General features: G+C 38.3%; 52 protein-coding genes and 3 pseudogenes. 21 read left to right on the forward strand and 34 right to left on the reverse strand.

Going from position 1 to position 51624, the window contains the following annotated elements; genetic code table 11:
• Nucleotides 1-288: 288 nt before the first annotated feature.
• The 7 genes from CUN59_RS10385 to CUN59_RS10415 all read right to left on the reverse strand — a co-directional run bounded on the left by CUN59_RS10385 (nt 289) and on the right by CUN59_RS10415 (nt 5839).
• The gene (locus CUN59_RS10385; RefSeq protein WP_104387780.1) at nt 289-1119 is read right to left on the reverse strand and encodes a DUF2887 domain-containing protein; all 831 of its coding nucleotides are present in this window, start codon (nt 1117-1119) and stop codon (nt 289-291) included.
• A 70-nt stretch (nt 1120-1189) separates the two neighbouring features.
• Entirely contained in the window at nt 1190-2155 is a 966-nt protein-coding gene (locus tag CUN59_RS10390; RefSeq protein WP_104387781.1) for a GDP-mannose 4,6-dehydratase, read from the reverse strand.
• A 542-nt stretch (nt 2156-2697) separates the two neighbouring features.
• Nucleotides 2698-3285, reverse strand: coding sequence for an anthranilate synthase component II (locus CUN59_RS10395; RefSeq protein ID WP_104387782.1), 588 nt, complete (start codon nt 3283-3285; stop codon nt 2698-2700).
• Between the two features lie 212 nt (nt 3286-3497).
• Complete coding sequence (locus tag CUN59_RS10400) at nt 3498-3953, reverse strand: diacylglycerol kinase family protein (RefSeq protein WP_104387783.1); 456 nt, start codon at nt 3951-3953, stop codon at nt 3498-3500.
• Between the two features lie 138 nt (nt 3954-4091).
• Entirely contained in the window at nt 4092-4622 is a 531-nt protein-coding gene (gene ybeY / locus CUN59_RS10405) for an rRNA maturation RNase YbeY (RefSeq protein WP_104387784.1), read from the reverse strand.
• A 13-nt stretch (nt 4623-4635) separates the two neighbouring features.
• The gene (locus CUN59_RS10410; protein WP_104387785.1) at nt 4636-4791 is read right to left on the reverse strand and encodes a DUF3285 domain-containing protein; all 156 of its coding nucleotides are present in this window, start codon (nt 4789-4791) and stop codon (nt 4636-4638) included.
• Between the two features lie 271 nt (nt 4792-5062).
• Nucleotides 5063-5839, reverse strand: coding sequence for an ABC transporter permease (locus CUN59_RS10415; RefSeq protein ID WP_104387786.1), 777 nt, complete (start codon nt 5837-5839; stop codon nt 5063-5065).
• Between the two features lie 162 nt (nt 5840-6001).
• On the opposite strand from CUN59_RS10415, the gene CUN59_RS10420 reads away from it, so the two are divergent.
• Nucleotides 6002-7150 carry a DegT/DnrJ/EryC1/StrS family aminotransferase gene (locus tag CUN59_RS10420; protein ID WP_104387787.1) on the forward strand — a complete coding sequence of 383 codons (1149 nt, stop codon included), beginning with the start codon at nt 6002-6004 and terminating at the stop codon, nt 7148-7150.
• A gap of 325 nt (nt 7151-7475) precedes the next feature.
• On the opposite strand, the pseudogene CUN59_RS10425 reads toward CUN59_RS10420, so the two are convergent.
• The 4 genes and pseudogenes from CUN59_RS10425 to CUN59_RS10440 form a co-directional block, all read right to left on the reverse strand.
• A pseudogene (locus CUN59_RS10425) lies at nt 7476-7676 on the reverse strand (NAD(P)/FAD-dependent oxidoreductase); the annotation flags it as partial.
• Between the two features lie 7 nt (nt 7677-7683).
• On the reverse strand, nt 7684-8040 hold the full coding sequence (locus CUN59_RS10430) for a hypothetical protein (protein WP_104387788.1): 357 nt from the start codon (nt 8038-8040) through the stop codon (nt 7684-7686).
• The gene (hpnJ, locus tag CUN59_RS10435) at nt 8037-9431 is read right to left on the reverse strand and encodes a hopanoid biosynthesis associated radical SAM protein HpnJ (protein WP_104387789.1); all 1395 of its coding nucleotides are present in this window, start codon (nt 9429-9431) and stop codon (nt 8037-8039) included. Before hpnJ ends, CUN59_RS10430 begins: the two co-directional genes overlap by 4 nt.
• Nucleotides 9432-9552: 121 nt before the next feature.
• Entirely contained in the window at nt 9553-10383 is an 831-nt protein-coding gene (locus tag CUN59_RS10440) for a squalene/phytoene synthase family protein (protein ID WP_104387790.1), read from the reverse strand.
• Between the two features lie 503 nt (nt 10384-10886).
• On the opposite strand from CUN59_RS10440, the gene CUN59_RS10445 reads away from it, so the two are divergent.
• Both CUN59_RS10445 and CUN59_RS10450 read left to right on the forward strand, forming a co-directional pair.
• Entirely contained in the window at nt 10887-11564 is a 678-nt protein-coding gene (locus tag CUN59_RS10445; protein ID WP_104387791.1) for a LabA-like NYN domain-containing protein, read from the forward strand.
• 405 nt (nt 11565-11969) lie between these two features.
• Nucleotides 11970-12293 (forward strand): hypothetical protein, encoded by a 324-nt coding sequence (locus tag CUN59_RS10450; RefSeq protein WP_104387792.1) that lies wholly within the window; start codon nt 11970-11972, stop codon nt 12291-12293.
• A 107-nt stretch (nt 12294-12400) separates the two neighbouring features.
• Here the strand turns inward: CUN59_RS10450 and CUN59_RS10455 are convergent, their stop codons facing one another.
• Nucleotides 12401-12790, reverse strand: a complete 390-nt coding sequence (locus CUN59_RS10455) for a 6-pyruvoyl trahydropterin synthase family protein (protein ID WP_104387793.1) — start codon at nt 12788-12790, stop codon at nt 12401-12403.
• Between the two features lie 46 nt (nt 12791-12836).
• On the opposite strand from CUN59_RS10455, the pseudogene CUN59_RS10460 reads away from it, so the two are divergent.
• The 3 genes and pseudogenes from CUN59_RS10460 to CUN59_RS10470 all read left to right on the forward strand — a co-directional run bounded on the left by CUN59_RS10460 (nt 12837) and on the right by CUN59_RS10470 (nt 16286).
• Nucleotides 12837-13287, forward strand: a pseudogene (locus CUN59_RS10460) (fatty acid hydroxylase).
• Nucleotides 13288-13387: 100 nt separating this feature from the next.
• Nucleotides 13388-15475 (forward strand): S-layer homology domain-containing protein, encoded by a 2088-nt coding sequence (locus CUN59_RS10465; RefSeq protein WP_104387794.1) that lies wholly within the window; start codon nt 13388-13390, stop codon nt 15473-15475.
• A 127-nt stretch (nt 15476-15602) separates the two neighbouring features.
• Nucleotides 15603-16286, forward strand: a complete 684-nt coding sequence (locus tag CUN59_RS10470) for a hypothetical protein (protein WP_104387795.1) — start codon at nt 15603-15605, stop codon at nt 16284-16286.
• Here CUN59_RS10470 and CUN59_RS10475 read toward each other — a convergent pair.
• The 3 genes from CUN59_RS10475 to argB all read right to left on the reverse strand — a co-directional run bounded on the left by CUN59_RS10475 (nt 16255) and on the right by argB (nt 18723).
• On the reverse strand, nt 16255-17052 hold the full coding sequence (locus CUN59_RS10475; protein ID WP_104387796.1) for a DUF3153 domain-containing protein: 798 nt from the start codon (nt 17050-17052) through the stop codon (nt 16255-16257). The genes CUN59_RS10470 and CUN59_RS10475 overlap by 32 nt on opposite strands.
• A 134-nt stretch (nt 17053-17186) precedes the next feature.
• Nucleotides 17187-17711, reverse strand: a complete 525-nt coding sequence (locus CUN59_RS10480) for a tetratricopeptide repeat protein (RefSeq protein ID WP_104387797.1) — start codon at nt 17709-17711, stop codon at nt 17187-17189.
• A gap of 118 nt (nt 17712-17829) precedes the next feature.
• Nucleotides 17830-18723, reverse strand: coding sequence for an acetylglutamate kinase (gene argB / locus CUN59_RS10485; protein WP_207765405.1), 894 nt, complete (start codon nt 18721-18723; stop codon nt 17830-17832).
• A 744-nt stretch (nt 18724-19467) separates the two neighbouring features.
• On the opposite strand from argB, the gene CUN59_RS10495 reads away from it, so the two are divergent.
• The 8 genes from CUN59_RS10495 (at nt 19468) to CUN59_RS10530 (ending at nt 26749) form a co-directional block, all read left to right on the forward strand.
• Nucleotides 19468-20448, forward strand: coding sequence for a hypothetical protein (locus CUN59_RS10495; protein WP_243406914.1), 981 nt, complete (start codon nt 19468-19470; stop codon nt 20446-20448).
• A 25-nt stretch (nt 20449-20473) separates the two neighbouring features.
• Nucleotides 20474-21376: a hypothetical protein gene (locus CUN59_RS10500; protein ID WP_104387799.1), complete on the forward strand. Its 903-nt coding sequence runs from the start codon at nt 20474-20476 to the stop codon at nt 21374-21376.
• 136 nt (nt 21377-21512) lie between these two features.
• Nucleotides 21513-22943, forward strand: coding sequence for a dihydrolipoyl dehydrogenase (gene lpdA, locus CUN59_RS10505; protein WP_104387800.1), 1431 nt, complete (start codon nt 21513-21515; stop codon nt 22941-22943).
• A 26-nt stretch (nt 22944-22969) separates the two neighbouring features.
• Entirely contained in the window at nt 22970-23359 is a 390-nt protein-coding gene (locus CUN59_RS10510; protein WP_104387801.1) for a four helix bundle protein, read from the forward strand.
• 34 nt (nt 23360-23393) lie between these two features.
• Nucleotides 23394-24275: an indole-3-glycerol phosphate synthase TrpC gene (gene trpC / locus CUN59_RS10515; protein WP_104387802.1), complete on the forward strand. Its 882-nt coding sequence runs from the start codon at nt 23394-23396 to the stop codon at nt 24273-24275.
• 134 nt (nt 24276-24409) lie between these two features.
• Nucleotides 24410-24655, forward strand: a complete 246-nt coding sequence (locus CUN59_RS10520; RefSeq protein WP_104387803.1) for a DUF5340 domain-containing protein — start codon at nt 24410-24412, stop codon at nt 24653-24655.
• A gap of 335 nt (nt 24656-24990) precedes the next feature.
• A complete protein-coding gene (locus CUN59_RS10525) occupies nt 24991-25533 on the forward strand; it encodes a zinc ribbon domain-containing protein (protein ID WP_243406915.1) in 543 nt (180 codons plus the stop codon).
• A gap of 64 nt (nt 25534-25597) precedes the next feature.
• On the forward strand, nt 25598-26749 hold the full coding sequence (locus CUN59_RS10530) for a pyridoxal-phosphate-dependent aminotransferase family protein (protein WP_104387804.1): 1152 nt from the start codon (nt 25598-25600) through the stop codon (nt 26747-26749).
• A gap of 58 nt (nt 26750-26807) precedes the next feature.
• Here the strand turns inward: CUN59_RS10530 and CUN59_RS10535 are convergent, their stop codons facing one another.
• From CUN59_RS10535 to petM, 6 genes are all read right to left on the reverse strand, one after another.
• The gene (locus CUN59_RS10535; protein ID WP_104387805.1) at nt 26808-27035 is read right to left on the reverse strand and encodes a DUF2949 domain-containing protein; all 228 of its coding nucleotides are present in this window, start codon (nt 27033-27035) and stop codon (nt 26808-26810) included.
• A gap of 731 nt (nt 27036-27766) precedes the next feature.
• A complete protein-coding gene (locus CUN59_RS10540) occupies nt 27767-28294 on the reverse strand; it encodes a DUF192 domain-containing protein (protein WP_104387806.1) in 528 nt (175 codons plus the stop codon).
• Between the two features lie 188 nt (nt 28295-28482).
• Nucleotides 28483-29175, reverse strand: a complete 693-nt coding sequence (gene nblR, locus CUN59_RS10545; RefSeq protein WP_104387807.1) for a response regulator transcription factor NblR — start codon at nt 29173-29175, stop codon at nt 28483-28485.
• A 192-nt stretch (nt 29176-29367) separates the two neighbouring features.
• The gene (locus CUN59_RS10550) at nt 29368-30285 is read right to left on the reverse strand and encodes an NAD(+) kinase (RefSeq protein ID WP_104387808.1); all 918 of its coding nucleotides are present in this window, start codon (nt 30283-30285) and stop codon (nt 29368-29370) included.
• A gap of 296 nt (nt 30286-30581) precedes the next feature.
• Complete coding sequence (locus CUN59_RS10555) at nt 30582-31583, reverse strand: SDR family oxidoreductase (RefSeq protein ID WP_104387809.1); 1002 nt, start codon at nt 31581-31583, stop codon at nt 30582-30584.
• A 159-nt stretch (nt 31584-31742) separates the two neighbouring features.
• Entirely contained in the window at nt 31743-31847 is a 105-nt protein-coding gene (petM, locus tag CUN59_RS10560) for a cytochrome b6-f complex subunit PetM (protein ID WP_104387810.1), read from the reverse strand.
• A 153-nt stretch (nt 31848-32000) separates the two neighbouring features.
• Between petM and pdxA the strand changes: the two genes are divergently transcribed.
• From pdxA to CUN59_RS10575, 3 genes are all read left to right on the forward strand, one after another.
• Complete coding sequence (gene pdxA / locus CUN59_RS10565; RefSeq protein ID WP_104387811.1) at nt 32001-33044, forward strand: 4-hydroxythreonine-4-phosphate dehydrogenase PdxA; 1044 nt, start codon at nt 32001-32003, stop codon at nt 33042-33044.
• A gap of 44 nt (nt 33045-33088) precedes the next feature.
• Complete coding sequence (locus CUN59_RS10570) at nt 33089-33274, forward strand: phospholipase D-like domain-containing protein (RefSeq protein ID WP_207765406.1); 186 nt, start codon at nt 33089-33091, stop codon at nt 33272-33274.
• A 445-nt stretch (nt 33275-33719) separates the two neighbouring features.
• Nucleotides 33720-37508, forward strand: a complete 3789-nt coding sequence (locus CUN59_RS10575; RefSeq protein ID WP_104387812.1) for an Eco57I restriction-modification methylase domain-containing protein — start codon at nt 33720-33722, stop codon at nt 37506-37508.
• A 118-nt stretch (nt 37509-37626) separates the two neighbouring features.
• On the opposite strand, the gene CUN59_RS10580 is transcribed toward CUN59_RS10575, so the two are convergent.
• The 11 genes from CUN59_RS10580 to CUN59_RS10630 all read right to left on the reverse strand — a co-directional run bounded on the left by CUN59_RS10580 (nt 37627) and on the right by CUN59_RS10630 (nt 46440).
• A complete protein-coding gene (locus CUN59_RS10580) occupies nt 37627-38343 on the reverse strand; it encodes a response regulator transcription factor (protein WP_104387825.1) in 717 nt (238 codons plus the stop codon).
• Nucleotides 38344-38859: 516 nt separating this feature from the next.
• Nucleotides 38860-40032, reverse strand: coding sequence for a molybdopterin-synthase adenylyltransferase MoeB (gene moeB / locus CUN59_RS10585; protein WP_104387813.1), 1173 nt, complete (start codon nt 40030-40032; stop codon nt 38860-38862).
• 33 nt (nt 40033-40065) lie between these two features.
• On the reverse strand, nt 40066-40539 hold the full coding sequence (locus tag CUN59_RS10590) for a M67 family metallopeptidase (RefSeq protein ID WP_104387814.1): 474 nt from the start codon (nt 40537-40539) through the stop codon (nt 40066-40068).
• Between the two features lie 52 nt (nt 40540-40591).
• Nucleotides 40592-40750: a carbonic anhydrase gene (locus CUN59_RS10595; RefSeq protein WP_207765407.1), complete on the reverse strand. Its 159-nt coding sequence runs from the start codon at nt 40748-40750 to the stop codon at nt 40592-40594.
• 29 nt (nt 40751-40779) lie between these two features.
• A complete protein-coding gene (locus CUN59_RS10600) occupies nt 40780-40947 on the reverse strand; it encodes an AAA family ATPase (protein WP_243406916.1) in 168 nt (55 codons plus the stop codon).
• A complete protein-coding gene (locus CUN59_RS10605; RefSeq protein ID WP_104387815.1) occupies nt 40907-41161 on the reverse strand; it encodes an AAA family ATPase in 255 nt (84 codons plus the stop codon). Before CUN59_RS10605 ends, CUN59_RS10600 begins: the two co-directional genes overlap by 41 nt.
• A gap of 125 nt (nt 41162-41286) precedes the next feature.
• On the reverse strand, nt 41287-41838 hold the full coding sequence (locus CUN59_RS10610; RefSeq protein ID WP_104387816.1) for a 5-formyltetrahydrofolate cyclo-ligase: 552 nt from the start codon (nt 41836-41838) through the stop codon (nt 41287-41289).
• Between the two features lie 219 nt (nt 41839-42057).
• Nucleotides 42058-43002 carry a GDP-L-fucose synthase family protein gene (locus tag CUN59_RS10615; RefSeq protein WP_104387817.1) on the reverse strand — a complete coding sequence of 315 codons (945 nt, stop codon included), beginning with the start codon at nt 43000-43002 and terminating at the stop codon, nt 42058-42060.
• 21 nt (nt 43003-43023) lie between these two features.
• Nucleotides 43024-44103 (reverse strand): GDP-mannose 4,6-dehydratase, encoded by a 1080-nt coding sequence (gene gmd, locus CUN59_RS10620; RefSeq protein ID WP_104387818.1) that lies wholly within the window; start codon nt 44101-44103, stop codon nt 43024-43026.
• A gap of 323 nt (nt 44104-44426) precedes the next feature.
• Nucleotides 44427-45185, reverse strand: a complete 759-nt coding sequence (locus CUN59_RS10625; protein ID WP_104387819.1) for an undecaprenyl-phosphate galactose phosphotransferase family protein — start codon at nt 45183-45185, stop codon at nt 44427-44429.
• Nucleotides 45186-45297: 112 nt separating this feature from the next.
• On the reverse strand, nt 45298-46440 hold the full coding sequence (locus CUN59_RS10630) for a glycosyltransferase (protein ID WP_104387820.1): 1143 nt from the start codon (nt 46438-46440) through the stop codon (nt 45298-45300).
• A gap of 242 nt (nt 46441-46682) precedes the next feature.
• Here CUN59_RS10630 and CUN59_RS22320 point away from each other — a divergent pair, with 242 nt between their 5' ends.
• Both CUN59_RS22320 and CUN59_RS10635 read left to right on the forward strand, forming a co-directional pair.
• Nucleotides 46683-46805 carry a hypothetical protein gene (locus CUN59_RS22320; protein ID WP_279327299.1) on the forward strand — a complete coding sequence of 41 codons (123 nt, stop codon included), beginning with the start codon at nt 46683-46685 and terminating at the stop codon, nt 46803-46805.
• Nucleotides 46757-47686 carry an NAD-dependent epimerase/dehydratase family protein gene (locus tag CUN59_RS10635; protein WP_104387821.1) on the forward strand — a complete coding sequence of 310 codons (930 nt, stop codon included), beginning with the start codon at nt 46757-46759 and terminating at the stop codon, nt 47684-47686. Before CUN59_RS22320 ends, CUN59_RS10635 begins: the two co-directional genes overlap by 49 nt.
• Nucleotides 47687-48489: 803 nt before the next feature.
• Here CUN59_RS10635 and CUN59_RS10640 read toward each other — a convergent pair.
• Nucleotides 48490-48870 (reverse strand): hypothetical protein, encoded by a 381-nt coding sequence (locus tag CUN59_RS10640; protein ID WP_104387826.1) that lies wholly within the window; start codon nt 48868-48870, stop codon nt 48490-48492.
• Nucleotides 48871-48982: 112 nt separating this feature from the next.
• Nucleotides 48983-49608 (reverse strand): annotated as a pseudogene (locus tag CUN59_RS10645) (aromatic ring-hydroxylating dioxygenase subunit alpha); the annotation flags it as partial.
• Between the two features lie 485 nt (nt 49609-50093).
• Between CUN59_RS10645 and CUN59_RS10650 the strand changes: the two are divergent.
• A complete protein-coding gene (locus CUN59_RS10650; protein ID WP_104387822.1) occupies nt 50094-50573 on the forward strand; it encodes a YbjN domain-containing protein in 480 nt (159 codons plus the stop codon).
• A gap of 570 nt (nt 50574-51143) precedes the next feature.
• Nucleotides 51144-51413 carry a hypothetical protein gene (locus CUN59_RS10665; RefSeq protein ID WP_207765408.1) on the forward strand — a complete coding sequence of 90 codons (270 nt, stop codon included), beginning with the start codon at nt 51144-51146 and terminating at the stop codon, nt 51411-51413.
• Nucleotides 51414-51624 lie beyond the last annotated feature (211 nt).

Here is a 51624-nt window from a genome sequence, read left to right on the forward strand (position 1 = left end):
TCAAGCACCCATGACAAACCAAAGGAATTGAGAACAGATTTTTTCCGAATAACACTTGGCAAAGAGGGAATATTTCCAAGCTGAGAAATGCGGTCACGGATATATTCAAAAAAACTAATTCCCAACTGACGAGTAGTAGCAACAAGAAACATAAAAGTATCCCAAGCCTGAGTACCTTCAATATTTCATAAATTAGCGATCGCCTGTACTGGTTGATTTAGACTCCATAATCACATTATATACTAAGTTGCGATGCCTACGCCGGACTTGTTGGTATAGTTGTTAGACCTACAACTGTCCTGAAAGCCATATATCTAAATCAGATTTGTTTGTAAAATCTAACAAAGCTTCCCCCAGACTCTCCAACTGCTCTACAGCCAAACTTCTTATTTGCTTTTCTTGGGAGGGAGACAACATACCATACCGCTTAGTCAAAAGACAAAGCAATAGATTTGCTTCCCCTTCTTGTCGTCCTTCTTGAAACACTTCCTGATAAAACCGTGTTTGGGTTACATCTACTGTTTTCAGGTTTAGCATTTGCAAAATCTCCTTTGTACCAAGTTGTGGGAATTTATTCACAAGTATAGCTTCTACTAAATCCAAGAGTCGCCGAAATTCTTCCTCTGTTTCCGCACTATTAATAATTGCCTGTGCCAAGGTTGCTGTATCTTGTTCATCTACGACAAGTAACTTCAGTAATGCCAAATTCGGACTCAAATCCTTTAACGGTAACAAATCTTCTAGATAGAGTCGTTTGACTTGACTCTTTAACAAAGATTGGTAGGGAATATCTGAGCCTAGATCTTCATTCCGATTGGGTAAAATTAATAACCCGTACCAAGGTTGCTTAACGTTGTATTGATATAAATACAGAAAAATTTCTGCTAAATACCGCCCATAAAATCTTGGATCTCCCTGCATCTGGGCTTCTAAAAATACCAGAGGTAAACTGATATCCTTCGCAACAGGTGTTAATAGTCCATCTAGTTCAAATCCTTTCTCTTTGACTCCGGGCGCACTATAGGTAAATCTGCAATCTTTGGGTATTTCTGGGATTAACTCGGCAATTAAACCTGGTTGAGATAAAAATAGTCGGTAAAAGAGTTTATCGGTTTTCATAAACACATTATATATTCAGTAGCTTTGTTTTAATGGATATAGGTTTGTCAAAAACATTTTTAAGTTTCTTTCATAATTCTGATTTTGACAACCTCGCTTTTACCATCATTTGCACTACATCGCCCATCTTATATTTAGCTTCCCATCCTAACTGGTTCTTAGCCTTACTAGGATTACCTTTACCCACAGCCAAATCTGTAGGTCTAAATAGGCTACTATCAACAACTATATGATCACACGGCTCTAAATTTACAGATGTAAATGCGGCTGCTACAAAGTCTTCTAAGGAAGTGCTTTCTCCGGTGGCAATGACATAATCATCAGGCTGTTCCTGTTGCAACATTAAATACATGGCTTCCACATATTCTGCTGCCCAACCCCAGTCCCTCTGAATTGACAGATTACCTAAATATAATTTTTCCTGACTACCCTGGGCAATGCGACAGGCAGTAGCCACAATTTTTTGGGTAACAAATCTTTCTGGACGCAGGGGAGATTCATGATTGAATAAAATACCGGAACAGGCAAATAAACCGTAAGCTTCTCGATAATTAGCTACTTCCCAAAAAGCCGTGGCTTTAGCAACTGCATAAGGGCTTCTAGGACGGAATGGAGTGGTTTCTACTGCTGCTACATTGCCAGTATCACCAAAGCACTCGCTTGAACCTGCATTATAAAGTTTAACGTCCGCGCCTAGAAAACGAATGGCTTCTAATAGGTTGAGTGTCCCTGTAGCGATACTTTCTAATGTTTCTACGGGTTGTTCAAAAGATAAGCCTACGGATGTTTGTCCTGCTAAATTATAGATTTCGTCTGGTTGGATTTTTGTGAGTATCTGGAGGACGCTGCGAAAGTCAGTTAAGGACATTGACTCTAGCTTTACTTGGTCTTTAATACCTAAATAGGCTAAGTTGCGAAAAGAAGATACTTGAGCATCTCTAGAGGTTCCAGTAACTGTATAGCCTTGATTCAATAGTAATTGGGCTAGATAAGCTCCATCTTGTCCTGATATGCCACAAATAAGGGCTTTTTTCATCTAAACCTCCAGGAGACCCCCACCAAAACTGTACTCGGTTTGGTGATGGGAGGAATGGAGGGTTAACTGCGAAACGTCCCTGGAGTAATTTTGTGCGCCAGCACAAACAACGAAAGGGACAGTTGAGCAATTAACAAATCTTTGATTTTCCATATTCGTAACCGTCCTTTTTGTGAATTGATTTACAGTATTTGTAAGAGACACCTTGAATCAGTGCAGATATTGTTGAGATATTGAAACTTTTTCAGTGTCTAAAACAAATACTTTGGACAGAATATTTTGCTCCGAAGAGCCTCCCATTTCTGGGGTAATGTTAGCTTTGACAATGTTAGAGGTCTGTAACTATCTTAAAAGCACTGGTTTGACCCTTAAGCCTGTTTAACTTTTAAGTTCTAGAGCAGGGAACTAGCTACGCATCCCCTGGTAGGTCTTTAACTCTTACCTCTAACGTAGTTCGGTTAAGAACTGAGTCTGGGCAACTAGGCTTCTACAAGCCCTCACTTACCTGAAGGGAAGTGATGGGTGGTTGACATATTCTCGCTTTATAAAGTTCGCAGAAAATTTCGCAGTAATTCCTTGCCCAAAGAAGTTAAAACACTTTCTGGATGAAACTGGACTCCTTGAATGTGAGGATAGTTCCGGTGTCTCACGCCCATAATTGTTCCATCTTCTACCCAAGCAGTGATTTCCAATACTTCTGGGCAAGTTTCCCGCTCAATGACTAGACTATGATATCTGGTAGCGGTCAAAGGATTTTCTAAACCTTGGAAAACTCCTATACCTGTGTGCGATACCTGGGAGGTTTTACCGTGCATTAATTCCGGAGCGGAGACGATGTTACCACCGAAGACTTGACCAATACTTTGATGTCCTAAACACACGCCTAAAATCGGTACTTGATCTCCTAGTTGGGCGATCGCCTCTAAAGAAACCCCCGCATCATCTGGACGACCCGGACCAGGGGAAATTACCACAGCATCCGGTTTTAATTGTCTAATTTCCTCTACAGTAATCTTATCATTTCGCACTACTTGTAGATCCTCAGCTATGGGAAACTCCGCCGCCAATTCCCCTAGATACTGTACTAGATTATACGTAAAGCTATCGTAATTATCAATGACTAGTATCACAATTTTTACCTAATTTTCTTTAAAGATATCAAAAAAGTTCTAGAGAAAAGATTTAGGATCAAGTTTGGGTAGTTACTGATGATATGACTTGTTTATTAGTAATTGCTGATTTTTAATCACCTATTACTAATTACCAATGACTAAGCCCAAACAGATATGATCAGTTTTCCACCTTAATAATGATATAACACCCTGTTTACGATTTCCTGGATCTATAAGTTAGAGAGAATTAAACCCGCTAAAGGAGGTAACAATAGCGTCGCTGCAACTAACAATGCCACCAAAGCTGAAACCATTACAGCACCAGCAGCGCAGTCTTTAGCGATTTTTGCCAACTCATGATAAGACTGTTTTACAGTCAAGTCCACAATGGACTCAATGGCAGTATTGACTAACTCTAAAGTCAAGACTAAACCGCTAGTTATAGCAATTATAGATATTTCTACTGTTTCTAAACGTAAAAATATACTTAATGCAATAGCTAAGGCACAGACAGCTACATGAATACGAAAATTGCGTTGAGTCTGAAAAGCATAGACAATTCCAGCCCAAGCATATTTAAAACTAATCAATAAGTTAGAGGCAATTTGCCAGGAAAGTTCCCTATCTTTAGACACAAGCATTGGTAAGCTGTTATTGGTGGGTGAGGGCGAAACTTTTGGGGACATAGATCAAAGAATAGAATCAATAAAAGAGTAGGGATTAACGGATTTTGATAGCCAAATTAACTTTTGTGGTAATTGTAGGCTATTTTAAATATCTCCACTACAAATTAATTACTCAGATTCGTAGTTGTCAAGATACATTTACAAATCTAAGTCAATATTAATACCTATCTCTTTAAGTAATGCAACTTGCTGAGTTAACATTTCCATCAAACTTTCTTCGTCTGGATGATCCCAACCTAACAAGTGCAATAACCCATGGGCGGTTAACCAAGCTAATTCTGTAGATAAGCTATGTTCCTGCTGTTGTGCTTGACGCTGGGCTGTATCTATAGACACGACAACATCCCCTAAGTACAAGGGCATAGAGGCCAGCATTTTTTCACTTTGTGGTAAATCTGCTTCTAGAGATGCAAAAGCAAGAACATCTGTAGGTTTATCCTGCTGACGATATTGGGAATTGAGAGTTTGCATTTCTGTATCGTTTGTCAAACGCAAGCTGATTTCATAACTAGGTGCAGTTGGTAGATATTCTTGGAGAATCTCTAACCATTGCTGAAACCAGTTCTCCCAAGTTTCGCCAGGAATTGGGTAATTATCACTAATATTGATGGCTATGGCAGAAGAGTCATCAACACAATCTTCTAAATATAATTCTACCTGTAAAGGCACAATTTTTCCTCTCTTAGCGGGTAAGATATGCCAAACCCACTAGGACAGATAATAGTCCTATGGCTGTCAGTCCAAAGTGTTTGAGGGAAGTTCCACCTTTTCTGACCATGTTTCGCATCGCCAGTTTCACATAAGTAGGTTGGGGTTCTGAGGCACGGGACTTATCCATAATTCATTCGTAATTATTTCTTTTATCACTTTAACAGGTTGTGGGCGAATAGGAGTGAGCTGATAATGCTGGGAAATTTAACCAGTTTTTGTGTTTTCGGTGATGTCTAGATTAACAAACAATAATTTCATGGTAGGGTTGAATACTACGTAAGAGAATTGCTGTAACCAATAGACATGGGAGTAAAAATCATCGTAGGGACAATTCATGAATTGTCCCTACAAGGGTTTGGTGGTTATGCAAATTTAATCACCACCAGATGTATATTATTTTAGCTAACTAATTGCATGGCAGAATTAAAAAACTGTTGACATAAACCCTTGGTAATTAAAATAGTTGTTAACAAGTTGGTGACAGCCACCATAAAAATAATTAAAATTTCGTAGGATACAGCCTCTAAAGGGGGAACTCCAGCTAATAATTGTCCATTAGTAAAGGTTGGTATTGTTGCCATAGCGACCAACATCATTTGGTTTAAAGTGGGTAAAAATGCAGCGCGAATTGCTTCTTTGCGGTAGGGTTTAATAGCTTCTTGAGGAGTTGCACCCAGGCTTAAATGGGTTTCTATTTCCGTGGGAAATTGGTTGATAGCACTAACTAAACGTTCTCCGGCTATTGCGGCTGCATTCATAGCATTACCCAGCAATATACCAGCTAAAGGAATGATATAACGCGGTTCATACCATTTTTCTGGTTGAATAATGAGAAAGTTAGTATAAAGCAATGTTAAGGACGTGCTGACAAAAATTGCTATCCATACTAAAGGTAAGACTTGAGGGATTTTTTGACTGATGCGGTTGCGGGTAATAATTGCGGTAATTGTCAAAATTATTGCTAAAATCCCCACTACTGCCCAAATATTATTAACAGCAAAAATGAAGTCGAAAATGTATCCTAGTACAAGTAGTTGGAGGATAGTTCTACCAGTAGCCACCGTTAAGTTTAATTCTAGTCCTAATTGCTCCCAGGCTGATATCCCAATGGCGATCGCCATTAGACCCATAGCTAAAGCCAAATCTACCATATCTAATTTGATTAGCTCTGCCATAATTTTTCTACCCCTTAACAATTGAAAACTTTAGCATAAGTAGTTGAACAAAATTAAATTCAATCGGGTTGTCAGGTAGTGGGGAAGAGAAAAAAGTTCTTCCTTCTTCGTAACTCCTGACTCCTAACTCCTGACTCCTAACTCCTTTACAAATAAAAACTCATGATTAAAAGTGTAAATTCCATTCCAGCCTTTGATATTAAACAACAATATGCCACTATTGAAGCAGAAGTAAGTGCTGCCGTCTTAGAAGTGCTTGCTTCTGGGCGTTATATTGGTGGCCCAGCAATTACAGATTTTGAGGAACAGTTTGCAGCTTATCATGATGTCAGTGAATGCGTAGCTTGTAACTCTGGTACTGATGCTTTATTTTTAGCATTACGCGCTTTAGGAATTGGTGCAGGTGATGAAGTTATAACCACACCCTTTACTTTTTTTGCCACAACAGAGGTTATCAGTGCGGTAGGTGCAACGCCAGTATTTGTAGATATTGATATAACTACATTCAATTTAGATGTAGAGCAAATAGCAACAGCGATTACACCCAAAACTAAAGCTATTATTCCCGTGCATCTGTTTGGCTTACCTGTAGATATGACAGAATTAATGGAAATTGCCAAATGTCACAACTTAGCAGTAATTGAAGATTGCGCTCAAGCTACCGGTGCAACTTGGGAAAATAAGAAAGTTGGTAGTATTGGCCATATTGGCTGCTTTAGTTTCTATCCCACCAAAAATCTCGGTGGTTGCGGTGATGGTGGGGCAATTACCACAAATGATCCAACGATAGCTACCCAATTAAGAGTTTTGCGCGAACATGGTAGTAAAACTAGATATATTCATGAAGAAATCGGTGTCAACAGTCGCTTAGATGCTATTCAAGCCGTAGTATTGCAAATTAAACTCCGTTATTTGGATATTTGGAACTCTAGACGCAAGCACATAGCCGATTATTATTACCAACACCTCAGCCAAATTCCTGATATTATTGTTCCTCAAGAATTTCCCGGTGGTGTTGGTGTGTGGAATCAATATACCATTCGTATCTCTGGAGAAAGACGCAATGGTGCAAGTGGTAAATATCGAGATTCCGTAAAAAATCGAATGCAGGAACAGGGTGTAAATTCCATGATTTACTATCCCTTACCTTTGCACTTCCAGCCAGTGTATAAAAATCTAGGCTATCAACCTGGACAATTACCAGTAGCAGAACAAGCTTGTCAAGAAGTTTTATCTTTACCCATGTTCCCAGAATTGGAGGAAGAACAACAAGATAAAGTCATTGATACTTTGAAAAATTGTTTATCCTGAATTGTCGGGGAGTCTATCTATTACCCACATCTTTCTTAAACAATTAAACAAGAAACTTAACATCAAAGTAAAAGGCTTGATATATATAGTTTTGAAAGAAGAGAGTGGGTAATAACATCATGTAAAAGTGGGCTAGTACCGCAGGGCGGAAGTCAAAAGTCAAAACGAACACAGCATAGGCTTTTGGGAGATTTATAATTGTTGGTTTATTTATGCCGTGCTGTACTAGTATTGTTCTTATTACGATACAAGGGGTTTAGCATTGCTAAACCCCTACATAAATCAAATCGGACTGATATATATTTGAAGGGAAAAAACAAACATCCTAGACGTTGATTGGCTGCTTGGTTTCTATAACCTTGTAAGGATTATTATTGTTAATATTTTGTGGCTCAATAAAAGCCTCTTTACCAGTAATTAGCCAAAATACCCAAGCAATAAAACCAGTAAGTTTGATAAAACCTAAATCTACAACTGCTAAATTTTGCCCAATCATGGCTAAACTACCGACATCATCTACTATAAACAGTTCGCTATTCATATAATGCTGAAATTCGTCCAAACTTCCGAGGCGGATCAACATTTTCAAAACGAACGGCTTTAAGGTCAAAAGCAATGATAGTTTTAGGTTTACCAAACATATCAATGGAGTAACATTGTTCTGGCAGAATAGGAGCAACAATTCGTTGATTTCCTTCCCAGTTGTAAATATGTACCTCAGAACAAGCTTGAACCCTTTCTAAATTTAGTGTCCAGTAAAAGGTTTTCCCTAAAACTGCTAACGTGCGTAAACCTTCAGGTGCTTCATGGAGTTTTGTTAGATCATCCGAATACTTTTGAAGTTGCTCTGGTGGTATTCCTGTGCGGACAATTACTATTTCACAGCTCATGTTTTTGTTGAGTTTCTATAAATCATTAAAATCTTTATTTGTCTATCAGTTAGCATTTCTCGGACAATGGGAATAATAGCCTTGGGACGGAAGTAAAATTTACGATACATTCTTTCTACTGCATCTTCAATTTCTGCACTAGAAAGGGCGGAATATTGCAAAGTTGAAGTTTGAATACCGGAAGTTGCCACTAAAGACTCATTGGCAAACCAACCATTTTCTCTAGCTTGTGCATACAATTCTGTACCCGGATAAGGGGCAGCTATCGAAACTTGAATTGTATGGGGACTCAATTCACAAGCAAAGCGAATGGTTTCTTCTACAGTTTCCTTAGTTTCGATGGGCAACCCAATAATAAAAGTCCCATGGACAGTAATACCAAGTTTGTGGCAATTCTTCATAAATTCTCGCGCCACTTCCAGTTTAATACCTTTTTTGATATTATTGAGAACTTGTTGATTACCAGATTCAACCCCTACTAATAATAACCGTAAACCGTTATCACGCAAAGTTTTGAGAGTATTATAATCTAAATTAGCCCGGGCATTGCAACTCCAAGTTATATTGAGTCGTTTTAGATGTTCACTAATAGCGATCGCTCGATGTTTGTCAATGGTAAAAGTATCATCGTCAAACATATACTCCCGCACCTTATCCCCAAATAATTCCTTAGCTTCAGCCATTTCTCGACCTACCGCTTCCGGGCTTTTATGACGATATAAATGTCCACCAATAGTTTGTGGCCATAAACAAAAAGTGCATTTTGCCGAACAACCCCGCCCAGTATAAAAAGAAATGTAAGGATGTTGCAAATAGCCAATAAAATATTTGCTAATGTCCAAGTCACGGGCATAAACTGGCAACACACTAGGCATAGCATCCCAGTCATGAATTAAAGGACGTTCTTCCGTTTGACAAATATTTCCCAACTGATCCCGATAACTCAAACCCTTAATTTCATCCCAAGGTTTACCTTCCGCCAATTCTTTGCAAGTATAGTCAAACTCATTGCGACAAACAAAATCAATTACCGGATTTTCGCGCAAAGTTTCCTCTGGTAAAACCGCAACGTGCGCCCCCACAAAACCAATTTGCACATTAGGATTTTGGGCTTTTATAGCTTCAGCACACTTCACATCATTAGCTAAAGAAGGTGTGCTAGTGTGCATAATTACTAATTCATAATCCTTGGCAATTTTTAACACATCATCCACCGTTTGACTATGGGGAGGTGCATCAACCAACCTACTCCCAGGAACTAAAGCTGCTGGTTGTGCTAACCAAGTCGGATACCAGAAAGAAGTAATTTCTCGTTTTGCTTGATATCGCGCCCCTGCACCACCATCAAACCCATCAAAAGATGGTGGACTCAGAAATAAAGTAGTTTTCATGAATATCTCCCACACACAAATTTTTTGTTTTGGTGATTGGTGATTAGTAAAATTTAACCACTATTACTTATTCCTATTCCCTCTTAACTATCACCTGTCATAGTGGCGTAGCACTTGTCAACTAACTAGCCTTAACATTCACACCCATAAGAGTTTCAATCAGTGAAACAACATCACTATGACTGAGTTTTTCTTTGCCATTGGCTAAAGCATCTAGAGTACCATGAGCTAAAGCCAGGGGAATTTGGCAAAATTGCAAAGCCGGGCCATCTGGTAAAGAATTAGTATAAGCATCTGCTAAAATGAGATGGCGACGAGCATAGTCTTGAAGATTTTCATTATTCCAACCCATCGGGAAAAAATTGACCCCACGAGTTAAATCCTCAGAATTATTACGCAGAATATTTACAGCTTGCAAACCCCTACCAAATGCTATGGCTTGAGTCCGGTTGCTTTGAGTTCCATCATACCAATTCCATAAATCTGAGAGTAACAGGCCAACTGCACCCGCTACGCCAAAGGTATAACGATCTAAATCTACTTCTGTTTCTATTTTCCAGTTTCTATCTGCCCAATAAGCCATTCTATCAGCCATTGCGGCCGTTGCATCCCAAATCCGAGGAGCAATACTTTCAGGTGCTAATATTGACCATTCTCTAATGCGTAAGCTGACTTCTTGTAAAGAACTTTCGTATCCTTTAAATCCTACGGAGAAAGCATCAAGGGGAAAACCATCTACTCCTGCTTGTAATGTCAGACTGATATTTTGCAACAGGTGTTTTTTGGTCCTGTTATCTAAATCTGGATCATCTTCAATTTGATCAATTGCCCGCATACATAAGTATGCTGATGCTACCGCTTCCTGTAATCCTGATGGTAAAATACTAATTGGGATATAAAAAGTTCGGCTAGTATCTTTGAGGATTTGCAACGCATCTCCACGTAAATCCATTTTGTTCACTCCTCGGTTGATTTTCACACCACACACAATTCAGATTTTTTTATGATACTGGATTTAGTTTTTACTAAACCTAAAAAACCATAGATACCCTAGTATTTAATCTAGGAATTAATCGTTTATAGTGTCGTACTTGCCATAAGTCTGAAGCTTATCAAAATTTAGTACAGTATATAAGGTTTTGGTAACAACTTCTTTACTGATGAGTATAGATATACAAAACCAAGATTACAAGTATCAAAATCAACATAAGCCCCAAAACTTAAGCTCAAGGGTTTTCAGATAATTTTATGATAAATAGTGGATTTTCCCTAAAAATGTGCATTTTGTGTAAAGTATATGCAGGTAAACGGCAAAATATCATATTCACTAGAAAAAATTGGCTAAAATTTATCTGATAGGTATTGATCCTAGCAGGAGATAATCAAGAAATTAGCCAAAATTGCACTATTGCCAATTTACTTACAACATCCTTAGTTTAATATTTAGAGGTATCAATGCAGTTTAATGATTTTAACAAAAAAACAAACGAATATAAAGAACTTAAGGAAAAACCCCATTGGCAAGGCCCAGCCACAAAAGCCAATATTAAAGCTAAAGAACCTAATCCAGCCAATAATAACATCTTTAATGAAGATGATAATCGTGGTCGAGTGGCAATTTTTATTGATGGCTTAAATCTATTTCATGCTGCATTACAACTAGGTATTGAAATTGATTATGTCAAATTGCTGTGTCGTTTAACCAAAACCTCAAGATTATTACGCGCTTTCTTTTATACAGGTATGGATACTGGCAACGAAAAGCAACAGGGGTTTCTGTTATGGATGCGTCGTAATGGCTATCGTGTTGTCACTAAAGATATGAGTGTAGTGCCAGATAACAACTACAAAAAACCAAATTTGAATGTAGAAATCGCTGTAGATATGATTACCTTAGCACCCTATTATGATACTGCGGTTTTAGTTAGTGGTGATGGTGATTTGTCCTATGCGGTAAATGCAGTTAGTGGTATGGGTGCCAGAGTAGAAGTAATTGGCTTACAAACCTCAACTAGCGATCATTTAATTGATGTAGCTGATGAATTTATAGATTTCGATAGTATTAAACAACACATTCAAAAAGATTCTTATCTTGGTTATAGTTATCGGACTTCTGCTAACTACCAGATGTAAGTTTCCATGACTGAATATTTTACTGGTAAGTCAGCTACTTAGGACTCAGGATTAAAATTCTGTTGTTACCAGAGTTTGATGATAATTGATATCCTCATTGCTGTATTAAATATCCAGTATTTTTAATTTTAGCTTTTTACTTCTGAATGTATTTATTATACTGACCTCAAATTATGTGAGTTTGAGGACAATTAATGTTGCATTTTATTTGGCACTTTTTTAATATTTATGCTATACCAGTGTAGAACTAGCTAATAAAACATTAACAAGTAGAATTACTATACTCTAGAATTGAGTTTTAAATTAAGCATGATTGCTGATTAATGTATTGTTTAGCATTCATTTAAAATCTATCTGCAATAGTTTTTAAACCTCATTTGATTGAAGGAGAAAGGAGTAGCTATTATGAATCAAATTCAGTTAACTTTAATTATTAGCTATGTGATCATGACTGGCTATTTTTTTACCAATTGGTTAACATTTTCTCTACGTCATCCGACATCTTCTCCAGAGGATAAATTCTTATCTTTTATTATGTTTATTATCACTACGATTTTATGGCCTGTAGTGATTTTAATCTCTTGTTGGGAAGTAGTCAAAAAAGGCAAATTAGAATTAGTTACAGTAATTCCTGTACTTTTAGCAATATTCGCTGTGAGTATTTCCTACTATTTAAGTTCTGTACATGAACATTGGCTGTGTTATTATGATCTGCTTTGTCATGTTTAATTCAGGCCATTGGTAATAGGGAAGATAAAAGAAAAATGTTCTTCATTCTTCATTCTAAACTCCTGATGGCGCGGGGTGGCGCTAGCTATATTCCTGAACTCTTACGTTCAATCATCTTCATATTCTGCCCAAGAATTAGCAGTTTCGGAGACAGATACTTTAAGTTTTATATCAGTTGGTAAACGTTTTTTGGTTTCATCATAAATATATTTAGCAATCATTTCTGCTGTTGTTTCATATTCTGGAGGCAAAACTTCATTTAAAATACAATGATCAAGTCCTCCTTGATTTACATCTTTTTTAGCCCAACGTAAACTTCTAAAATCAGCCACCATGACAGGATGCGGACAATATTCTGAAGAATGTAAGGTTGCTGATTGTGCTTCGATTCTAACTTTATAAGTGTGTCCGTGCATTCTCCCGCAAGGGCCTTTATAGTCCTTGATATAGTGGGCGCTATCAAATGTAAATTCTGTAGTTAGTTTCCATTTTGGCATTTTAATAAACTCTTTTGTGATTGGTAATTGGTAATTGGAGAGATAAATTTTTATTACTCACGTTCCTGAACACGTTTTTGGCAGCCTCCATTTGAAAACTCATCATTCTTGGAAAAAGCATTTCCGCCACTATGCTATTTTAACATTGAATTTCCAGGTGCTTTTGGATGGGATTTTGGGAGCTTTGCCCTATTTGTTGGTAGGGGTTTGGTTATGGCCTTTATCTTTTGTGGGTGTTATTTGCGGTTTATTGTTTGGCCAGTTTCATGTGTGGTGGAGACACGTTATTTCTTTAGGTTGGCAAACGCCCCAACCTGTGACGATTTTATGTAAGTTTTTATTTATTACTACGCCCGAACAACACTGGTTACATCACCAAAAAACTAACTGGGGATATTTTTACGTTTTTTGACCAACCTGCGAAAGTTTGGATGCGTTGGTTAAGGTTAATGAGAATCCGTTGGTGTTTTTATCTCGAAAATAAGGTTTCTGGATAAAGAAGATTTTGACTAGAATTACAGACTTGAAATTTTGAGTGTGTCAAAAGTATGGTTAATTATGGATGTCACCATTAAAACCATACACGTTTAACAATCAATGGTTAACTCTAGTCTTGTAGCAATAATCTATGTCAATCCCGCTACCGGGAAGGATGCTAATACGGGTTCTCGTACCAGTCCTTTAAAAAGTATTTCCCAGGCTATCAAACAGGCAAAAAGCTCAACAATTATTCAGTTGGCTAATGGAACTTATAGCACGGCCAATGGAGAAGTATTTCCTCTAGTGATTCCATCGGGGGTTTTGGTCGTGGGAAATGAGGGAAATAAAGGTCAGGAAATTATTATTTCTGGTGGTGGAGATTATCAGAGTCCGAGTTTTGGTGTGCAAAATATTACTGTCTTATTACTAAGTGATGCGAGTCTGTTAGGCGTGACTGTGATTAATTCTAATGCTAAAGGTACGGGAGTTTGGATTGAGTCATCTGTACCAACGGTAGCTAATAGCACTTTCAAAAACTGTACTAGAGAGGGAATTTTTACCACTGGCAATGCTAAACCAGGCATTGTGGATAATTTATTTATTAACAATAAAGTAAGTGGGTTAGTCATAGCCAGAAATAGTAAAGGGGAAGTGCTGCGGAATGTATTTCAAAATAATGCTTTAGGGATAGCGATTAGTGATTTTGCAGCCCCTTTAGTGGCTAATAATAAACTTTGTGCCAATGGGACAGCGATCGCTCTTTCTCGTGATGCTAAACCAGTATTACGCCGCAATCTGATTACAAGTAATACCCAAGGTGGTCTATTAATTAATGGTAATGCTGTTCCCGATTTAGGCAATCCCCAAGATCCTGCGGAGAATATTTTTCAAGCACAGGGTAAATTCGATTTACAAAATGTCACGGAGCAAAAAATCATGTCCGTGGGCAATCAGTTAAGTTTAACTCAGGTAATTGGGGAAATAGATTTTATCGCGGCGACGGCGGACACTCCCAGTCAAATAGGTGTGAGTACGCGGTTTGCTGATTTAGAGGGACATTGGGCGGCTGCTTTTGTAGAAGCTTTGGTGAGTAAAGGGTTTATTAGTGGCTTTCCCGATGGCACTTTTCAACCAGCTACACCTATTACCCGCGCCCAATATGCGGCTTTGATGGCCAAGACTTTTCAATTGCCAGAAAGTAATCAATTAGATAGATTCAAAGATGTCAAATCAAACTTTTGGGGTGCTAAAGCCATAGCTAGTGCGGCGGATCGGGGCTTTTTGAAAGGCTTTCCCGATGGTACATTTCGACCGGACAATAATTTAACGAAAATTCAAGCCCTAGTCTCTATTGTTAATGGTTTAAACTTGAGTGGTGGTAATCCTAATGTGTTAATGGTATACTGCGATCGCACTCAAATCCCCAGCTATGCTACCAGTGCAGTGACAGTGGCTACGCAGAAACTATTAGTAGTCAATTATCCCCAAGTAGATCAGTTAGAACCCTTGCGCGAAATTACTCGCTCTGAGGTGGCAGTGCTAATTTACCAAGCATTGGTGTCTATGGGTATGGAAAATCCCCTCCCATCTGCCTATATTGTCAAACCAGAGACAGAGATTCCTTCTTTTTCTGATATTGTCGGACATTGGGCAGAACCATTTATCAGGGCATTGGTTAGTATGAACTTAACCCAAGGTTTTGCTGATGGGACATACCAACCCGATCAAGCGATGACCCGCGCCCAATATACGGCTTTAATTGCTGCTGCTTTTAACCCTCCAGCTAAACGCCCATCTCCAGAATTTACAGATATTCCCCAGGATTTTTGGGCGGCCAATGCCATTGAAATTGCGGCTAAAAGTGGTTTTGTGGGGGGATTTAGCGATCGCACTTTCCGCCCTAACCAAAACGTGCAACGGTTACAGGTGATAGTCTCCCTCGTCAACGGACTGGGACTATTAGCCAATGAACAAAAAACCATCACCTATATTGACCAAGATAAAATTCCCGAATATGCCCGGACAGCAGTTACCATAGCTACCCAACAGCAAATAATTGTCAATTACCCCGATCCCAGTTTGCTTGCACCTACCAGGGAAGCCACCCGTGCAGAAGTTGCAGCTATGGTTTATCAGGCATTAGTAGCTAGTCAACGTACAAAAGTCATCAACTCACCTTATGTTGTTTTGCATATCAGCAATTGATAAGTAGAATGGAAAACACTGCCTATCTATTTGGCTGCTCCTGAAAAAATATTCATGTAGCTAAAACTACGTTAGGCTAAATGCGATGGGTGAAATGTTTATACCTATTGCCTAACACTCACAGCCCATGTTAACAACAGTCCCGGTAACTCCAACTTTTGCGGCTCCAGCCGAATTAGCAGCCAAGTTATTAACTCACTACAGCTTTGATCTTAACGGATTTAATGCTAGTGAGTTGATTAACTGTTGGCAAGTAGAATATCCCTTGCATTGGTTACATTTAGCAGTAATTGAAGCTTTGTATCAAGGTCGTTATAAAGCTATATCTGTCCAGCAAATCTTGACCTTTTGGCGGCGCAAGGGAGAGGCCACATATCATTTTAATATGGAATTTGAGCGCATGATTTGTAGCAAATTCCCCGAAAGACTTACTTCTGTCTCCCTATCAGTTTTACCACCCATAAAACAGGAGATAAGGACAGAAAGCTATCACCATCCTCAGTTATTACCCGCCCAAGTTAGTTATAAATACGAAATAAATAATCATTTACAGCCTAGAGAGGAAAACAGAGATGCTTATACAGAACCTCATGTTTCCAAACCCACTAATTTTACAGCCCAGACCAATGTTAAGCCAAAGGAAGTTATTGAGGAAATTTTACCTCCTTACCCAGTGCCACAACTAATGCTGTCAGGAACTGCCAATCATCCCCCTATTGGTCGCTTTATGCCCCAGCAGAGCAATCACACGGAATCTTTTACCTCCAAACTCAAAGCCCTTACGGATGAACACCTGGAGTTTGTGTTTTAGGAGTTGGTAATACTGTATACCTAAGATAAATTCCTAGCCAAACAAAACCAATTATTATCAAAGTACCAATTCCCAGAAAATTGGGCAGCCAGAAAATGACTTCTACATGATTGATAGCGCCTGGTTTCAGTTGCCAGATCAATTGATTACCGTGTTTTTCTGGTTGCAACGTATTTTCGTTATTGTTAATATTTTTGATGCCCCAAGGTGCATTTAAACTAAAGTCCAAATTGAGAAGAGAATTATCAGCTTTAGTGGTAAACATCGCTAAGGAACGCAAATCTAAATCATAAACTAAATGATTTCTCGAAAATAGGAAAAAGTTAGTATCTTCGGCGATTAAATTGGAAGTAATATTAGAAATTTGCGAGCGTTCCTCCTCTTTCGTTGTACTATTTTGGTAAAATTCTGTAAATTTTTTTTGTAATTCCTTAGCACTGGTAAAGGGAATTTTGACAATAATTTCAGAGGGGGAAACTCTTTCTACTGAACCTGATAATCTTCTGGCTCGGTTTTGTAAAGTTTTTACCCATTCAGATATGTAATCACTACTAAAGATAGTTATTTTTTCTGATAACTGAAAATGTTGTACTAATTGACCATTATTTGTACTGTTAAAGTTTACGCCTAAATCATAATTGACGCAGCCAGATAACATCAATGAGGCAAAAATCAAAATAAATACAATGGGTTTGATTTTGATAATAGGCAAAATAGCAGATTTAATTAATTGTGAGATTTTTTTAACTAGGGTAGATACATTCATTAGTTAATTTCTCCTAATTTACTAATTAGTCTTGGTGTGGGCAAGAGTGAAGAGGCAAGAGAAAGACAATATTTGTAATTAATTTTGTGGGATTACTTATCAAAGATTTTGACTTCTAGGTGAATTTTGACAATTTACTCAAAACTTAACCAAACTAAATAGGAAATTGTGAAACCCACAGCAATTAAAGCCACCCAAACAAAATTATTATCTTGAGTATTGACTGTACTCAAGTCAATATATTCTTTTTCTACAGGTTTTTTAGCAGATGGAGATTGGTTAGGTTTGGCGGCAATCATCATTTTGGATTTGTTGTCAGAAATTATGCTAAAGTCGGGGATTTCTGTCATCCATTCTTTAGGACGATTAAGTTTAGGAGCTTTTAAAATGTAGGCCAGGCGTTTGGCTTGGTGGCGCACTTCATAATGGGGATGACGGCTAAGTTCTTGACATAATGCGATCGCCTCTTCCGAACGTCCCGCCGCTTCATAAGCATTCACCAACCAAATTTCTACTTCCCCAGCTAAACGAGTATTTTTTCCTAATAGGGCGCTGGCTTGTTCTAAATTTTGTACAGATTCTCGATATTTACCGTTTTCAAAAGCAGCTTTGCCAATTTTATACCGAGATTTAGCGATTTCTAAACTTTCTGTAGTCATTAGTCAGTTGTTCGTTGTCAGTTGTTCGTTGTCGGTTGTCGGTTGTCAGTTGTCAGTTGTCTTAGTTAGATCTAAACCAGTAGCACTCCTGACACCTGACTCCTGAATTGTTATGTTTCTATGATTTTCGAAACTGAGAACCAAGAATCATTGTCCCAATACCCACGTCTGTAAATACTTCTAACAATAAAGCATGGGGAATACGGCCATCAATAATATGTGCAGCTTTAACTCCTTGAGCGAGCGATCGCACACAACAATTCACTTTAGGAATCATTCCCCCACTGACTATACCATCAGCTATTAATTGCCGCGCTTCCCGAATATCTACTTTAGGAATGAGAGTAGATGGATCTTTATAATCTTTTAAAATTCCTCTGGTATCAGTCAGCAAAATTAACTTTTCCGCGCCCAAAGCGGCGGCTATTTCCCCCGCTACGGTATCAGCATTAATATTATATGCCTGTCCAGTTTCATCAGCCGCCACGCTGGAAACAACGGGAATATAACCATTACTAGAAAGAGTTTCTAAAATTTTGATATTGACATTACTCACTTCACCCACAAAACCAATTCCCTCTTCGCCTTGAGGACGGGCAGTAATTAAGTGACCATCTTTACCACAAAGTCCTACGGACATACCCCCAGCTTGGTTAATAAGTGCCACAATTTCTTTATTCACACGGCCAACTAACACCATTTCCACCACATCCATAGTTGGTGCGTCAGTTACCCGCAAACCATTCTTGAACTGTGCTTCAATTCCCAACTTACCCAACCAACTATTAATTTCTGGTCCACCACCATGAACTAAAATTGGTCGCAAACCAACACAAGATAAAAAAACGACATCACGAATAACTTTATCCTTGAGGTTGCTATCCTTCATCGCTGCACCACCGTATTTAACTACCACCGTGCGGCCAACGAATTGCTGAATGTATGGTAATGCTTCACTAAGAATTTCTACGCGATTAGCTTCTGTTTGCCTGATATACTCTGTATCATTCATGATGTTTTTACCCAACTTGCTAGTGATCTAGTTTAGGTAAATATTCTACCAGTTGAGTTAATTGATCTAAACAAAGAATACCTTTAAGTTTATTTACTCTTGATAATTCTCTTGTCCATGATCAACTATTGGAAATTTATTTAGTGATTTTAATACTAAGTAGATAATCTTATTTACTCTTGATAATTCTCTTGTCCATGATCAACTATTGGAAATTTATTTAGTGATTTTAATACTAAGTATATAATCCTGGAAAAACATTATAACAATCTTATATAGCAGAAAACAGATAACAGGATTAAAAGTCTTTTGGTATATGTTTTTTATGTAAATTTCCTAAATATTCTCAAATGAGTTAATTCTTGTGAAAAATCATTTTCATCCGGACATTTACAGTACAAATAGTATTATTTTGATAGCTCCAGGAAAATAACTTCTCATATTAGTGCTATGTAGTAGCTGATTTTCTAGAAAGTATGTAATAAAATGTGTACATACAAAGAAAATTATCAGAGCTTAAGCTTATGCTACTAACATCTGATACAGATTATTTCTGGCAGAGCGTTGCATAAAAGGTGTACTAGCAACGAAATGGAATAATTAGGTTTTTGTGGAATTATTTTCATAGAAGTTTAAACGTGAACTAAGATTGTGGGAAGTCGGACGTTGAAAAAAGCAAAATTTTTATGTACATTGTTACAGCTTAACTGGGTACAAGTTGTCGGAACAACCCTTTTAAGTTACATGTGGTTCACCACTGTGATCGCACTTAGCCCAGCATCTGCGGCAGATCCAGTAGTTGATCAAACCCAAAATGATCGATCTACTGCTAATCAAACTACCTTAGAAAACAATTTACCGGATCTACAAGAAGTAGTAGCGGAAAAAGCAAAACTAGGACAAAAAGCAGAATCTATTGTTGAACCAAAACATCCCCAGATCACTACCCAAAGCATAACCCCCTTACCTATGGAGAATAGTTCTGGTGATGTTGATAAATTACGCCAAGATTTATTGATTGAACCACTAGTTAAACCTGCTCCCATAAAACCAACCTACTCACCTGGACTCAGCTTTAGTGCTCCCAGCGCTTTCGGGGCTGGCTGGGGTGATGTATTCATAGGAGCATCAGGGGCGACTGCCGGTAAAGCTAGAAATGGTGAAATAGACGGAAGTATAAGCACAGGTTTTGGTTTGGGTGATGCCCAAAAACTCATCGGGTTAGAATTTTCCTACAATTTGGGAAGCATCAAAAACTTTGGTGAGAATGGCACTTTTGACCTCAAAGCCCATAGGCTCGTCTATGCTAAAGGCAACAATCAAGTAGCCGTTGCTGCTGGCTGGAGGACCTTTGCTCAGTATGGTAATGAAGCTATTAGACCTTCCAGTGCCTATGGTGTGGTGACAACATACTCTCTCCTACAGCCTAACAATCCAGTCAATAGAATGCCCATCTCCTTTTCCGTAGGAGCAGGTGGTGGTGACTTCCGACAAGGTACTGATAGTATAGGTGTGTTTGCTGGAGTCGGTGTGCAAGTTCACCCCCAGGTAGGTGTCGGTCTAGGTTGGAGTGGTATAGGTTTAAACGCTGGGGTTTCCTTTGTCCCTGTGCCTACTATTCCCTTAACAATTAATGCCCAGGGTGCTGATCTGACAGATAACAGTCCAGGTGGTACTGTATTTGTTCTGAGTGTAGGCTATGGTTTCAATTTCTTACCTAAATAAACACTTCAATACTTAAAGAATTACCATGTTAAAAATCAGAACTTTTCTTTTTGCCTTACTCGGTGTCAGTCCCCTACTTTTCCTGAGTTGGCAGTTACCAAACCAGGCTACAGTTTTACCCACAAATAACAATGAATCGGCGACTTTGAGTGGATATCCTACTCCTATTGCTCAAGCTTCACCATCATCAACCTTTGATTCACCCAGTAAAGGAACTGCTGGGTCGTTAAGCGGAGGTGGAACAACTGGCTCAAGTGCTACCGTTTTTTCAGCGCCAGCCATCAATATTAATACTGCACCACCAGTAGGTGCACCACCAGTAGGTGCATCACCAGTGGGTGCATCACCAGTAGGTGCATCACCTAGTGTCAGTGTTTTTGTTAGTCCTGCTGGTATTGTAAATATTACGGTTACACCTGCGGCAACACAAGCGGTAAATGCGGCTGCGGCTTCTATACTTAGTACTGCTGCCAGTAGTGTTGCTGCCAGTAGTGTTGCTGGCGGTGGTCAAGGAGTAGCTACTGTTGTTGCCCTTGCTGTCGGTGGTGCAGAGGCGCAGGCGGCAGTGACACAACTTACCTCGGCTCTATCTGCCGCTGGTGTCTCTCCAGCCTTAGTGACTACCCTATTACAAAATATTGCTGGTCTTTTAAGCGGTACTGAGGTTTCCATAACACCAAGTTTTCCTTCGGCTCAGTTACCACAAGCGCAACTAGTAGCTGGCACAAAGGATCTCAAAGCTAGTTTAACCATTGCTCAGACTAACACAGCACCAACTGTGAACATTAATAAACTAAACAATGCTATTAATGCCTATAACCAGATTATCCTGGAAAGCAGTCCGGTAGTTTTGCAAAAACTCGCACAGGACAAAGATTTCCTAGCAATTGGTCAAACACTAAAAACATTAAGAGCTGCTCTTAAGTAACCTCAAGCCTGATTACAGACTGACAAAAAATAACGGGGAGACTAAAGTTCTACTGCGTTATTTTTTGTAAATTTGAGAAAGTTTCACAAAAAAGTTAAGTTAAGAAAAATTAGGCTAAGGAAATGGGGAAATAAAAGTGAGTTCTGGATTTGATTACGATTTAGTTATTATCGGCGCTGGTGTAGGTGGACATGGTGCGGCCTTACACGCTATCAGTTGCGGTCAGAAAACAGCGATTATTGAAGCTGGAGATATGGGAGGAACTTGTGTCAACAGAGGTTGTATTCCTTCTAAAGCATTACTAGCAGCTTCAGGAAAAGTAAGAGAATTACGTAATGCCCATCACCTCAAGTCTTTGGGAATTCAAATTGGTAGTGTGGAGTTTGATCGGCAAGCGATCGCTGATCATGCTAACAACCTCGTCTCCAAAATTCAAGGAGACCTAACCAACAGCCTCAAACGCTTAGGAGTGGATATTATCCGGGGTCAGGGCAAAGTAGCAGGAACACAAAAAGTTACCGTCACCACAGATAAAGGTGAAAAAACCATCACCACCCAAAATATCATCCTTTCCCCCGGTTCTGTCCCCTTCGTTCCCCCTGGAATTGAAGTAGATGGCAAAACCGTCTTTACCAGTGACCAAGGCGTTAAATTAGAAACTCTACCCAAATGGATAGCAATTATTGGTAGCGGTTACATCGGGTTAGAATTTTCTGATGTTTACTCCGCTTTAGGTTGTGAAATCACCTTAATTGAAGCATTGAGCGAGTTAATGCCAGGATTTGACCGAGATATTGCTAAACTGGCAGAACGGGTTTTAATTACGCCCCGTGATATTGAAACCAAAGTCGGTATCTATGCCAAAAAAGTAATTCCTGGTTCACCAGTAGTAATTGAATTGGCTGACTTTGAAACCAAAAAAGATTTAGAAGTTTTGGAAGTTGACGCTTGTTTAGTCGCTACAGGTCGCGTTCCCGCTACTAAAAATCTCGGTCTAGAATCCGTTGGCGTGGAACTTGACCGCCGCAATTTTATTCCTGTTAATGATAATATGGCCGTATTATCAGGAGGCGAAGTAGTTCCCCATCTGTGGGCTATTGGTGATGCTACTGGCAAAATGATGTTAGCCCATACTGCATCTGCCCAAGGTATTATTGCTGTAGAAAATATCCTGGGTCGTCAGAAAAAAGTTGACTATCGCAGCATCCCTGCCGCCGCCTTTACCCATCCAGAAGTTAGCTATGTAGGCTTAACAGAACCAGCCGCCGAAGCTTTAGGACTGGAGGAAGGATTTGAAATTGCCACGAGTAAAAGTTACTTTAAAGGTAATTCCAAAGCCTTAGCAGAAAAAGATGCTGAGGGTATGGCCAAAGTAATTTACCGTAAGGATACTGGCGAAGTTTTAGGTGTACATATCTTTGGTCCCCACGCCTCAGATTTGATTCACGAAGCCGCCGCCGCCGTGGCTAACCGTCAATCTATCCAAAGTCTCGCTTACCTAGTCCACGCTCACCCAACGCTTTCAGAAGTCTTAGATGAAGCGTATAAACGAGCATTAGTTAGTTAATCGTTAGTCAGTGGTCAGTTGAATAAATGGCGAAATCTAACTGCGAGAATTTGCAAGTTTACCAATTAGCAGAAAAACTAGCTGATGATATTTGGAACATTGTTTTTCGCTGGGAAGAATTTCCTAAAGTAACGATTGGTAAGCAAATAGTACGTTCTGTTGATAGTATTGGCGCAAATATTGCAGAAGGTTCTGGTAGGTATAACTTTCAGGATAATTGCTGTTTTGTTAGAATGGCGAGAGGTTCTTTAAATGAAACTAGACATTGGTTAGGACGAGCTTACAAACGAAATCTGTTAACAAATGAAGAAGTAAATAGGCTTAAACCAATCATTGATGAACTTTCTCCTAAGTTAAACGCTTATCTTAACTCCATTGGCAATATTTCAGAAAAAACTCTGACCACTGACCACTGACCACTGACCACTGACCACTGACAACTAAACAATCATGCAAATCCGTCGTCGTTCACCTAGCCAAGTTATTAATATTTCTATACTTCAATATCACTCTGCTATAGAAGGTGCAGCACCAAATAACATCTTAGAAGAAATTGTTTGGCAAAAAGAGACAGAAGTTGAGCAAATGCGCGAAAAGCTACCTTTGCGGGAACTGCAAACACAAGCCTTATCTGCACCACCTGTTCGTGATTTTGTCGCTGCTTTACGTCAGGGGAAAACCAACCCGGCGCTAATTGCCGAAGTTAAAAAAGCTTCTCCCAGCAAAGGAGTATTTAGGGCAGATTTTGATCCAGTAGCGATCGCTCAATCTTATCAAGCCGGTGGAGCTAGTTGTCTTTCTGTTCTTACCGATGTCAAATTTTTTCAAGGCAGTTTTGAAAACCTCTCTTTAGTCCGAGGAGGAGTAGATTTACCTTTACTATGTAAAGATTTTATCATCTATCCTTACCAAATGTATTGGGCGCGAATTCATGGCGCAGATGCAGTTTTATTAATAGCTGCCATTCTCAATGATCAAGATTTACAATACTTTATTAAAATTGCTAATAACTTAAAAATGGCAGCTTTAATAGAAGTACATAATTTGGAAGAATTAGATCGGGTATTAGCTTTAGATGGAGTTTCTTTAGTTGGAATTAATAATCGCAACCTGGAAGATTTTTCCGTTGACTTGCAAACTACCTGTGAATTACTAACCGCTAGAGGTCAAGAATTACAGTCAAAAAATATTCTCATAGTTAGTGAATCAGGATTACACCACTCGGAGGATTTAAATTTAGTGAAAACAGCAGGAGCTTCTGCTGTACTGATTGGGGAATCACTGGTAAAACAACCAGATCCTCAATTGGCGATCGCTAATTTGTTTAGTTAATCACAACCTTTTCCCTTTTCCTTTTTGCCTAACGGCAATTATTTATTTCTTGTGTAACAATTAATTTGGGATTAGCTAAACTTTAACTAGTTAAAAATAGAAAATCCCCAAATTGTAATTTTAGAATAAACTACATGGAGCCAATTCCTTTACCATCTCCTATCCATTACGAACTTATACTTCAACTTTTAGAAAAGCAAACCATGACTTCGGTAGGTAACAATCAAGACCTACGGAATCAAGTGAATCAACTGATTATTACTCTGCGAAAAGCTGCTTCCCAACAAAAGCGACTAGAAGAAGCTTGTCAAGTTTCCTCCATCGTTATTGATCATCGTTGGTCTATTAACCATTTGCCGGATAAAGTTGATTGCTCCTGAGTAACGCATATTTCTCAACCCTGCCCTGAAACAGCGGGGGTTTTTCCCTATATTTAAGTAGGTTGGTGTTAAAAATTGTCCTGATGACAGGGCAAAAGGCAGGAGGTGGAAGGGAAGAGGTTTTTAAGAAACTTTACTTTTTGTTACACACTTCGATTTTTTTACACCTTTTTACTTACCATAAGATTTACTAATAGAATGTCCTAAGATTCCAATTTATGCGATCCTAGATAAAAACTATTTTATTTCGATAATACTAGCCTTAGTGCAAAAATCTATGGATTAAGAAGAAGAAAGAGAAAAACAGGGTGTATTGTTAAGTGCATGGAGTCAGAATGCGATTAGTTGAGCGACATATAATTAAACAGAACAATAAGTGGTTTAGAGAAATTGAAGGGAAAATTAAAACTGTAACTATCACCAAAAATTGCAGTGAACAATATTTCGCTGCTATTTTATTTGAAGATGGCAAGGAGAAGCCAAAATCAATTGCAGAAGGTAAAGTTCTTAAATACAAAGCAGAAAACGAAGGAAAGATTTATCAAGAAGTTGATAGATTCTTTCCTTCGTCAAAAACTTGTCATGTATGCCTTAATCAAGTGGGTAGTTTGCCGCTAGATATAAGATTTTGGACTTGTGAAAAGTGCCAGACTAAACATGACAGAGATATCAATGCAGCGATAAACCTCAGAGATGAGGGACTACGAATACTTCGGCTGCGCCTTGTACTGAGCGCAGTCGAAGGTTTGACCTCTGGAACGGGGGATAAAGCCTGTCACCCAGAAGTAAGTCGCAGTAATAGAGGACGAAAGAAGTCTACTACTGTGCTTTCTGCTGGACAGGAAGCCGACACTGTACCGTCAGGTCAGTGTGGGTAGTTCACACTCCGCAGTAGTGAATTTGTATTGTATCGTAGAGAAGTTTTCAACTAGGACAAACACCATGGATAATAAATTGATGCTGATGATTCCTGGCCCAACCCCAGTACCAGAAGCGGCTTTACTAGCATTAGCTAAACACCCCATTGGCCACCGTAGTGGGGAATTTAGTAGCATGATGGGAGAGGTGACAGAAAACCTCAAATGGTTACACCAGACCACAAGTGATGTATTGATGTTAAATGTTAGTGGTACTGGTGCGGTAGAAGCAGGAATCATTAACTTTCTGTCTCCAGGCGATCGCATTTTAGTCGGTTCTAATGGTAAATTCGGTGAACGTTGGGTAGAAGTTGGTCAAGCCTTTGGTTTAAATGTAGAAGCTGTTACTTCAGAATGGGGACAACCCTTAGACCCAGCCCAATTTGCAGCCAAACTCCAAGCTGATACGAACAAAGAAATCAAAGCTGTCATCATCACCCACAGCGAAACATCAACAGGTGTCATTAATGACCTAGAAGCTATCAACCGCCACGTTAAAGAACATGGAGAGGCTTTAATCATAGTTGATGCTGTCACCAGTTTAGGTGCTTATAACGTCCCTGTAGACGCTTGGGGTTTAGATGTAGTTGCTTCCGGTTCTCAAAAAGGCTACATGATTCCTCCCGGTTTAGGATTTGTTTCCGTTAGTCCTAAAGCCTGGGAAGCCTACAAAACCGCCAAATTGCCTAAGTATTATTTAGATTTAGGTAAATATCGCAAAGCCACCGCTAAAAATACCACTCCCTTTACTCCTCCAGTTAACTTAATGGTGGCACTACACACCACCCTGGGCATGATGAAGAAGGAAGGGTTGGAATCAATCTTTACCCGTCATCAACGCCAGAAAAATGCTACCCGTGCAGCAATGAAAGCATTGAATTTATCATTGTTTGCGGGTGATGAATGTGCCAGTCCTGCCATTACTGCTGTAGCCACTCCTGGCATAGAAACAGATAAAATTCGCTCTTTGATGAAAAAACAGTTTGATATTGCTTTAGCTGGCGGACAAGACCATCTGAGTAATAAAATTTTCCGTATTGGTCACTTGGGTTTTGTGAGCGATAGAGATATTCTTAGCTGTATTGCTTCCCTAGAAGTTGTCCTACCCCAAGTTGGCCATGATAACTTTACCCCCGGTACTGGTATAGCAGCAGCAGCAAAAGTTTTTGGACAATAGTTATTAAGCAGGTAATGGGTAATGGGTAAATTCTTCTCCCCTGCTCCCTACCTCTTCCCTATGCCGTTTCCAGCCAATCATAAATTTTTTCTAACTGTTCTAAAGTAATTAGCCCATACTGCCAAAGAGTCATTGTTAAAGAACCAGGATCTTGATCACGATGACGCAATGCTACAGCTAGAGAATCAGTAGAAATTGCCAAATCTTCCTGAAGAAAATTAATTAGCCGTGAATATCTTGATGGTGTCATTTGTATCTCACCCCCTTGAGTAGAATTGATGATCATAGATTTTTTTATTTATTGTGTGAGTATTGTATGATCGGTATTTTGTTGATCATCCGATTGTGAATTGTGGTGAATTGATTCCCCAGATAAATTCAGATTGGGAAAATTCAATACCTGAAAGGTTTATGGGGTTTTGGTTTTGACATTTTATGCAGCAATTTTATTTTTTAATACATAAAAAAGTGCTAAACCTTGATGAAATAAGAGTTACAAAAGATGGATTCGATTATTGTTTTCCGAGAGTGACAGAACAGAGATAGGTATAATTAAACAATTATCAGTCACTTTACCCTAAGTAGAGAAAAAGTTGCAGGTTGTGTGAGAAAAATTGCCTTTTCTCAATCAACCTCATATTAAGTCTGAACTAGATTAAACTACTGATAATATTGGTGACAAGCCGTAATAGAGTGTGTGATATGTGCTACTTGCAGAAATTTTGTTGAAGTAGCAAAGATGTCATAGCTTATAGTCCTCTATTGGCGACCATTGACACTTGCATCAAAAGAGAGATTTTTACCACTCTGTTTTCAAGTCGTGATTTTAACTGGAAAAAACTAAAATTCGATGTTATTGGAGCTACTGGTAAATATTAACCTCTTGATCGTTATTTATGCTAGGTTAGGTAATAATTTTTTTGACAAAATAATTCTTTATCAGAATCAGATAAAAACTCAGAATAAATACTTCTGCTATATCTAAACTAAAGGCTGGTAAGAAGATCCTGATCCTGTTTATTGAGAAGTTTTCAGATTTAAAGAATCAATTTTGACTTTATCTCCTTTCTTTAAACCTAGTTCTGCTGCTCGTCCTGATCTAAGTTCGATTACTTGATCTATAGCTACATCTGGTCCATAAGTAGGACAGGGTTTTCTATCACAAGGAGGAGCAGCAGCTTGGATATACTGAACTACACCTTTATTAAGAAATACCATGTCCAAGGATACAGGTACATTTTTCATCCAAAATTTTACGGGTTGTGGATCGGGAAAAACAAACAGCATTCCTCGATTATCTGGTAAAGCCGGTCTGTACATCAAACCCATCATTTGCTGTTCTGGTGTTTTTGCTACTTCTAATTGAATTTTAATATTTTTCCCAAAAGTAGCTTCAGCAGAAATTGGGAGATTTTGACCTAGATGGGCTGGTTTTTGTACTAGTAAATCTGGTCTCAGTGAAGGAGATTTAGCGGTGGTGGGTGGTGAACAACCTATCAGTAAGATACTAAGTAATATTGAACATAAACTGAGCCAAGAAATCATAAGTCATACCGAGAATGAGGAATAGGGTATAGGGTATAGGGAAAAAACAGTAATTTTACCCATCACCATTTGTCAAATCACCAATTAACTTATTGACTGGGATTTAGATTTTGATTATTTTACTTAATTTATGCAAAATTGCCCACATATTTAGACTGTATTTGTAATTATTTCTCGTCTTATGGATTTCACGAGTCTCTGAGGACGTATCCTACACCACGCACCGTTTGAATTAGACGTTTTTGACCTTCCTCTTCAATTTTTAGCCGCAGGTAACGAATATACACTTCAATCACATTAGACTCACCCATAAAGTCGTAACCCCAAACATTTTCTAAAATTTGTTCGCGGGTTAAGACTTCGCGGGGATGTTCCATGAGAAATTTTAATAGTTCAAATTCCTTCATGGTTAAGTCAATGGCCTTATTATTGTAGATAGCGCGACGTGTTCCTATATCCAAAACCAAGTCTCCAAAGCGTAATTGCTCTGTGGTATCAACATCAGGTTTGAGATAGAGACGAATCAGCTTTAAAAAATCTTCCGAACGATAGGGTTTAAGAATGTAATCATTAGCACCTGCATCTAAACAAGCTATGCGATCATCTACTGTATCTCTGGCCATTAATACCAATACAGGAGAATGATTACCAAGATTGCGGAGATTTTTACATACAGATAGTCCTGATTCTCCCACTAGCATTCGGTCTATAACAATTAAAGCGGGTTGACTGGTGCGACAATGTTGTAATCCATGAACTGCATCATGGGTGATAATGGCATCATAGCCAGCTTCTTGTAAATCAAAAGCTAATTGATTAGCTAAAGTTTCATCTGGCTCAATCACCAAAACAAAAACAGAAGGATTCTGAGTAGCTATCATATGGGGTTATGGGATTGGGGATTAGTAATTGGAAAAACCCTATCCTATGAGTTATAACCTGTTACCATGTTACTGGTATTCCACACAATAGTAACTCAAGTTACTAATTTTCCGATTATCCTTCCTGTATACAAAGTGCTGCAACTAGGTGGGCATTTACCACCAAACAAAACACTAACTGACAACTAACAATTAAGGTAATTCTACAGAATTAGGTTTAGCAATATGGGGCAAACCCCAACCTAGTTTTTCCCTCAGAACACGGAAAAATTCCGGTGACTGGAGACGAATAAACCGAGCGCTATAGGGCGATCGCTCTAAACATATTCTATCTTCTGTCAAAATATAACATCCACCATTGCCATCTACCACCATCACCAATCGGGGAATGTTTACAGGATAGATATTAACTGGTTCGTTATCAGGAAACACCAAAGCCCTAGAAGCTAGGGAATGGGGACAAATGGGTACTAACTGCAATACAGGTACACCAGGGGTAATAACTGGACCCCCCGCGCTTAATGAATAAGCTGTAGAACCTGTTGGGGTGGAAACAATAATCCCATCGGCCGCAATATCCACTGGGGAATGTTTGCCCACGACAATTTCAAAATGGCACATACAAGTTAAAGGTTCTCGATGTAACACCATTTCATTTAAGCAAAGGGCTTCCCAGATGACTTCATCTCTCCGTAGCACTTTGACGGTGAGCATAGCTCTATCTTCAATTTCATATTCGCCCGCCATCGCCTGTTCTATGGCTTCGGGCAATAGGTTGAGATAGGTTTCTGTCAAAAATCCCATGTGGCCAGTATTAACTGTGAGCATGGGAATACCGCAGGGAGCAACTAGGCGAGATGCTGCTAATACCGTTCCATCTCCCCCCAACACCACTGCAAACTTCATCTCCGAGTCAAAGCCAGGGGGCGTAAGACCTTCAATGGGTGTATGGACGACAGGACTATCTGGTTGAGAATAGCCCAGAATACCACTGATACTCGCAGTGACATAGACATCCCAACCAGCAGAGGTGAGCTTGTCTTTTAATTCAATAGCGACGCTACTCGCTATTGGTTTAACGTCGTTGTAGATAATGCCTGCTTTCGGCACACTCAAATATCCAATTTTAACGGCTGCTTGTTATGTATCCTAATAGTTACACATTTTTGACAAATGTCATGAGATTTTGGACTTACGATTTTGGATTTGGGATTGAGGATTTTTCCGTCCTCAAGGATTCCGAAGCCATATCAAATTGTTTTAGTCTAAAACCTAAAATTCCGAGTCACCATGAGTCTCATATTTATTTAGACCTCTCCGGAAATTAAATGTGCATTTTCCAGAAGCCTTGTAGAGACGTTCCATGGGTAGGTATTTTCGTCTCTACAATCTTTTTCACCAAGTGTCTATTGACTGTTGGCTTTGGAAGATTGTTTAAAGGGGGTTCTTTTATTTTTCAGCTTTTTGCTTTTAGCTTTCTCATAATCTAGCTCTTTGAGCTTCTTCATAATTCGGCTAAAATATTCTTGTAGATAAGCTTCCAGTGTGGTTGTTTCCTGTTTATCTAAGCCAAAAATAGTATATACTTCGTCCATTGCTTCTGCATTTAGAGCCTTACCACTGGCTAAAACTTCTGTAAAAGCCAATCTATCAGCTACATTCCATCCCCACTGAAAGAAGCGTAAGCAACTTTGTACAGTTCGTAGTAACCCAATGGGCATTCGTGTTACTTTTGCGTCTCTATCAGATAAGCGTTCACAAAGATTAATAATTTCCTCGGCACTCCAAGCCCGTGTTCCCACCACGGGAAAGGCTTGCTTTTCAGTTTCTGGTACACTCAAAGCCCGAATGGCAAATTTAGCAATATCTTGAGTGTCCATGTATGCAATAGGGGAGGATGTCCCTGTTACCCACACAGGTTGTTTTTCTAAAATAGGTATACCATATTGACCAATTAAGCCTTGCATAAAACCAGCTAAACGTAAAATCGTATAGTTTAAACCAGATTCTGCTAAAAATACTTCTGTACAACGTTTAATTTCCATTAGCGGCACATTAGGGTATTTATCGGCATCTAAAATGGAAAAGAAAATAAATCTTTCTACACCAGCAGCTTTAGCGGCTTGAATGAGTGATACTTTGCCATCCCAGTCTACTTCTTTAATTGTCAAGGAATCGGTGGCGCGGGATGTAGCAGCATCAATAACTGCCGTGACATCGGCCAATGCTGCGGGAAGAGTTTCCGGTTTACACAAGTCTCCTCTGACCAGTTCAGCACCCCACTCTTTCAGAAAGGCGGCTTTTTTAGGACTACGAACTAGACAACGAACTTTATAGCCTTCATCAATTGCGCGACGAGCCACTTGTCTTCCCAAGGTGCCGGTTGCACCAACTATTAATAATGTCATGGGGCTGGTTATATATTTTAATGTTTATGAAAAGAATCTTAACAGAATTATGTAAATAAAACTTTACATCTTTTTAATCAAAGATATAGAAGTCAGTTGTCAGTATAAAAAATTTTCTCCCCTGCTCCCCTACTCCCCTGCTCCCCTGTCCCTCTGCCTCTACTCTTCCGCGCCTTGAATTTTCAGTAACAAAGCACCAAGCGCCCAACCTACGAAGATTAGACCGAAAGATAGCATAGCTGCATTTAAGATTTCGCCGCCCATTTGCTGTAATTCTCCTTATTCTTTGTAAACTAGGTCTATGAGAACTCTTGAATTAGACCTTTATAAATAATTCTAAACCAATTTAGGGACGATAATTGAGGATGGGCGCGGAAATCCCATCCCCCTAACCAATGACAACTAAACAACTGACAAATGACTAATCAAAATAAACGTCCACGTTTGGCTCTGACGCTGGGAGATCCTGCTGGTATTAGTCCTGAAGTAATTTTAAAGGCTTTGGCAGATCCAGAAGTGACTCAAAATTGTAATGTGGTGGTAGTAGGCAGTAAAAATTTACTCGTCGAAACTTATGAAAATATCAGGAAAATTATTAATAATCCCCTCGCTTTGGCTAATCCTGCTGATTTGTCTATGATTGATGTTCCTACTGCCGATGACATTATTATAGGTGTAGGGAATGGGGCTAGTGGTGTAGCCAGTTTTGCTTATATGGAATCTGCTATATCTCAAACTTTAGCAGGTGAGTTTGATGGAATTGTTACCGGACCTATTGCTAAATCTGCCTGGAAAGCCGCCGGTTATAATTATCCGGGACAAACGGAACTGTTAGCCGAAAAGGCTGGTATAGAAAGGTTTGGGATGTTATTTGTGGGGCGATCGCCTTTTACTGGTTGGACACTGCGGGCTTTACTTGCCACCACACATATTCCTTTATGTCAAGTATCTGCTACATTAACACCACAATTATTAACAAAAAAATTAGATTTATTAGCAGAATGTTTACAGAGAGATTTTGGGATTAAAAATGGGAGAGTTGCGATCGCCGGGTTAAATCCCCACAGTGGGGAAATGGGACAATTAGGCACAGAAGAAATAGATTGGTTAATTCCTTGGTTGGAGTCAGAACGGCAAAAACGACCCCATTTACAACTAGAAGGCCCCATTCCCCCGGATACAATGTGGGTTAAACCGGGTCAAGCTTGGTATGGTAATTCTGTGGTCAAAAATCCTGCTGATGCTTACTTGGCACTTTATCACGACCAAGGTTTAATTCCGGTGAAGTTGATGGCTTTTGATCGGGCTGTAAATACTACTATTGGTTTACCATTTGTACGGACTTCACCAGATCATGGAACAGCTTTTGATATTGCGGGTAAGGGTATTGCTGACGCGACGAGTATGAAAGCAGCGATACAGTTAGCGGTGGAGTTGGTGAAGCAAAAGCATAGAGCGTAACCTTGGAATATATTAGACTTACCCTACTGACAAGGAAAAGCTAAATGATACTAGACAATGAAACTCGAGATCGGAAAGTTCATGAGTGGATTAAAAAATATACAGAAGAAGGTACTGTAGATATTGTTACAGGTTATTTTACCGTTGGGGCTTTAGCTTATCTTTCTCAGCACATTAATCATAAAATTGCTAAATTTCGACTAGTGCTTGGGGATATTGTTAACTTATAGGACTTACGCACTGTACAAATTCACCATGATGTGCATGAACGAAAATCCGTCGTTTCAGGCTTTTGGCGATTAACTTCCGATCAATAGTGATCGCCCAAAAATAATTAAAAAATCACGTTAAAATGCCCGAAACCCATACCTCATATTTGGTTGATCCTGTCAATGCGTAAGTCCTAACTTAGATAAAATTGAAAATCGTCCGTTAGATTTACTAAACGAGAATATTACCATTGAAGCGGCTCTAAATCTTAGTCTTTTGGCACAGCAAGCTGTGATGTTTTTAAAAGAGGTAATAAGGCTTCTATAGATAGAATCAAGCAAAATGTTACAGTTGATGGTAAATATCAGCTAAGTAATTTCGATTTAATCAGTTGGGTTTTAGTTACAGTATAAGGTGAGAATCACGGATTTTACGGATTACACAGATTGTACGGATTAACTAACTATGGAACTAACAAGATTTAATGAAATGCATTTTTTACCCGCTTTAAAGGATTTTTTTGGTGGGCTAAACGTACCTATTAATTATATAGATGATAAGCCAACTTCGGCAAAGGAAATATTACAGAATACCTATAAAGATAATGATTCTTTTAGGTTAATTAATGATGTTTATTTTGTTGGGTTAGTTGATGATGCGGCTTTTAGTAAAAAGCAAGGTTTAGAGATTGATCAAATTAAATCTGATTATGATGGAATTTTGATTTTTGGGGTAACTTTAAATAATCGTGATCATGGACAATTACCAACGCGATCGCAGTTAGCAGAAATATCACGGGCTTTTAATCGGGAGTTTTGTTATACTCCTGTAGTGATTATTTTTAAGTATGGCGATTATCTAGCATTTGCCAATACTGAAAGATTAAAATATAAGGATAATCGTGAAGGTGAGAAAGCGGGAAAAGTAACTCTATTACGAGATATTGATATTACACAACCACATTCAGGACATCAACGTATTTTAGCAGAGTTGGCAATTCCCAAACAAGGTAAGGATCGGGTAGATTCTTTTGCTAAGTTATATGCTTATTGGCAAAAGGTACTTGATGTTAGTTTGCTGAATAAGAATTTTTACAGAGAACTTTCTAACTGGTATTTTTGGGCAGTGGGGCGTGTCACATTTCCGTCAGAGCCTACATTAATTGAAGCTCAGAATAAAAAAGTTAGTCTTGAAGATTTGCAAAAAGAACACCAGTCTAAAAATGTGATCCGTTTGCTGACACGATTGCTTTTTGTTTGGTTTATTAAAGAAAAAGGGTTAATTCCTCCAGAGCTTTTTGAACTTGATGATTTACAAACCAACATACTTAAAAATATATCTCCCTATCATGATTTAGGGTTATTTAAGCAGGTAAATCAAGATAGTATCTATTACAAAGCGATTTTACAAAATCTGTTTTTTGCGACGCTAAACTGTCCAATTAAACCAATGGAAAGCCATGATAATCGTGTGAGAGGCTTTCGGAAGAATCAGTATTATGGACAGAATAGAGATGCTAATTTTTTGATGCGCTATGAAAAACATTTCCAAAATTCAGATCAGTTTGTGGAAATGATGAATAGTGTTGTTCCTTTCTTAAATGGCGGTTTATTTGAATGTTTGGATGATAAAACAAATAATATTTTTATTGACGGATTTTCGGATAATTTACCTAAAAATGAGCAGTTAATTGTCCCTGATTATTTGTTTTTTGGTGTTGAGGAGAAAGTTGATTTAAGTGCAGATTATGGCGTAACTAATAAAGCAACTAAAGAGGTGGCAGTAAAGGGTTTAATTAATATTCTCAAGGCTTACAAATTTACAATTACAGAAAATACACTGATTGAAGAAGATGTTGCACTCGATCCTGAGTTGTTGGGTAAGGTATTTGAGAATCTTTTGGCTAGTTATAACCCTGAGACAAAAACGACTGCTAGAAAGCAAACAGGCTCTTTTTATACGCCCCGTAAAATTGTTAATTACATGGTGGATGAAAGTCTCATTGCTTATCTAAAAAATAAGTTATTTAATCAAGAGTCTGGATATAAAGAGGAAGATTTAGATCGGCAATTGCATCAACTTGTTTCTTTTGATGCTGTTAATCCATTTGAAGGAAATGCTGAGGTTCAGAAACGGATTATTAACGCTTTGGATAAATGTACTATTCTTGATCCTGCTTGTGGTTCGGGTGCTTTCCCGATGGGAATTTTACAAAAGATGGTACATATTTTATTTAAGGTTGACCCGAAAAATACGGAATGGAAACACCGTCAAATTGCCAGAGTTGAAGCAGCTATTAGTCAGTTAGAGGAGTTAGAAGAAGCTCAATATCGGGAGCAAGGTATTCAAGATTTGCAAGCCCAAATTCAGGATATTGAGGAGGCTTTTGCTAATAATGAGTTAGATTATGGGCGTAAGTTATATCTGATTGAAAATTGTATTTATGGGGTAGATATCCAGTCGATTGCTACCCAAATTTCTAAGCTGCGGTTCTTTATTTCGTTGGTGGTTGATCAAAAAGTTGATCCGAGTAAGGATAATTTTGGGATTCGTCCTTTGCCTAACCTCGAAACTAAGTTTGTGGCGGCTAATACTTTGATTGGCATTGAAAAACCTGCTCAAACAAATTTGTTTGATACGCCAGAAATCAAGAAATTAGAAGCAGATTTGAAGAAGATAAGGCATCGTTTATTTAGTTCTAAATCTCCTGGTCATAAGCGCAAATTGAGAGATCAGGATAAGGCTTTGAGAGAAAAAATTGCTGCGGTTTTACAAAAAAATGGATGGGAAACTGATACTGCAAATAAATTAGCAAATTGGGACCCATACAACCAAAATATTTCTTCTCCTTTCTTTGATTCAGAGTGGATGTTTGATATTTCAGATGGCTTTGATGTTGTGATTGGAAATCCGCCTTATGTGCGTATTCAAGACATTCAAAATAGCTATCCAGACCTAGCTGCTTATCTCAAAAATCACTATATTGCAGCATCAGGAAGTTTTGATTTATATTGCTGCTTCATTGAAAAAGCAATTTCGCTAAAAAAAACAAAGGGTAGCATTGCTTATATTGTCCCTCATAAATTTTTTCAAGGAGCTTTTGGTAAACAACTTAGAGGATTAATTGCTAAAGAAAAAATGTTGAATCAGATTGTGGATTTTGGATCTAGCCAAGTTTTTGATTCAGCGACAACTTATACCTGTCTGTTATTTTTAAGTAGTGGTAATGAAAGCTTTAAATTCAGTGAAATTCAGCCATTAGCTCAACAGTTAGACCTATCAAATATTTTAGACTTAGTAGGAAAAGAACATGATATAGAGACTGATCTAGTAAAAATTGGAACTATTTCTAATAAAAAAGTTAGCGAAAAAGAATGGAATTTTGCTATTGGAGGGAAATCTGAAATACTTACTAAGCTAAGATCACAGCCCCGCACTTTAGCCGATGTATGTAGTAAGATTTTTCAGGGAATAGCAACAAGTGCTGATAAGATTTACTTCTTAGAACATATCTCTGAGAAAAATGGAATAATTACGGCTTATTCAAAGTCTTTGAATCAAGAAGTAAAAATTGAGAGAGATTTTGTAAAGCCATTGTTAAAGGGTGCAGATGTCCACCGTTATCAAACATTAAACCATAAAACCTGGTGTGTTTTTCCATATAAACTTCAAGAAAATAAAGCAACTCTCTATACTCAATCTGAAATTCAAAATCTCTTTCCGATGGCCTGGCAGTATTTATTGAATAATAAATTTGAATTAGAAAATCGAGAAAGTGGAAGGTTTAAAAATGAATGGTGGTGCTTTACTCGCCCTCAGAATATGACGGAGTTTGAAAGAGAAAAAATTATTACTCCTGACATTGCTTCGGGTTGTCAAATGACACTAGATTATTATGGTTTTTACCATACAACAACTGTTTATAGTTTTATTTTTAAACAAGATACCGAGGAATCATTAAAATACTATCTTGCTTTATTAAATTCTCAAGTTTTATGGTATTTCTTAACGGCAACAGGTTCAGTTTTAAGAGGTGATTACTTTAGATTTAAGACAAATTACTTGATGCCATTCCCCATCCCCACAGCCACCGCAGCAGAACAAAAAGCGATAGAAGAATTAGTACAGAAATGTCTCAATGCCAAAGGTCAAAACTGCCAACAATGGGAGCAAGAAATAGATGAAAGAGTAGCGCGACTGTATGGATTAAGTGACCAAGAGATGCAGATAATAAAAGGGTTGAACGCGGATTAAACGGATTACACAGATTGAGCGGATTAGGGTATCTGTTATAGTAATAGACAATTAAAATCCGTGAAATCCTTTAATCCATATAATCCGTGATTCTGACCACAATTAAATTTTCCAGTGTTTACACCTTGCTGCTCTCTGGTGGGTCAAACTTATACCCATAACCGCGTACAGTTTTAATAAACTCCGGCATACTTGAATCAGTTTCCATTTTCTTACGGAGTTGACCAATATGCACATCCACAACTCGACCATCTCCCACATAATCACAACCCCAAATCTTTTGGATCAGTTGGGTGCGACTCCATGCTTGTCCAGGATGGGTAGCGAGAAAATGCAAAATATTAAACTCCAAAGCAGTTAAAGCTAAAGGTTTATTGTTAAGTGTTACTTCTCTTGCGTCTGAGTTAATGGCTAATTGGTTAAAAGTTAAGCGTTGTGATCGACTAGGCTGGATATAGCGAACCCGTCTTAACAAGGCTTCTACTCTAACTTCTACCTCAGCCAGACTAAATGGTTTAGTTAAAAAATCATCTGCACCGGCGGCCAGGACTTTAATTTTATCAGCTTCATCATTACGACTCGTCAGAATCATGACTAAAACACCGGTGCGATTTTGCATTTCTTGACAAAGTTTATAGCCATTTGCATCTGGTAAGTTCCAGTCTAGAATCACTAAATCAGGATTTAATTGCTCAAACAATGTTATAGCAGTTTTACCATCCGCAGCCGATTCTATTTGATATTTCCGACTCAAGAAACGTTGAATGAGGTTACGGACAGTATAATCGTCATCTACAATCAGAATCTTGGAATTGGTTGGGGAAAGCGTATCCATAGGGCAATCTATTATTGTTTTGGCAATTGGTTGTGATGATAGATGCTTACTTTTATTATTGAAAGTTAGTTTACTCTCAACCCCTGATTTTACTTGCATCAACAAGATTAAAAGTATTTTGTTGCTTGATAGAGTACGATAATCTCTGGTAAATGCCACCCTACTCTAGAGTTATTTTTAGGACTTACGCAAAATATGTTTGAAAGCCCGATTTTTTTTGTAGGGGTAATTCATGAATTACCCCTACTCTCGTCCTCACCTATCAAGTAACTACTCTGCTATAGCTAAATTTTCCATGAAGTTCGTGCAAACTTTAGACATCTTACTCTTAAAAAAAAGTATAAGTAATGTACAATTTTGGTATTTTTTAAAAAAATTTTTGTATAAATTAGAGACGTAAATAGATACAAAAAAGAAGATAGATATTCATATCTTCAGCAGTATAAGATACCCGAATCAAATAAAAAAATCGGGTATCTTATATGCTAGATAAAATTGAGAATTACTACAGGGAAATTAATACTGTGGCACAGAAGCATCTACTTCTTGACTCCAAGCACTAATTCCACCTTTGACGTTAGTTCCCACAATACCTGCTTCCTTAAGAATAGCCAGAGCCTTGGCAGAACGTCCACCCATTTTACAATGGGCAATTAAACGGTGTCCGTTAACCAATTCTTTTACCTTAGCGACACCATCACCATTTTCAATATCTGGTAAAGGTACTAATACCGAACCGGGAATTTTGGCAATTTCGTACTCGTGGGGGTTGCGTACATCTAGCAGTACAAAGTCTTTTGCACCACTATCTAGTAATGCTTTTAATTCCTTGACGGTCATTTCTTGAATTTCCATCTGCTGTTTTGCTTCTTCTGCTTGCGCTTGGGGAATACCACAAAATTCTTCGTAGTCAATGAGTTTTTCAATCACTGGACGGATGGGGTTAGGACGCAGTTTCAACTCCCGGAATTTCATATCTAAAGCATTGTAAAGCATCAAGCGTCCACTGAGGGTATTACCTTGGCCAATAATGATTTTGACCGTTTCTGTGGCTTGGATAACACCAATTATTCCCGGTAAAATTCCTAGTACACCACCTTCCGCACAGGAAGGAACCATTCCTGGTGGTGGTGGTTCGGGATATAGGTCACGATAGTTAGGGCCACCTTCGTAGTTAAAGACGGTTGCTTGTCCTTCAAAACGGAAGATTGAACCGTAAACGTTAGGTTTGTCTAGCAATACACAAGCATCGTTGACTAGATAGCGTGTGGGGAAGTTATCAGTTCCATCCACAACAACATCGTAGGGACGAATGATATCTAAGGCGTTTTCTGAACTTAACCGAGTTTCGTATAAGTCAACCTGACAATGGGGGTTAATTTCATGAATACGGTTTTTCGCTGATTCAATTTTGGGTTTACCTACCCAGGATGTACCATGAATGACTTGACGTTGTAAGTTAGAAAAATCAACAACATCAAAATCAACAATACCGATGCGGCCTATACCGGCTGCTGCAAGATATAAAAGTAGTGGTGAACCTAGTCCACCTGTACCAATACATAACACACTGGCGGCTTTAAGGCGTTTTTGTCCTTCTAGCCCCACTTCTGGCAAAATTAAGTGGCGAGAGTAGCGTTCGTAGTCGTCTTTTGTCAACTGGATTTCATCCAGATTAGGATTTAGCATAATAGGAAGATGCAGAATCTCAGAGTATTAATGTTAACTCAAAGTTGATAACTTTATGTGTGCAATTTTTTCAGGCTGAAACTGCTGCTTGTCATCAAGAGTCCAGCTTTGCAGTTCTCCAGCTTGACCTTTGTGTACAGATAATATCACATAAGAGTATTCTGTCCAAGCGTATATTCTATCCCATTCTGAAGGAATAGCTGGATAGTTAGGATGGGAATGATAGATACCAATAATATTTAAATTGCGGTTTCTGGCTTCTTTTTGGGTTTGTAACATGACTTGGGGAGCGATCGCATATCTTCTGCTGGTACTATATTCTTCTGGGTTTTCTGTAAAATTACCTTTTTGTGTATTCCAGACGTTTTCTGTGGGGATGATTTCTACTACAGTTTTATATTCATTATTTTTATACCCTAAAATTAGCCCACAGCATTCATCTGGGTAGGTTATTTGAGCATGGTTTTTGATAATTTCTATATGATTGGTTTTGAGTTGAATATTCATAGTACCTTGCAAACGCAGATAAACGCAGATCAAGAAAAAAGAGGGATAAATATCAAGTTAAGAATCTAACTTTACCAGTATTAATATCATAGTAAGCACGGACAATTTTTAATCTGTCATCACGGATTAATCCATCTATAATTTGTGAATTATTTTGCAATTTTCTAGCTTGGTATTCAATTTCCATATTATCTATAGATATTCGTTGCATACAATAACAACAAATATAGCCTTGTTCAGTCAACAATGTCCTTTCAAAACTTGAGGAGAATGAGTAGTAACAATAAATTGACACTTGGGAAATGTTTTTCTAAAGCTAGAAATAACAATTCTTTGCCATTGAGGATGCAAATGTAAATCTATTTCATCAATTAATATGATTCCTGTTCCTTTTCCTAGCAATATCATCTGCTGATATATCAAATTCTAATTTCTTTTTTTTACTTGTCTTTTGTAAAAGAGATACAAATTCTGATAAAAATACAGCAATACTATCTAAAATAGATGATTTACCTGAACCATTCACTCCAATAAAAACAGCTAAATCTGGAGGAAGTTTCAATTTCAGTTCTCGAAAACCTCGAAAGTTTTGTAAATGTAGTTCTTCAATACGCATATTCATAAATTGAATATAATTGTAAATTCAAAGCATCAACAAGATGATATTTTCATCTTATCAAAAATTCCCGGTTTTACAACATGAAGAATTATTGTAATTTTCCTAACTTGAAATTATTTAATAATTACCTAATCTCCATTTTCTGTTATCACCCTTTCTAAAGGTTTATCCCAACTATCAATAGGTAATTGAGAGACATAAGCAAAATCAAAAACTACTCCTATAGTTGGTTTCTTATCCCAACCTGGAGAACTTAATAAACGGTCATAATATCCCCCACCATAACCTAAGCGGTATCCTTGGACATCACAACCTACGCAGGGAACAATAATTAAATCTACTTCTTCAATCTCTATTATGGGTGCTTCGTGGTGAGGTTCTGTAATACCATAAGCACCGATATTAATTATGTCATCGGGTTGCCAAGAATGCCAAACTAGAGATTTATCAACACAACGGGGAAAACCCCAACGTTTATTAGTGTTGGTATACAATGAACTCAGATCAGGTTCTTGACGAAAACTGAAAAAAGCAAGAATTGTATTTGCTTGATTAAACATAACTGAGTTTTGGATGTTGGTGGTGAGGCGATCGCTCTTTTCTCTCCATTCTAATAATGTCATTGACTGACGTTTTTGGAGTAAAGTCCGCCGCAGTTCTTTTTTATTTAGCTGAGACAATTTTAGATTTTAGATTTTAGATTTACAAGTAGGGGTAAAGCAAATAAACTTTTGCTAAACCCTAACTTATTTCTAGCAACTGACGTAAGAATTAAGATCAGGTGATAAGATCCCCGACTTCTTTTATTTATTGTGGGTATAAATTTTAAATTTATCACAATAAGTCGGGGATCTGGGTGTCAACAATTGCTATAGCTGAATACTTACCAACTGACAAATTTATGCAGCGTTTTTACGCCACCACTCAATAGTATTTTTCAACCCTTCTCTAAATTCTACCTGAGCAGTGAAGCCAAAAGCCTGTTTTGCCCTTTCTGTATCTAAACAACGTCGAGGTTGGCCATTAGGTTTGTCGGTTTCCCAGACAATTTCCCCCTCATATTCCATCAATTCGCAAATTAGGGTAATTAAATCTTTGATGGAGATTTCGTAACCAGTTCCTAAATTGACGGGTTCAGCATCATTATAAAACTGAGTTCCCATCACTATCCCCCGTGCAGCATCGGTTGAATACAAAAATTCACGGGTAGGAGAACCATCACCCCATACAGGAAGCTGCTTTTCTCCCTTTGCTTGGGCTTCTTGCACTTTACGAATTAAAGCAGGAATAACATGAGAACTTATCGGATCAAAATTATCTTCAGGTCCATATAAATTCACTGGCAATAGATAAATACCATTAAAGCCATACTGCTGACGATAGGATTGCAATTGCACTAACAAGGCTTTTTTTGCCACTCCATAGGGGGCGTTAGTTTCTTCTGGATAACCACTCCAAAGGTCATCTTCTTTAAAGGGGACGGGGGTAAACTTAGGATAGGCGCAAATAGTTCCTATACAGACAAACTTTTCTATCCCCTGTTGATAAGCTGCATGGATTAACTGAGTCCCCATGATCAAGTTATCGTAAAATAACTCGCCGGGTTTTTCTCGATTTAAACCAATACCACCCACATGGGCAGCTAGGTGAATGATAATATCCTGTTGGTCTGCCGCCCGTTGGCAATTTTCCCAAACCCGCAGATCACAATTGTGCGATCGCGTCACCGTAATTTTCCCACGATCAGCGCCATTTTGACAGAGTTGATCTATCACCTGACGACCGAGAAAACCCGCTCCACCAGTTACAAGAATCCGTTTATTTACTAAATCTAAAGCTGTCATGATTTCTATTCTTGATCTGAATTAAAAGTGTAAAGATCCCAATTCTTGACGAGTAGTAGCAATATCCTGAGGTAGTTTTGAACCATTACCATTAGTAGCAATACAACCCAAAGCTTGTAAATCAGCTTCTACCATGAGTGCAACCAGTTCTTTAAATGTTACAGATGGTTTCCAACCTAATTTTTGCTGTGTCTTAGTTGGATCACCTATTAACAAATCTACTTCCGCAGGACGCAGATAACGTTCATCAAACTCTACGTAATTTTGCCAATCAAGATTGACATAACCAAATGCTAATTCTAGGAACTCTTTGACTGAATGGGTTTCACCAGTGGCCACCACATAATCATCAGGTTGCTCTTGCTGCAACATCAACCACATGGCTCTTACGTAATCTTTCGCGTAACCCCAATCTCTCTTGGAGTCCAAATTACCCATGTAGATATTTTTTTGTTTACCGGCGACAATACGGGCTACGGCTCTAGTTATTTTACGGGTAACAAATGTTTCACCCCGTCTTGGAGATTCATGATTAAACAAAATACCATTACAAGCAAACAAATTGTAAGATTCACGGTAATTCACCGTTTGCCAGTGGGCGTATACCTTAGCACAAGCGTAAGGACTGCGGGGATAAAAGGGTGTGGTTTCACTTTGGGGAACTGCTTGCACTAAACCATACATTTCCGAAGAACCAGCTTGATAGAAACGAACTTCAATACCTGTACGGTGTTGGTAGTCGCGGATGGCTTCTAATAACCGCAAAGTTCCCATACCCACAGCATCTACTGTATACTCTGGAGAATCAAAACTAACTCTGACGTGAGATTGAGCGCCTAAGTTATAGATTTCTGTAGGTTTGACTTCTTCTAAAATTCTTCGTAGTGTTGTCCCATCTGTTAAGTCTCCATAGTGGAGAAACAAACGCACACCCTGTTTATGAGGGTCTTCATACATATGATCAATGCGGTCTGTGTTAAAGGTAGAAGTGCGGCGAATAATCCCATGTACTTCATAACCTTGTTCTAGTAAAAACTCAGTTAAATAAGAACCATCTTGACCAGTGATACCAGTGATTAAAGCCAGTTTTGCTTGTGTCATGCTTAATGATATCTCGTAGTTTTTCTCTTGAAAATTGCCAACAGTTTGATCTAAAAAAGGAGTTTAGTGGAAGCGCCATCAGATAGTTGACGCTACAAGTATTAGTTGCTATCAAAAGTTAGCTGTAAACAAACATACTCAGTTAAAAAATATTTAACAAATAATTACCAATCTACAATAGCGTATCTGAGATATTCAACACTGCAAAGTTGGGAGTTTGATAAATTAAGCTATTCAGGAATAAATATAATCTATATTTTCATAAGCTGGAATACTTTTTGGGGCATGATTTTGCCCCACAACATGGAATTTGGCTAGTAAAGTTAGTAAGCTCCTTTATTTTTGGGCATAATCACAACATTAATTGTTTTGAGAATGATCCACAAATCCAGCCAAAAATTTCTAAAATTGACATAGTGGATGTCTATTTGTACCCGACGGTGATAGGGTATATCATTGCGTCCAGATACTTGCCATAAACCAGTGATACCAGGACGAATGGTTAAAACATGATTGATATAATCACCATATTTTGGTAATTCATCTTCTACTAAAGGTCTAGGGCCAACTACACTCATGTCTCCTTTGAGAACATTCCAGAATTGGGGAAATTCATCTAAACTGGTAATTCGCAAAAAATGACCAATTTTAGTAATTCTAGGGTCGGTTTTGAGCTTAAAATTGGTTTCAAATTCCGCTCGTAAATTGGGTGATGTTGCCATCATTTCGACCAAAATTTCGTCAGCATTATTCACCATAGTCCGAAACTTAATACAGTTAAAACTACGGTAATTTTTCCCTACCCGTTCTTGAACATAAAAAATCGGACCTTTTGAGCTTATGGCTATTAATAAGGCCAATATGATGTAAACGGGAGAAAACAAAATTAAGACTGACAAGGAAAAAACTATATCAAACAGTCGTTTAAAAAACTCTCCGTATAAACTCTGAAAAGATAAACTTTTGGATTTCACCTTTGGCTGTTTAACTTTTTGACCGCGTTTTGATAAAACAGCCGTAGATTTACTGCTATCTTTTCGCGGGTATCGCTTGCCGGAGAGAAGTGAACTCTGGGCAGTCATCATACTCCTTTATAATCCACACCACACATAATCCCCATCTTAAGGCTAAAGGCAGTAATTTTGAGGAAAAATTTGCACTTTTGCTGGAAAAAGAATACAAAAAAGCTACTGTTTACTTGAGGTAAACTCTTTTTTCACGACATTGATTAACAAAATGTAAATAACGTTCTGCAAATACCTGTCGAGAAAATTGATTAGCGTGTGTTTGTATATACGCATAATTGTATAAATCCTGATAATCTAGAAATTTTTCTACGGCATCTACTAAAGCTCCTATTGTTTGTGTTTTGAATAATATACCAGTTCCGGTATCAGGATGTGTACGAATATCTCTAACTGTTTCTAATGCACCACCTACACCATAAGCAATTACAGGAGTTCCACAAGCTTGGGCTTCAACTAGGGCAATGCCAAAATCTTCACAAGCTGTATAAACAAAAGCCTTGGCACGTGCCATATATTGTTTGACGATATGATCGGGTTGCCATCCTAAGATTTGGATATGGGGTTGGGCTATTTCCCGTAATTTATTCATTTCTGGCCCAGTACCAATGATGATTAGGGGTTTTTTAAGGCTGTTAAAAGCCTGAACAATCAAGGCAACGTGTTTATAACTCACTAATCGGGATACTATCAAGTAAAAATCCTCTTTTTCTGAAGAAAAGGGACATTCATCCAGGTTAACTGGAGGATAGATGACGGTAGCTTCCCGATGATAACAACGCCAAATTCTTCTAGCTGTGTGTTGGGAGTTAGCAATGAAATAATCTACCCGGTTGGCACTGATTACGTCCCATTGCCGCAATTGATGTAGAATGTAGCGTGTAATCCAGCCAATTCCTCCTTTGCCTAATTTGCTTTGGTTGAGATAATCAAAGGTTAAGTCCCAAGCGTAACGCATGGGGCTATGGCAATAGCAAATATGCAGTTGATTGGGTGTGGTTAATATCCCTTTGGCTACTGCATGGGATGAAGATAGGATAACTTCATACTCTCGCAAGTCCAGTTGTTCAATGGCCAAGGGTAATAAGGGTAAGTATTTTTGCACACCTTGACGCGCTTGGGGAAATTTTTGTAAAAACGTTGTGCCAATTTGCCGGTTGTACAAATAACTTTCGGGATTGGTGGATTCAAAATCAATGAGGGCATACAAATCAGCATCAATGTGATTTAATATTTCCTGGACTACGAGTTCTGAACCACCTGTAGCTTGAGGGGTTAACCACTCATGAACTAAAGCATATTCTAAAGACACAGTTAACTTGAATAGGTGGGAAGTAGTTAGGCTAATTTAATGAGGTGATATGGCAGGTGACAGGTGCTACACCACGGTGGCAGGTGACAGAGTTTAAAGTCTTGTACTGCCTAAGTTCTATGACAAGTTGATGTTATTATCCAACTGCATACCGCTATATTAAATACCCCTCATTGTGATCCACTAAGTGGGAAAACCCCAACTTGAATAGAAGATACCATCCTACCAAAAGATGTTCCAAGATGATACGGCAACCTGATAACCTCAAAGATAATGGTGATTTTGCCACTGGTGATTATCTAGGAGTTAGGAATTTATGCGTATTCTGGTTATTGGTGGAACTCGGTTTATTGGTGTTTACTTAACTAAACTGCTGGTGCAAGCTGGACATGAGGTGGTTTTGTTTAATCGTGGTAATCATCCTGCACCTTCAGGGGTAGGACAAATTATCGGCGATCGCACTGACGCAACACAACTGAAGGAAAAGTTAGCACGGGAAAGTTTTGATGTTATTTTTGACAATAATGGTCGGGAACTGACGGATACCCAACCTCTGGCGGAAATTTTTCAAGGACGGGTAAAACACTTTGTGTATATGAGTTCGGCGGGTGTTTACCTCAAATCTGACCAAATGCCCCATATTGAAGGGGATGCAGTTGATCCTAAGAGTCGTCACAAGGGTAAACATGAAACAGAAGCTTACCTGAAGCAGTTAGGAATTCCCTTTACTTCTATTCGTCCTACTTATATCTACGGACCGCAAAATTATAATCCTTTGGAAAGTTGGTTTTTTGATAGAATTGTGCGCGATCGCCCGATTTGTATTCCTGGAAATGGTATGCACATTACCCAGTTAGGCCATGTCTGGGATTTAGCTCAAGCAATGACCCAGATAATTGGTAATGATAAGGCCATTGGTGAGATTTATAATATTTCTGGCGATCGCTATGTTACCTTCGATGGTTTAGCCCGTGCTTGTGCTGTAGCTGCTGGTAAATCTGCTGATGATGTGAAAATTATCCATTATGACCCCAAAAAGTTTGATTTCGGTAAACGAAAGTCTTTCCCGATGCGGGTGCAGCACTTTTTTGCATCTGTAAATAAAGCACAAATAGAATTAAATTGGCAACCTAAATATGATTTAGTTTCTGGTTTACAAGATTCTTGGGAAAATGATTATTTAGCAACTGGTGCAGATAAAAAAGAGATAGATTTTTCTGTAGATGATGAGATTTTAACGACGTGAACTACCACACACTGACCTTCAGTGTGGGCTTCCCAATTCATCGGGAATGGCCGCCCCTACCAGGGTTCTAGGACACGCATATTTAATTTCTGGAGATGTCTAATATCATGTCCGCCCAATCACTTACAATATAGTTCATCATTGTATTGCCTTTTCCCAATTACCAATTACCCATTACCAGCCTCAACAAATATGATAAGTGTTCAACCGGACATGATATAATGGGAGACTCGCAATTATTAATTTTTTATCTCCTGCCTCTTAAAAAGCAAATGCTCACTTCACGCGCAAAACATATAATTCCAGAAATGTTCCCCTCATGATCTGAGATTTTGGCAATTTGGCAGATAACTATTTTAATTTCCAGCTTTAATGGAATATCAACAGGGTGAACCAGAGGGTTGAGAAGTTATTGATGTGGGGATTGAACCTAGCACTATAGCAATACTACCCTAATCGTGAGAAAATACGTAGATAAAAATCATTGTTTTATAAGCATTTGAGCCTTTTTGAACTCTCACGTATCATTTAGGATTGCTATAGATACTTCTAGACTCCAGGACAAGCGATAGATGCGGTGCTGTCCAACTCAGGGGAAGATTACCAAATTAAGTTTATAGCCATTTTTTACAACTTAACTGTTACTGGCTAGGAAACGCGAAGAAAATATACGGTAATTGCATTAACCGTTTTTTAAAATTAAGACACAGACTTATCCAGTACAATTATTGAAATGTACAAATACAAACTAGACTGAAAATAGTGGAATGGTAAAAAAGTATGAAAAGTTAATAATTTAAGTTTTAATCCCGCAGCATTTGGGAAATAATAGCATCGGCTTGCAATCTTTTGTAAGTTAAATGGACTAAATTGGCTTCATCAATTTGTCCACAAACATAGCAAGCTAGTCTCAGGGCATCTAATAACATTAAGGTTGTAATACCTTCTGCTGCTAAAGAGGAGATATATTTACACACACCCTTAGCACAACTTTTTGCGGGCATAAGTACAAGCAACAACCGCAAACAATCGGCTGATGCCATTAAATCATCTAATTCATGAGTTTGTGATGCTAATTGCACAATTCCCAAAACGATTTGATTGGGGGAAATACCTTCTTTCATCAGCAAAATAAAGAAGGATGTTAAATGACATGGGGTGCTGTGATCTAGTTTGATATTCATAGTGCTTATTAAATTCAGTGTAACAATAATCGCCGTTTTTTTTGTTAATCCGGAAAAATTTGCGAAAATTTTTTTGTTTTTTTCGTCTTTTTCCGTGGGATTGTAGAATCCATTAGCAGATGTCAACCAATTTGTCAATCTGAGTTCTGATTAATTTTGGACACTCATCAAGGCGCGGTTTAATTCATGATTCCGTGTTACTTGATTTTGTAAATAAGCCAATTTCTCCTCTTCAATCATTTTTACGTCTTCTAAGACTAAGCTATCGAGTAATTTTTGCGCTGCACCAAATAAGCTGTTTTTGATGAATTTTCTAAACCCAATCGGTAGCTTATGTAACCGCTAAAAGGCATTTAATGATGTAAAGTGGGGTAAATAGGTTTTGGTATGAGTCTGATTTATGGGACATAGTAAACAGTAAATTTTAAAATCTTGACCTAAAATTGAGACCCGGTGAGGGTAAATGTAAGTTACATCTAATGGTTCTGGATGTAGAGACCTCAAACCGGGAAAAAATAGTTATGAAATTGACCAAATTTTGTCTATACGATAATAACTTTGGGCTGTGTAATGAGCATGAACTTGGCTGTGATCTTCGTCAATAGTTTCCAGTGATGCTGCTGCCCATGCTTGTAAATCTTGATGTAGGTGTCCATGGTACATATCCATGAGATTTTCGATCAGGTAGGAATAATCGGCTTGACAGTTGATGACAGAAACGGTAGCAATATAGTCTATACCATTTCTTTGTAAAGTTGCATATAATTTACCCCGCCCGGCTTTGCCGTCCCCTTGCTAAGGCAGGGCTGTTTCATTCGTTAAGGAGGATGGATTTGTCAATATCATTAGCGATAATTTTTGGGACGAAATTGATGGGACATAAACATATTGACCCAAAAATTTAAACTTTTTTACCATAAAAATTAGAGCGATCGCTAAAATGAAACCTTGACATTATGCGCCTTTCAAGGAATGAAACAGCCCTGCTTGCTAAGGGGGGACTGATTATATGCATCTTCATAGAAAATTGGTATTAGGTGATCCCATTCTGGTAAACCCAAGGGTTGAACTGTGGGTTGATCATCTCATGGGTGTAGGTTTATACCCAATTGTCTCACCTCTCGACTTTGGACGACAGAATCAAAAGGTAAGGTAGAGTCTGGCATTTTTGGTAGCATGAGGGTAGATTAAAGCAGTGACCATATTATTAAAAAAGAATCTGTATGGCAAGTTACTTAGAAACCCAATCTTCCGATGAATTGGTGGATCAACTTATTCAAGAAACCCCAGCACCGAATCATGTCCAAGTCATTGAAAATGTAATTGATACCTTAGCACAAGATGATAGTGCTATGGTCAGTCATGCTGCTGAGGGCGGATATCTGTGGAAATTTCAATATGGCAGTGTGGAAGTATTTGTACAGTTAACGGGAATTACGGATGAAGATACGATCACGGTTTGGTCTGCGGTGCTGAAGTTACCGGCAAAAGATGAACCTCGCTTGATGCGATATCTGTTAGAGTTAAACTGTGTCAGCACTTTTGAGGCGCGATTTGGAATTATTAATAATCAAGTGGTTATTATTTCTACACGCACCTTAGCCGAGTTGTCTCCGGGAGAAGTTTCCCGCATTGTTACTATTGTGGCTACTATCGCTGATGACAATGATGAATATCTGCAATCGGAGTTTGGTGGAGTTTAATAGACATCTCTGAAATAGTATTATTTTATAGACATCTTCAGAAATTTAATGTCCTCCCAACAGTCGGAGGATTTTGGGTTAAATTTCAGAGGTGTCTATTACCTTTGAAGTAAGAATTTAGGTGAGGGGATAATGCTTGAGGAATGGTTTCTTTAGATTCTAGGGGGTATTCTGTATAGTTGGAGTTTGACCATTATTGATCTAGAGTGTGGGTTTTTAGTTTTTTGATGGTGCGAGTTAGAAAGAATTCGTCTTCACCAAAGTATAAGTTTGTTGGCATAGTAGTACGGCAATACAATTTTCGTGCATGAGCGTTAGCTCTGCTGCTTACCTCTCACGTCTTACTTTTATAAGCTGTTATGCAGCTAAATCGAATAAACAGCATTACCTTTATTTTTAACTTTGCGCTCCCATTTAATAATAAGACCTCCTTCGTTTAGCAATTTATTTAGGGTTTGCTGAATAAAAGTAAAACCTGGATAAATCACGAGTTTAAGGGTAAGAAAAAAGGAACAAAGTGGAAGGAAAAGGGGTAAAATAGGTAAAACCCTTGCATAAAGGTGCATGAAAATGTATCGCAAACAAAAACAACAAGACACACTACTGGAAGAGTTTGAACTACCCTTTGGGGGGAAACTGGCAGCAGATAACCGTTGGGTAATCCTGGCCAAAATAATACCTTGGATAGAATTTGAAGCAGAATACGCAGCAATATTTACAGCAAGTATAGGCGCGCCAGCCAAAACACTTAGAATGGGGTTGGGAGCATTAATAATTAAAGCAAAACGGCTCTTCCGTACTTCTTATGCTAAATTATTTTGCCAAACCCCAAAATCCTGATATAGCAAGGATTTTACCTGAATTCATCGGTTAATTTAACATAAATTTGGTATTAAAAACAATGAAACCCTTTATTTATATGGGTTATGGGGTAAATAAACTCATATTTGGCATAATAGGTACGGAAGAACCACAAACGCATGAATAAGGAGTTCAGCCACATCTTACGTAGGTCCTAACAATGAAACCCTTTATATATATGCGTTATGGG

The sequence above is a fragment of the Cuspidothrix issatschenkoi CHARLIE-1 genome, from assembly GCF_002934005.1.
Taxonomy (GTDB): domain Bacteria; phylum Cyanobacteriota; class Cyanobacteriia; order Cyanobacteriales; family Nostocaceae; genus Cuspidothrix; species Cuspidothrix issatschenkoi.

Excerpts from the sequence above, each read along its gene's own strand:
- CUN59_RS10570 (WP_207765406.1), top strand. The coding sequence starts at position 33,089 with ATGATACTAGACAATGAAACTCGAGATCGGAAAGTTCATGAGTGGATT.
- CUN59_RS10475 (WP_104387796.1), bottom strand. The coding sequence starts at position 17,052 with ATGAATGTATCTACCCTAGTTAAAAAAATCTCACAATTAATTAAATCT.
- CUN59_RS10495 (WP_243406914.1), top strand. The coding sequence starts at position 19,468 with ATGTGGTTCACCACTGTGATCGCACTTAGCCCAGCATCTGCGGCAGAT.
- CUN59_RS10640 (WP_104387826.1), bottom strand. The coding sequence starts at position 48,870 with ATGAATATCAAACTAGATCACAGCACCCCATGTCATTTAACATCCTTC.
- CUN59_RS10530 (WP_104387804.1), top strand. The coding sequence starts at position 25,598 with ATGGATAATAAATTGATGCTGATGATTCCTGGCCCAACCCCAGTACCA.
- CUN59_RS10595 (WP_207765407.1), bottom strand. The coding sequence starts at position 40,750 with ATGCAACGAATATCTATAGATAATATGGAAATTGAATACCAAGCTAGA.
- CUN59_RS10415 (WP_104387786.1), bottom strand. The coding sequence starts at position 5,839 with ATGGCAGAGCTAATCAAATTAGATATGGTAGATTTGGCTTTAGCTATG.
- CUN59_RS10520 (WP_104387803.1), top strand. The coding sequence starts at position 24,410 with ATGGAGCCAATTCCTTTACCATCTCCTATCCATTACGAACTTATACTT.
- CUN59_RS10625 (WP_104387819.1), bottom strand. The coding sequence starts at position 45,185 with ATGACTGCCCAGAGTTCACTTCTCTCCGGCAAGCGATACCCGCGAAAA.
- CUN59_RS10575 (WP_104387812.1), top strand. The coding sequence starts at position 33,720 with ATGGAACTAACAAGATTTAATGAAATGCATTTTTTACCCGCTTTAAAG.
- CUN59_RS10635 (WP_104387821.1), top strand. The coding sequence starts at position 46,757 with ATGCGTATTCTGGTTATTGGTGGAACTCGGTTTATTGGTGTTTACTTA.
- CUN59_RS10580 (WP_104387825.1), bottom strand. The coding sequence starts at position 38,343 with ATGGATACGCTTTCCCCAACCAATTCCAAGATTCTGATTGTAGATGAC.
- CUN59_RS10480 (WP_104387797.1), bottom strand. The coding sequence starts at position 17,711 with ATGACTACAGAAAGTTTAGAAATCGCTAAATCTCGGTATAAAATTGGC.
- argB (WP_207765405.1), bottom strand. The coding sequence starts at position 18,723 with ATGAATGATACAGAGTATATCAGGCAAACAGAAGCTAATCGCGTAGAA.
- CUN59_RS10605 (WP_104387815.1), bottom strand. The coding sequence starts at position 41,161 with ATGAATATGCGTATTGAAGAACTACATTTACAAAACTTTCGAGGTTTT.
- petM (WP_104387810.1), bottom strand. The coding sequence starts at position 31,847 with ATGGGCGGCGAAATCTTAAATGCAGCTATGCTATCTTTCGGTCTAATC.
- CUN59_RS22320 (WP_279327299.1), top strand. The coding sequence starts at position 46,683 with ATGATACGGCAACCTGATAACCTCAAAGATAATGGTGATTTTGCCACT.
- CUN59_RS10445 (WP_104387791.1), top strand. The coding sequence starts at position 10,887 with ATGCAGTTTAATGATTTTAACAAAAAAACAAACGAATATAAAGAACTT.
- nblR (WP_104387807.1), bottom strand. The coding sequence starts at position 29,175 with ATGATAGCTACTCAGAATCCTTCTGTTTTTGTTTTGGTGATTGAGCCA.
- CUN59_RS10390 (WP_104387781.1), bottom strand. The coding sequence starts at position 2,155 with ATGAAAAAAGCCCTTATTTGTGGCATATCAGGACAAGATGGAGCTTAT.
- CUN59_RS10450 (WP_104387792.1), top strand. The coding sequence starts at position 11,970 with ATGAATCAAATTCAGTTAACTTTAATTATTAGCTATGTGATCATGACT.
- CUN59_RS10650 (WP_104387822.1), top strand. The coding sequence starts at position 50,094 with ATGGCAAGTTACTTAGAAACCCAATCTTCCGATGAATTGGTGGATCAA.
- CUN59_RS10430 (WP_104387788.1), bottom strand. The coding sequence starts at position 8,040 with ATGAGCTGTGAAATAGTAATTGTCCGCACAGGAATACCACCAGAGCAA.
- CUN59_RS10470 (WP_104387795.1), top strand. The coding sequence starts at position 15,603 with ATGTTAACAACAGTCCCGGTAACTCCAACTTTTGCGGCTCCAGCCGAA.
- CUN59_RS10465 (WP_104387794.1), top strand. The coding sequence starts at position 13,388 with ATGGTTAACTCTAGTCTTGTAGCAATAATCTATGTCAATCCCGCTACC.
- CUN59_RS10440 (WP_104387790.1), bottom strand. The coding sequence starts at position 10,383 with ATGGATTTACGTGGAGATGCGTTGCAAATCCTCAAAGATACTAGCCGA.
- CUN59_RS10455 (WP_104387793.1), bottom strand. The coding sequence starts at position 12,790 with ATGCCAAAATGGAAACTAACTACAGAATTTACATTTGATAGCGCCCAC.
- CUN59_RS10400 (WP_104387783.1), bottom strand. The coding sequence starts at position 3,953 with ATGTCCCCAAAAGTTTCGCCCTCACCCACCAATAACAGCTTACCAATG.
- CUN59_RS10510 (WP_104387801.1), top strand. The coding sequence starts at position 22,970 with ATGGCGAAATCTAACTGCGAGAATTTGCAAGTTTACCAATTAGCAGAA.
- trpC (WP_104387802.1), top strand. The coding sequence starts at position 23,394 with ATGCAAATCCGTCGTCGTTCACCTAGCCAAGTTATTAATATTTCTATA.
- CUN59_RS10385 (WP_104387780.1), bottom strand. The coding sequence starts at position 1,119 with ATGAAAACCGATAAACTCTTTTACCGACTATTTTTATCTCAACCAGGT.
- CUN59_RS10500 (WP_104387799.1), top strand. The coding sequence starts at position 20,474 with ATGTTAAAAATCAGAACTTTTCTTTTTGCCTTACTCGGTGTCAGTCCC.
- hpnJ (WP_104387789.1), bottom strand. The coding sequence starts at position 9,431 with ATGAAAACTACTTTATTTCTGAGTCCACCATCTTTTGATGGGTTTGAT.
- CUN59_RS10420 (WP_104387787.1), top strand. The coding sequence starts at position 6,002 with ATGATTAAAAGTGTAAATTCCATTCCAGCCTTTGATATTAAACAACAA.
- pdxA (WP_104387811.1), top strand. The coding sequence starts at position 32,001 with ATGACTAATCAAAATAAACGTCCACGTTTGGCTCTGACGCTGGGAGAT.
- gmd (WP_104387818.1), bottom strand. The coding sequence starts at position 44,103 with ATGACACAAGCAAAACTGGCTTTAATCACTGGTATCACTGGTCAAGAT.
- CUN59_RS10600 (WP_243406916.1), bottom strand. The coding sequence starts at position 40,947 with ATGATATTGCTAGGAAAAGGAACAGGAATCATATTAATTGATGAAATA.
- CUN59_RS10615 (WP_104387817.1), bottom strand. The coding sequence starts at position 43,002 with ATGACAGCTTTAGATTTAGTAAATAAACGGATTCTTGTAACTGGTGGA.
- CUN59_RS10665 (WP_207765408.1), top strand. The coding sequence starts at position 51,144 with ATGTATCGCAAACAAAAACAACAAGACACACTACTGGAAGAGTTTGAA.
- CUN59_RS10555 (WP_104387809.1), bottom strand. The coding sequence starts at position 31,583 with ATGACATTATTAATAGTTGGTGCAACCGGCACCTTGGGAAGACAAGTG.
- moeB (WP_104387813.1), bottom strand. The coding sequence starts at position 40,032 with ATGCTAAATCCTAATCTGGATGAAATCCAGTTGACAAAAGACGACTAC.
- CUN59_RS10525 (WP_243406915.1), top strand. The coding sequence starts at position 24,991 with ATGCGATTAGTTGAGCGACATATAATTAAACAGAACAATAAGTGGTTT.
- CUN59_RS10535 (WP_104387805.1), bottom strand. The coding sequence starts at position 27,035 with ATGATCATCAATTCTACTCAAGGGGGTGAGATACAAATGACACCATCA.
- CUN59_RS10590 (WP_104387814.1), bottom strand. The coding sequence starts at position 40,539 with ATGAATATTCAACTCAAAACCAATCATATAGAAATTATCAAAAACCAT.
- CUN59_RS10410 (WP_104387785.1), bottom strand. The coding sequence starts at position 4,791 with ATGGATAAGTCCCGTGCCTCAGAACCCCAACCTACTTATGTGAAACTG.
- CUN59_RS10540 (WP_104387806.1), bottom strand. The coding sequence starts at position 28,294 with ATGATTTCTTGGCTCAGTTTATGTTCAATATTACTTAGTATCTTACTG.